At 63.1% G+C, this 57,671-nt stretch carries 52 protein-coding genes, 1 tRNA gene and 1 pseudogene (1 of these 54 running past the window's edge); 35 read left to right on the forward strand and 19 right to left on the reverse strand.

Annotated features, from left to right (window positions below; genetic code table 11):
* The first annotated feature begins 241 nt into the window (after positions 1-241).
* Positions 242-2,407, forward strand: coding sequence for a malate synthase G (locus LB572_RS22625; RefSeq protein ID WP_224669273.1), 2,166 nt, complete (start codon positions 242-244; stop codon positions 2,405-2,407).
* A 106-nt stretch (positions 2,408-2,513) separates the two neighbouring features.
* Here the strand turns inward: LB572_RS22625 and efeO (LB572_RS22630) are convergent, their stop codons facing one another.
* From efeO (LB572_RS22630) to LB572_RS22650, 5 genes are all read right to left on the reverse strand, one after another.
* Positions 2,514-3,335 carry an iron uptake system protein EfeO gene (gene efeO, locus LB572_RS22630; RefSeq protein WP_140807729.1) on the reverse strand — a complete coding sequence of 274 codons (822 nt, stop codon included), beginning with the start codon at positions 3,333-3,335 and terminating at the stop codon, positions 2,514-2,516.
* Between the two features lie 31 nt (positions 3,336-3,366).
* Positions 3,367-4,689, reverse strand: coding sequence for an iron uptake transporter deferrochelatase/peroxidase subunit (efeB, locus tag LB572_RS22635; protein WP_224669274.1), 1,323 nt, complete (start codon positions 4,687-4,689; stop codon positions 3,367-3,369).
* Positions 4,686-5,861, reverse strand: a complete 1,176-nt coding sequence (efeO, locus tag LB572_RS22640) for an iron uptake system protein EfeO (protein WP_224669275.1) — start codon at positions 5,859-5,861, stop codon at positions 4,686-4,688. Before efeO (LB572_RS22640) ends, efeB begins: the two co-directional genes overlap by 4 nt.
* Positions 5,858-6,700, reverse strand: coding sequence for an iron uptake transporter permease EfeU (efeU, locus tag LB572_RS22645; protein WP_224669276.1), 843 nt, complete (start codon positions 6,698-6,700; stop codon positions 5,858-5,860). The genes efeO (LB572_RS22640) and efeU overlap by 4 nt, the downstream gene beginning before the upstream one ends.
* A 195-nt stretch (positions 6,701-6,895) precedes the next feature.
* Positions 6,896-7,411, reverse strand: a complete 516-nt coding sequence (locus tag LB572_RS22650; protein ID WP_224669277.1) for a GNAT family N-acetyltransferase — start codon at positions 7,409-7,411, stop codon at positions 6,896-6,898.
* 165 nt (positions 7,412-7,576) lie between these two features.
* Here LB572_RS22650 and LB572_RS22655 point away from each other — a divergent pair, with 165 nt between their 5' ends.
* Both LB572_RS22655 and LB572_RS22660 read left to right on the forward strand, forming a co-directional pair.
* Complete coding sequence (locus LB572_RS22655) at positions 7,577-8,167, forward strand: DUF308 domain-containing protein (RefSeq protein WP_224669278.1); 591 nt, start codon at positions 7,577-7,579, stop codon at positions 8,165-8,167.
* Positions 8,168-8,296: 129 nt separating this feature from the next.
* Positions 8,297-8,884 carry a TetR/AcrR family transcriptional regulator gene (locus LB572_RS22660; protein ID WP_224669279.1) on the forward strand — a complete coding sequence of 196 codons (588 nt, stop codon included), beginning with the start codon at positions 8,297-8,299 and terminating at the stop codon, positions 8,882-8,884.
* Positions 8,885-8,925: 41 nt separating this feature from the next.
* On the opposite strand, the gene LB572_RS22665 is transcribed toward LB572_RS22660, so the two are convergent.
* Complete coding sequence (locus LB572_RS22665) at positions 8,926-10,455, reverse strand: YifB family Mg chelatase-like AAA ATPase (RefSeq protein ID WP_224669280.1); 1,530 nt, start codon at positions 10,453-10,455, stop codon at positions 8,926-8,928.
* Between the two features lie 270 nt (positions 10,456-10,725).
* Between LB572_RS22665 and LB572_RS22670 the strand changes: the two genes are divergently transcribed.
* Entirely contained in the window at positions 10,726-11,160 is a 435-nt protein-coding gene (locus tag LB572_RS22670; RefSeq protein ID WP_224669281.1) for a hypothetical protein, read from the forward strand.
* A 62-nt stretch (positions 11,161-11,222) separates the two neighbouring features.
* On the opposite strand, the gene LB572_RS22675 is transcribed toward LB572_RS22670, so the two are convergent.
* Together LB572_RS22675 and LB572_RS22680 are read right to left on the reverse strand one after the other, a co-directional pair.
* A complete protein-coding gene (locus LB572_RS22675) occupies positions 11,223-12,878 on the reverse strand; it encodes an ABC transporter substrate-binding protein (protein ID WP_224669282.1) in 1,656 nt (551 codons plus the stop codon).
* Entirely contained in the window at positions 12,878-13,816 is a 939-nt protein-coding gene (locus LB572_RS22680; protein ID WP_224669283.1) for a nucleoside hydrolase, read from the reverse strand. The genes LB572_RS22675 and LB572_RS22680 overlap by 1 nt, the downstream gene beginning before the upstream one ends.
* Before the next feature lie 228 nt (positions 13,817-14,044).
* On the opposite strand from LB572_RS22680, the gene LB572_RS22685 reads away from it, so the two are divergent.
* Complete coding sequence (locus LB572_RS22685; RefSeq protein WP_224669284.1) at positions 14,045-15,040, forward strand: LacI family DNA-binding transcriptional regulator; 996 nt, start codon at positions 14,045-14,047, stop codon at positions 15,038-15,040.
* A gap of 121 nt (positions 15,041-15,161) precedes the next feature.
* On the opposite strand, the gene LB572_RS22690 is transcribed toward LB572_RS22685, so the two are convergent.
* The 4 genes from LB572_RS22690 to LB572_RS22705 all read right to left on the reverse strand — a co-directional run bounded on the left by LB572_RS22690 (position 15,162) and on the right by LB572_RS22705 (position 18,809).
* Entirely contained in the window at positions 15,162-15,905 is a 744-nt protein-coding gene (locus LB572_RS22690; protein ID WP_224669285.1) for a glycosyltransferase, read from the reverse strand.
* Between the two features lie 376 nt (positions 15,906-16,281).
* Positions 16,282-17,235 (reverse strand): glutathione synthase, encoded by a 954-nt coding sequence (gene gshB / locus LB572_RS22695; RefSeq protein WP_224669286.1) that lies wholly within the window; start codon positions 17,233-17,235, stop codon positions 16,282-16,284.
* A gap of 80 nt (positions 17,236-17,315) precedes the next feature.
* A complete protein-coding gene (locus LB572_RS22700) occupies positions 17,316-17,690 on the reverse strand; it encodes a GtrA family protein (protein WP_140801482.1) in 375 nt (124 codons plus the stop codon).
* 114 nt (positions 17,691-17,804) lie between these two features.
* Positions 17,805-18,809, reverse strand: coding sequence for a glycosyltransferase (locus LB572_RS22705; RefSeq protein WP_224669287.1), 1,005 nt, complete (start codon positions 18,807-18,809; stop codon positions 17,805-17,807).
* 126 nt (positions 18,810-18,935) lie between these two features.
* Here LB572_RS22705 and LB572_RS22710 point away from each other — a divergent pair, with 126 nt between their 5' ends.
* The 14 genes from LB572_RS22710 to LB572_RS22775 all read left to right on the forward strand — a co-directional run bounded on the left by LB572_RS22710 (position 18,936) and on the right by LB572_RS22775 (position 35,335).
* The gene (locus LB572_RS22710; RefSeq protein ID WP_224669288.1) at positions 18,936-20,735 is read left to right on the forward strand and encodes a GtrA family protein; all 1,800 of its coding nucleotides are present in this window, start codon (positions 18,936-18,938) and stop codon (positions 20,733-20,735) included.
* 246 nt (positions 20,736-20,981) lie between these two features.
* A complete protein-coding gene (locus LB572_RS22715; protein WP_140642085.1) occupies positions 20,982-22,331 on the forward strand; it encodes a putative bifunctional diguanylate cyclase/phosphodiesterase in 1,350 nt (449 codons plus the stop codon).
* A 265-nt stretch (positions 22,332-22,596) separates the two neighbouring features.
* Positions 22,597-23,364, forward strand: a complete 768-nt coding sequence (locus LB572_RS22720) for an SDR family NAD(P)-dependent oxidoreductase (RefSeq protein ID WP_224669289.1) — start codon at positions 22,597-22,599, stop codon at positions 23,362-23,364.
* Complete coding sequence (locus LB572_RS22725) at positions 23,361-24,296, forward strand: 2-dehydro-3-deoxygalactonokinase (RefSeq protein WP_224669290.1); 936 nt, start codon at positions 23,361-23,363, stop codon at positions 24,294-24,296. Before LB572_RS22720 ends, LB572_RS22725 begins: the two co-directional genes overlap by 4 nt.
* Complete coding sequence (locus tag LB572_RS22730) at positions 24,293-24,928, forward strand: 2-dehydro-3-deoxy-6-phosphogalactonate aldolase (protein WP_224669291.1); 636 nt, start codon at positions 24,293-24,295, stop codon at positions 24,926-24,928. Before LB572_RS22725 ends, LB572_RS22730 begins: the two co-directional genes overlap by 4 nt.
* Before the next feature lie 2 nt (positions 24,929-24,930).
* On the forward strand, positions 24,931-25,803 hold the full coding sequence (locus LB572_RS22735; RefSeq protein ID WP_412033583.1) for an SMP-30/gluconolactonase/LRE family protein: 873 nt from the start codon (positions 24,931-24,933) through the stop codon (positions 25,801-25,803).
* Between the two features lie 538 nt (positions 25,804-26,341).
* Complete coding sequence (locus LB572_RS22740; RefSeq protein WP_224669293.1) at positions 26,342-27,394, forward strand: D-alanine:D-lactate ligase-like protein; 1,053 nt, start codon at positions 26,342-26,344, stop codon at positions 27,392-27,394.
* Between the two features lie 333 nt (positions 27,395-27,727).
* Positions 27,728-28,033 (forward strand): helix-turn-helix domain-containing protein, encoded by a 306-nt coding sequence (locus LB572_RS22745; protein WP_224669294.1) that lies wholly within the window; start codon positions 27,728-27,730, stop codon positions 28,031-28,033.
* Complete coding sequence (gene hyfB, locus LB572_RS22750) at positions 28,030-30,045, forward strand: hydrogenase 4 subunit B (RefSeq protein WP_412033584.1); 2,016 nt, start codon at positions 28,030-28,032, stop codon at positions 30,043-30,045. The genes LB572_RS22745 and hyfB overlap by 4 nt, the downstream gene beginning before the upstream one ends.
* Positions 30,036-30,992, forward strand: a complete 957-nt coding sequence (locus LB572_RS22755) for a respiratory chain complex I subunit 1 family protein (RefSeq protein WP_224669295.1) — start codon at positions 30,036-30,038, stop codon at positions 30,990-30,992. The genes hyfB and LB572_RS22755 overlap by 10 nt, the downstream gene beginning before the upstream one ends.
* On the forward strand, positions 30,992-31,654 hold the full coding sequence (locus LB572_RS22760; protein ID WP_112098328.1) for a hydrogenase-4 component E: 663 nt from the start codon (positions 30,992-30,994) through the stop codon (positions 31,652-31,654). The genes LB572_RS22755 and LB572_RS22760 overlap by 1 nt, the downstream gene beginning before the upstream one ends.
* Positions 31,651-33,102, forward strand: a complete 1,452-nt coding sequence (locus LB572_RS22765; RefSeq protein WP_224669296.1) for a hydrogenase 4 subunit F — start codon at positions 31,651-31,653, stop codon at positions 33,100-33,102. The genes LB572_RS22760 and LB572_RS22765 overlap by 4 nt, the downstream gene beginning before the upstream one ends.
* 19 nt (positions 33,103-33,121) lie before the next feature.
* Entirely contained in the window at positions 33,122-34,642 is a 1,521-nt protein-coding gene (locus LB572_RS22770) for an NADH-quinone oxidoreductase subunit C (RefSeq protein ID WP_224669375.1), read from the forward strand.
* 123 nt (positions 34,643-34,765) lie between these two features.
* Entirely contained in the window at positions 34,766-35,335 is a 570-nt protein-coding gene (locus LB572_RS22775) for an NADH-quinone oxidoreductase subunit B family protein (protein WP_140801497.1), read from the forward strand.
* A gap of 37 nt (positions 35,336-35,372) precedes the next feature.
* On the opposite strand, the gene LB572_RS22780 is transcribed toward LB572_RS22775, so the two are convergent.
* Positions 35,373-36,278 (reverse strand): LysR substrate-binding domain-containing protein, encoded by a 906-nt coding sequence (locus LB572_RS22780; RefSeq protein WP_140801498.1) that lies wholly within the window; start codon positions 36,276-36,278, stop codon positions 35,373-35,375.
* Positions 36,279-36,365: 87 nt separating this feature from the next.
* Here LB572_RS22780 and LB572_RS22785 point away from each other — a divergent pair, with 87 nt between their 5' ends.
* On the forward strand, positions 36,366-37,781 hold the full coding sequence (locus LB572_RS22785; RefSeq protein WP_224669297.1) for an FAD-binding oxidoreductase: 1,416 nt from the start codon (positions 36,366-36,368) through the stop codon (positions 37,779-37,781).
* A gap of 23 nt (positions 37,782-37,804) precedes the next feature.
* Positions 37,805-38,983, forward strand: coding sequence for a CynX/NimT family MFS transporter (locus LB572_RS22790; protein ID WP_224669298.1), 1,179 nt, complete (start codon positions 37,805-37,807; stop codon positions 38,981-38,983).
* Between the two features lie 173 nt (positions 38,984-39,156).
* On the opposite strand, the gene LB572_RS22795 is transcribed toward LB572_RS22790, so the two are convergent.
* Entirely contained in the window at positions 39,157-39,687 is a 531-nt protein-coding gene (locus LB572_RS22795; protein WP_224669299.1) for a dihydrofolate reductase family protein, read from the reverse strand.
* A gap of 437 nt (positions 39,688-40,124) precedes the next feature.
* Here LB572_RS22795 and LB572_RS22800 point away from each other — a divergent pair, with 437 nt between their 5' ends.
* From LB572_RS22800 to LB572_RS22810, 3 genes are all read left to right on the forward strand, one after another.
* On the forward strand, positions 40,125-41,507 hold the full coding sequence (locus LB572_RS22800; protein ID WP_224669300.1) for an integrase arm-type DNA-binding domain-containing protein: 1,383 nt from the start codon (positions 40,125-40,127) through the stop codon (positions 41,505-41,507).
* 181 nt (positions 41,508-41,688) lie between these two features.
* Entirely contained in the window at positions 41,689-43,779 is a 2,091-nt protein-coding gene (locus tag LB572_RS22805) for an AAA family ATPase (RefSeq protein WP_224669301.1), read from the forward strand.
* On the forward strand, positions 43,776-44,834 hold the full coding sequence (locus LB572_RS22810; RefSeq protein WP_224669302.1) for a hypothetical protein: 1,059 nt from the start codon (positions 43,776-43,778) through the stop codon (positions 44,832-44,834). Before LB572_RS22805 ends, LB572_RS22810 begins: the two co-directional genes overlap by 4 nt.
* A gap of 166 nt (positions 44,835-45,000) precedes the next feature.
* Here LB572_RS22810 and LB572_RS22815 read toward each other — a convergent pair whose 3' ends face one another.
* Positions 45,001-45,912: a WYL domain-containing protein gene (locus LB572_RS22815; protein WP_224669303.1), complete on the reverse strand. Its 912-nt coding sequence runs from the start codon at positions 45,910-45,912 to the stop codon at positions 45,001-45,003.
* Between the two features lie 107 nt (positions 45,913-46,019).
* Between LB572_RS22815 and LB572_RS22820 the strand changes: the two genes are divergently transcribed.
* The 6 genes and pseudogenes from LB572_RS22820 (at position 46,020) to LB572_RS22845 (ending at position 52,472) form a co-directional block, all read left to right on the forward strand.
* Positions 46,020-46,985, forward strand: a complete 966-nt coding sequence (locus LB572_RS22820; RefSeq protein WP_224669304.1) for a CBASS oligonucleotide cyclase — start codon at positions 46,020-46,022, stop codon at positions 46,983-46,985.
* 6 nt (positions 46,986-46,991) lie between these two features.
* On the forward strand, positions 46,992-47,507 hold the full coding sequence (locus LB572_RS22825) for a hypothetical protein (RefSeq protein WP_224669305.1): 516 nt from the start codon (positions 46,992-46,994) through the stop codon (positions 47,505-47,507).
* Positions 47,504-48,442 carry an AAA family ATPase gene (locus LB572_RS22830; RefSeq protein ID WP_224669306.1) on the forward strand — a complete coding sequence of 313 codons (939 nt, stop codon included), beginning with the start codon at positions 47,504-47,506 and terminating at the stop codon, positions 48,440-48,442. The genes LB572_RS22825 and LB572_RS22830 overlap by 4 nt, the downstream gene beginning before the upstream one ends.
* Before the next feature lie 25 nt (positions 48,443-48,467).
* On the forward strand, positions 48,468-49,991 hold the full coding sequence (locus LB572_RS22835; protein ID WP_224669307.1) for an SAVED domain-containing protein: 1,524 nt from the start codon (positions 48,468-48,470) through the stop codon (positions 49,989-49,991).
* 61 nt (positions 49,992-50,052) lie between these two features.
* Positions 50,053-50,945: pseudogene (locus LB572_RS22840) on the forward strand (transposase); the annotation flags it as partial.
* Between the two features lie 666 nt (positions 50,946-51,611).
* On the forward strand, positions 51,612-52,472 hold the full coding sequence (locus tag LB572_RS22845; protein WP_224669308.1) for a dienelactone hydrolase family protein: 861 nt from the start codon (positions 51,612-51,614) through the stop codon (positions 52,470-52,472).
* A gap of 57 nt (positions 52,473-52,529) precedes the next feature.
* On the opposite strand, the gene LB572_RS22850 is transcribed toward LB572_RS22845, so the two are convergent.
* The gene (locus LB572_RS22850) at positions 52,530-53,015 is read right to left on the reverse strand and encodes a hypothetical protein (protein ID WP_224669309.1); all 486 of its coding nucleotides are present in this window, start codon (positions 53,013-53,015) and stop codon (positions 52,530-52,532) included.
* A gap of 199 nt (positions 53,016-53,214) precedes the next feature.
* On the opposite strand from LB572_RS22850, the gene LB572_RS22855 reads away from it, so the two are divergent.
* Positions 53,215-53,661: a MucR family transcriptional regulator gene (locus LB572_RS22855; protein ID WP_224669310.1), complete on the forward strand. Its 447-nt coding sequence runs from the start codon at positions 53,215-53,217 to the stop codon at positions 53,659-53,661.
* Between the two features lie 176 nt (positions 53,662-53,837).
* Here the strand turns inward: LB572_RS22855 and LB572_RS22860 are convergent, their stop codons facing one another.
* The gene (locus LB572_RS22860; protein WP_202379517.1) at positions 53,838-54,056 is read right to left on the reverse strand and encodes a helix-turn-helix domain-containing protein; all 219 of its coding nucleotides are present in this window, start codon (positions 54,054-54,056) and stop codon (positions 53,838-53,840) included.
* Between the two features lie 94 nt (positions 54,057-54,150).
* Here LB572_RS22860 and LB572_RS22865 point away from each other — a divergent pair, with 94 nt between their 5' ends.
* Complete coding sequence (locus LB572_RS22865) at positions 54,151-54,750, forward strand: hypothetical protein (protein WP_224669311.1); 600 nt, start codon at positions 54,151-54,153, stop codon at positions 54,748-54,750.
* 222 nt (positions 54,751-54,972) lie between these two features.
* Here LB572_RS22865 and LB572_RS22870 read toward each other — a convergent pair.
* Together LB572_RS22870 and LB572_RS22875 are read right to left on the reverse strand one after the other, a co-directional pair.
* Positions 54,973-55,049 (reverse strand) — tRNA-Arg (locus tag LB572_RS22870).
* Positions 55,050-55,238: 189 nt separating this feature from the next.
* Positions 55,239-56,732 (reverse strand): ATP-binding protein, encoded by a 1,494-nt coding sequence (locus LB572_RS22875; protein ID WP_224669312.1) that lies wholly within the window; start codon positions 56,730-56,732, stop codon positions 55,239-55,241.
* A 257-nt stretch (positions 56,733-56,989) separates the two neighbouring features.
* Here LB572_RS22875 and rpmH point away from each other — a divergent pair, with 257 nt between their 5' ends.
* The 3 genes in view from rpmH to yidC are tightly spaced (at most 16 nt apart) and all read left to right on the forward strand, a layout consistent with a single transcriptional unit that may run on beyond the window.
* Complete coding sequence (gene rpmH, locus LB572_RS22880; RefSeq protein ID WP_008833937.1) at positions 56,990-57,124, forward strand: 50S ribosomal protein L34; 135 nt, start codon at positions 56,990-56,992, stop codon at positions 57,122-57,124.
* Between the two features lie 16 nt (positions 57,125-57,140).
* The gene (gene rnpA / locus LB572_RS22885) at positions 57,141-57,494 is read left to right on the forward strand and encodes a ribonuclease P protein component (RefSeq protein WP_140801503.1); all 354 of its coding nucleotides are present in this window, start codon (positions 57,141-57,143) and stop codon (positions 57,492-57,494) included.
* 14 nt (positions 57,495-57,508) lie between these two features.
* Positions 57,509-57,671, forward strand: the 5' portion of a protein-coding gene (yidC, locus tag LB572_RS22890) for a membrane protein insertase YidC (protein ID WP_140801504.1). 1,670 nt of this gene lie beyond the right edge of the window; only the first 163 of its 1,833 coding nucleotides appear in the window; its start codon is at positions 57,509-57,511; its stop codon lies beyond the right edge, outside the window.

A 57,671-nucleotide genomic window follows, 5' to 3' on the forward strand; every position in this document is an offset into this window, starting at 1 on the left:
CCCTCGAGGGGGAGATGTCGCCGAAGGCGACAGAGGGGGTCGCCGCGCGTGAAGCGCCGACGTGATCTGCGCCGAAACGACGTTGGCGCTTCATGCGCTAGGACCCCCTCTGGCCTGCCGGCCATCTCCCCTCGAGGGGGGAGATTCGCTGGCCCGCATCCTCCTACATCCTAAGCCGAATTGACCCCGCAACCCCAAACATGCCAAAGGCCCGGCAAAGCCTACAGTTGGAGAAGCCCTGATGACCGACCGCATCGAGATCGCCGGGTTGCAGATTGCCCGGGAGCTCCATGACTTCGTGGCCGAAGAGGCGGCAGTCGGCACCGGCATCGACCCGGGGAAATTCTGGGAAGGCTTTTCGGCCATCGTCCACGACCTCGCGCCGAAAAACCGGGCGCTGCTCGCCAAACGCGACGCCATGCAGGAAAAGCTCGACGGCTGGTACCGCGAAAACGGCGCGCCGATCGACATGGGGGGCTACAAGACTTTCCTGAAGGATATCGGCTATCTGGTGCCGGAAGGGCCCGCCTTCAGCGTCTCGACCGATCATGTCGATCCCGAGATCGCAATCGTCGCCGGGCCGCAGCTCGTCGTGCCGGTGATGAACGCGCGCTATGCGCTGAACGCCGCCAATGCGCGCTGGGGTTCGCTCTATGACGCGCTCTACGGCACCGACGCCATTCCCGAGACCGGCGGCGCCGAGAAGGGCAAGGGCTTCAACCCGAAGCGCGGCGCCAAGGTGATTGCCTGGGCCAGGGATTTCCTCGACCAGTCGGTGCCGCTCACCACGGGCAAATGGGCCGGCGTCAACGGGCTTTCGGTCGAGAACGGCGCGCTGAAGCTCGGCGAGGGCGCCGGCGCCACGACGCTTGCCGACCCGAAACAGTTCGCCGGCTATCGCGGCGATGCCGCCAATCCCGAAGCCGTGCTTCTGGTCAAGAGCGGCCTGCATATCGAGATCGTGATCGACCGCGCCAACCAGATCGGCAGGACCGATCCGGCCGGCATCGCCGACGTCATCCTGGAATCGGCTCTGACCACCATCCAGGACTGCGAGGATTCGGTCGCGGCTGTCGATGCCGAGGACAAGGTCGTCGTCTATCGCAACTGGCTCGGCCTGATGAAGGGCGATCTCGCCGAAGAGATCAGCAAGGGCGGCAAGACCTTTACCCGCACGCTCAATCCCGACCGCCGCTACACCGCACCCAATGGCGGCCAGCTGCTTTTGCCCGGACGCTCGCTGATGCTGGTGCGCAATGTCGGCCACCTGATGACCAATCCGGCGATCCTGGACCACGACGGCCGCGAGGTGCCGGAAGGCATCATGGACGCGGCCCTCACCGCGCTGATCGCGCTGCACGATGTCGGCGAGAACGGCCGCCGCGCCAATTCCCGCGCCGGCTCGATGTATGTGGTGAAGCCCAAGATGCACGGACCGGAAGAGGTCGCGTTCGCCGTCGAGATATTCGACCGCGTCGAGGCCCTGCTCGGCATGGCGAAGAACACCATCAAGATGGGGATCATGGACGAGGAGCGGCGTACCACCGTCAACCTCAAGGAAGCGATCCGCGCCGCACGCGAGCGCGTGGTGTTCATCAACACCGGCTTCCTCGACAGGACAGGCGACGAGATCCACACCTCGATGGAAGCCGGGCCGATGATCCGCAAGGGCGATATGAAGCAGGCCGCCTGGATTTCCGCCTATGAGGCCTGGAACGTCGATACGGGCCTCGAATGCGGGCTCGCCGGCCATGCCCAGATCGGCAAGGGCATGTGGGCGATGCCGGATTTGATGGCGGCGATGCTGGTTGAGAAGATCGCGCATCCCAAGGCCGGCGCCAACACCGCCTGGGTGCCGTCGCCGACGGCCGCGACCCTGCATGCCACGCACTATCACAAGGTCGACGTGCATGCCGTGCAGGCGGCGCTGAAGAGCCGGCCGAAGGCCAAGCTCGACGACATTCTTTCCGTGCCGGTCGCGGTGCGGCCGAACTGGACGCCGGACGAGATCCAGCGCGAGCTCGACAACAATTCGCAAGGCATCCTCGGCTATGTCGTGCGCTGGATCGACCAGGGCGTCGGCTGCTCGAAAGTGCCCGATATCAACGATATCGGCCTGATGGAGGACCGCGCCACGCTGCGCATCTCCTCGCAGCACATCGCCAACTGGCTGCGCCATAAAGTGTGCTCGGAAATCCAGGTCCGGGACTCGCTGCAGCGCATGGCGGCGATCGTCGACCGCCAGAATGTCGGCGACCCGCTCTACCGGCCGATGGCGCCCGACTTCGATGGTTCGATCGCCTTCCAGGCCGCGTGCGACCTGGTGTTCAAGGGGGCGAGCCAGCCCAACGGCTATACTGAGCCGGTGCTGCACAGGCGAAGGCTGGAGCTGAAGGCGAAGGGCTGAACAGTCCGAAGGGCGTCGCGCTCAGTCGCCACGATCACTTTCCATCCGTCAGCGCTGCCCTCTCTCCGTCCGCTGCGCGGACGGAGAAGGGGCAGCGCCATATGCCTCAATTCAGCCCGAGCGTGCCCCTGAGCTTCGACAAATCCTCCGCCAGCGCCGTGACCGGACCGGCCAGCGCCTTGCGGTCGGCGTCCGACAGCTTGTCGTAGGTTTCGAAGCCGTCGGCCGTCTTGTACTTAGCCAGGATGCCGTCCACGGTGGCGAAATTGTCATTGACGGTCTTGATCAGCGCCGGGTCCTCCTTCGTGACCAGCGGCTCGACCAGCGCCACGATCTTCTGCGCGCCGTCGATATTGGCCTGGAAATCCCAAAGGTCGGTGTGGCTGTAGCGGTCCTCCTCGCCGGAGATTTTTGACGAGGCTACCTCCTCGAGCAGCCCGGCGGCGCCGTCGACCGCCTTTTCCGGCGGCACGGTCAGTCCGGCGACGCGCTTCTGCAGATCGAGCACGTCGGCGTCGAGCTTGTCGGCGAGCGGTCCGAGGCCCTCGGTCGTGTTCTGGCTGAAGAGCGTGTATTCGATGCGATGGAAGCCGGTGAAGTCGGTCGACTTCTCCTTCTGCTCATGGTCGTCGGCGCGCGAGTCGATGGCGCCGTCGAGGTCGGAGAACAGCTCCGCGATCGGCTCGATCGTCTCGTAATTGACGCGCGCCGGCGCGTAGAGCGTCTTGGCCTTGGCGAGGTCGCCGGCTTTCACCGCGTCGGTGAATTCCTTGGTGTCCTTGACCAGCGTGTCGATCTTGCCCTGGACATAGATCTTGTAGTCGGCGATCGGCTGCACCAGGTCGAGCGGCGAGACGGCTGCGTATGCCGGCGCGAGGCTGGCTGACAGCGCAATCAGCGATGCGGCGGTTGCACGGCGGAACTTCATGGGGTGTCCTCTCTCCTTGTTGGAAACTTGGTCAGCTGTGGGTGCCGGAAGATGCGGCCGCCCCGAGCAGCGCGCGGCCGAGAAAGTCGTTCTCGTCCTTGACGCCGGGCAGCGCGAAGAAATAGCCGCCGCCGAACGGCTTGATGTATTCCTCCAGCGGCTCGCCGCTCAGCCGTGTCTGGACGGCGATGAAGCCGCGTTCGAGGTCGGCCTGATAGGCGATGAACAAGAGCCCCATATCCATCTGGTTGGCCTTGCTGACGCCGTTCGAATAGTTGAACGGGCGGCGCAGGATCAGGTGCTTTTGCGCTTCCGCGTCGCGCGGGTTGGCAAGGCGGATATGCGCGTCGAGCGGCGTTACCTTGCCATGCGGGTCGCCGGCATAGTTCGGCAAATCGGCTTCGGCGGCGCCGCCGAAAGGCGCGCCGCTCGCTTTCTGGCGGCCGATGATCGTCTGCTGCTCCTGCAGCGGCGTGCGGTCCCAGCGCTCGACGAAATTTCTTATAAGCCGCACCGCCTGGTAGGAGCCGCCGGCCGTCCAGCCGGGCTCGTCGGTGCTTGGCCGCACCCAGACGATTTGGTTCATCAGCTCAGCATCGCCGGCATCCGGATTGGCGGAGCCATCGCGAAAACCGAGGAAGTTGCGCGCGCTTTCCTTCGGCTTGCCCAGGCTTGGCGGCCGCACCGGCACCGAGCCCTCCTGCTTCCAGCGCAAGAGCAGCGAATCCGGCGTGTTCCTCACGATGTCGCGCAGCGCGTGGATGTTGGTGTCGGGCGTGTTCGAGCAGAATTGCAGCAAAAGGTCGCCGTGGCAGAATTCTTCCTCGAGGGCGTCGTTGGAGAAGGATGTCATGCGCGACAGCCGTCTCGGTTTTTGCGGCGCGAGACCAAAACGCTCGTCGAACAGCGAGGCGCCGAGCGACGTGGTGATCGTCAGATTGTCCGGCGTCACCACCGGGCCGAGGATGCCGGAATCGGCGGCGGGAAATTTCGGATCGAGCCGAGGTGGCGTGCCGCCCTGCATCAGGAAGGCGGTGCGTTCGGTTAGCGTCTCGAACAGCCGCTCGAGCCCGGCGCGGTTCTGCGCCAGCACGTCGAAGGACGCGACCAGGCCGGCCGCCGGCCGTGGCGTCACGATGCCGGGCTGGTGCTCGCCATGAAAGGGCTGCCGCTGATGCACGCTGTCGCTCTCCGGCGCGTCGGTTACGCCAGCGCTACCGCCAGAGGCGGTAGTCGCAGCGCTACCGCCAGAGGCGGCAGTCACCATCGTTGGCGCCAGCGCGCCGGCCACGGCGCCGATCAGGATCGAGCGACGTGTCGCATTCGGCAGCTTGGGCTTGTCCTTGGCCGTCATTGGCTGAGATCCATCATGTCGCGAAGCCTGGAAAGATCGGCGGCCAAAGCGGTTGCCGCTTTGCCGAGCTCGGCCTTGGCCGGATCGGCGAGCGCCTCGGTGACCTCGGCCCGGCGGGCCGCGATCGACTTGTCGAGGGCCGCGAAATCCGCGTCGATCGATGCGGCGATAGCGGGCGCGCTCCTGGCCGCCACGGGGCGCAAGAGGTCGAAGACCTTGCGCACGCCCGACACGGTCGCTTCGAACGAAGCAAGGTCCTCATGCGCATAAGGGCTGTCGCCGAAGCCGGGCCCAGCCGCCGCGACGCGCTCTAGGATCGCCGCCGCGCCGCCCACCATGCTTTCGGGCATGATGCGCAGATCGTGGATGCGCGCCTTGAGCGTTGCTGCATCGGCGACCAGCCTGTCGGCGACCGGCGCCAAGCCCTCTAGACTGCCCTGGCGGAACAGCCCGTATTCCAGGCGATGCAGCCCGCCAAAGGCCGGATCGGCCTCGCGTTGGCCGAAGCCGTCCGCGCGTCCGTCGATTGCCGTGTCGAGATCGGAAAAGAGCGGCGACACCGGCGCGATACGGGCATAGGCGGTTTCGGCCGGCAGGTAGGCGGCCCTCGCCGCCGCGAGGTCGCCCGATTTCACGGCGTTGGCGAAAGCACTGGCGGCATCGACGAAGGCGTCGGTCTCGGTTGCGAGAAACACCTTGTATTCGGCGAGCGCGCCGATGAAAGCGGTGAGGTTCGGCTTCGCGGCTGGCCCGGCATTGGCCGCGGGCAGCACATGCAACGTGCCGCGCGGGTTGGAGATGAGCCCACAAGTGATGGCGTAATCGCCGGGTTCGAGCCGCGTCGCCAGCGCCTGCGTGAAACCGGGCGCGATGTTCTCGCGCTCCTCAAGCACCATCACCCCGTCGAGGATTTCCCACTCCACCGCCCGGTCGGACCGGTTGGCGATCCGGAAAATGTTGCGCCCGGCCGAAACAGTTATTTCGTTGGGCTCGCAGGCCTGGCCGGTGATCGTCACATTGACCGATGCCGCGGCCTCGCGGCGGCCTTTCTGCACGGCCAGCGTCGCGTAGTAGAAGGCAACTGCCGACGCGATCAGAAGCAGCAGCGACAGCACAAAGCCGATGCGCACGGCGGTGCGCGGCAGGGCTTGGCTTTGCTTGGATGCGTTCATGCCGCCGGTCGCTCGGATGTCTTCGGGCGTCGCCGGCCGGCCGGCTGGTCCGCCAGGAACAGCCACAGCGACGGCGCGAGGAAGCCGAGATAGACGACGAGCTCGCTCACCGTCGGCGCGTCGATATAGCCGAAAATGCCGGAGAGCACCGAGCCGAGCGGGCTGTCCGCCGGCAGCACGCCGCTGATGTCGAAGACGATCTGCTGCCCGTAATTCCACAGGCCGGCCTCGTGCAGCGCGTTGACCGAGTTGGCGAGCAGGCCGGCGGCGACGATCAGGATGAAGGCGCCGGTCCAGCGGAAGAAGCGCCGAAGGTCGAGCCGCACACTGCCGGCATAGACGCCGTAGCCGACGAAGCCCGCCAGCACGACGCCGGCGAGCGCCGCGAGCGGCGCATAGGCATCGGCCTGTTGGAAGGCGGCGAGCAGGAAGAAGACCGACTCGACGCCCTCGCGCGCCACGGCGAGGAACACCATGGCGATCAGCCCGAACCCCTTGTGGCTGGGCGCCGCGAAGGCGGCATCGATGGAGGAATGCAGCTCGGCCTTGATCGAACGCGCCGCCTTGCGCATCCAGAACACCATCGAGGCGAGCACCGACACCGCGACGAGGCCGATCACGGCCTCGAACAGCTCCTGTGCCTTCTGCGGGAATTCGATCGCGGCAAGCTGAAGGATCGCGCCTACAATGAGCGAGAAGGCGAGCGCGAGAAAAATCCCGATCCACACCAGCGGCATCCAGGCGTCGCGGCCGGTGCGGCTGAGGTAGCTGGCGATGATGCCGACGATCAGCGCCGCCTCGACGCCCTCGCGAAACATGATCAGGAACGGTACCAGCATTTGGAGTTCAGCCACGCCGGGGAGATGACCGCGCCCGCCCCAAGAGGCTCGCCCCTTCAAGGCAAGCCACAAAACCTGTCTAAAGCAGTCATCTTTTATGGTCGGCGGCCCCGCGGGCGCAAGCAGGCGCCGATCACATAAGCGAGATGACGAGGTGATCGCGTCGCGAGCGGCTTCTATGGCGCCTTTATCGTCTTAAGCAGCCCGGCTTGGCCGCGATAGGAAGACGTCCGTATGCCTGACATGCGCCGGGGTATCGCGAAAGCGCGCGCAGGGCCTGAAGCCGAACGCCTCGTATACGGCAATGGCACTGCTCATATAGAAGCTCGTGTGGATCAGCACAGTGCGGGCGGGACTCTTCTCGATTTGCGCCAGCGTGGCGCCTATCAGCGCACGACCCATGCCTTGTCCGCGGAAGGACGCGTCAACAAAGAACTTATGAAGTTCCACCACCCCTTCGCCGAATGGGCCGAAGCCGAGGCAACCCGCCGGCAGGCCTCCGGAACGGGCGATGAAGGCCATGGCATCCGGTGCGCCGAATTGCGCGGCCAGTTGAGCGCCGCTTTTTTCGGGTTGAAAGAGAGCCCTCACATCTGCCGCCGAGATGCCATGCGGCGCCGAAGCGTCGACATCCCATTGCGCGAGCTTGCGGCAGAGCCCTGCCAGGGTTTCAAAATCCTCGGCGCTGCGCGCCGGCAAAACTGAAATCATCCCTCGCCCCCGCGCGGATCCGCCTCACCATATCACGCACAATTCCCGGGCGCGATTGGGCGTTCAAAGAAGCGTGAACGCCCACGCGTCCACCTCGCAAACGCTTGACGGATATCTATCTACCTTCTAGTAGGTAGGCAATCAAAACCAAAGGAAGTTATCGTCATGTCTGCACAAACAAGCGGTCAAAATCGCGCCCGGTTCTCAAATGGCTGGCTCAAAACCTATTATTATCTACGCTTTGCCGTGTCGGCCGGCTGGGTCCTGGCGGCCGTCACCGTCGCCAAGACCGTTCCGCCGCTCGCCGCGGTCATGCTGGTGACCTATCCCATCTGGGACGCGCTCGCGAACTATGTCGATGCGCAGCGCAGTGGCGGACTGGGCCGCAACAGGTCGCAGCTGCTCAATTTCGTCGTCAGCATCCTCACCGCGATTGCGGTCGCCATCGCGCTTGGCCACAGCATGAACGCGGTGCTCGCGGTCTATGGTGTCTGGGCCGTCGTCTCCGGCGGATTCCAGTTGCTGACCGCCCTGCGTCGCTGGAAGACCAACGGCGCGCAATGGGCGATGATCCTGAGCGGCGCCCAGTCGGCGCTGGCCGGCCTCTTCTTCGTCAAGATGGCGGGCGGCGCGGAGGCTATCGGCATCGCCAATGTCGCGCCCTATGCCGCGTTCGGCGCCTTCTACTTCCTGGTGTCCGCCGTGTGGCTTTCCGTCAGCGACATGCTTCGCAAGTCGCCGCAGGCCGCGCGTTGAGATTTCCTCCGCTGGAGGTTAGAGCAATTCCAGGAAAAGTGAGCGGTTTTCCGTCAGGAATTGCGTCAAAACAAGGAGATAGAGCGTTTCGCCGTTTCCGTGAAACGGCGAAACGCTCTAAGTATGTCCATGGATAAGCCCTCGAACACCGCCGATGACATCCTGGCCGCCGCGCGCTCCTTCATCGTCGCCGGCGGTTATAACGGCTTCAGCTACGCCGACATCGCCGAGGTGGTCGGTATCCGCAAGGCCAGCATCCACCATCATTTCCCAAGCAAGGTCGACTTGGTGCAAACCCTGGTCAGGCGCTACCTCGAGGACGCCGTCACGGGCATGGCCGAACTCGAGCGCAACGTGCCTGAGCCGCCCGAGCTGCTTCGAACCTATGCCGGCTTCTGGGCACAATGCATCGAGGACGCGAGCAGGCCGTTCTGCGTCTGCGCATTGCTTGCCAGCGAGCTTCCGGCCCTTCCGCCTGAAATTGCCTTGGAGGTCCGGGCGTATTTTCGGTTTCTCTCCAGCTGGCTGACCGGCGTCATCGAGCGTGGCGCCACGCAAGGCACATTGACCATCGCCGCCGCGCCGCGCGTCGAGGCCGAGGCTTTCATGGCGACCGTGCACGGGGCGATGCTTTCCGCGCGGGCCTATGGCGACGTCTTGACCTTCGGCGTGATCCTGGCGCCGACGCTGCAGAAGCTGATCCCGGCGCGCGATTGAAGAGAGGCAAAGCTGCGGCTTACGTGCTGGCTCGTTTGTGACTACGCTGCCTGCGCCATCCGCTCGGCATTCATCCGATAGGAAATCGCCTCGGCGAGATGGATGCGGCCGACCGTTTCGCTGGCGTCGAGGTCGGCCAGCGTGCGCGCCACCTTGAGCACGCGGTGATAGGCCCGCGCCGAAAAGCCGAGTTTCTCGCTGGCGTCCTTGAGCAGGGTCAAGCCGGCCGTATCGGGCTTGGCGATCTCCTCGATGATCGAAGGCGGGCAATGCGCGTTGGTGGTGGCGCCGGTGCCCAGCCTTTCCAGCCGTTCGCGCTGCATGGCGCGCGCACGCGCCACGCGTTGCGCCACCGAAGCGCTCGTCTCGGCCTTGTCGGGCCGGATCAGGTCGCTTGCCGAGACCGCCGGCACCTCGATCCGAAGGTCGATACGGTCGAGCATCGGGCCGGAAATGCGCGCCTGGTACTCGGTGCGACAGCGGTCGCCGCGCAGGCAGCGATAGCCGGGCTCGCCCGACATGCCGCAGCGGCACGGATTCATCGCCGCCACCAGCTGGATGCGCGCCGGATAGGTGACGCGGTGGTTGGCGCGCGCGATCATGCAGTCGCCCGTCTCCAGCGGCTGGCGCAGCGCATCCAGCGTCTGCGGCGTGAACTCCGGCAGCTCGTCGAGGAACAGCACGCCATGATGGGCGAGCGAGACCTCGCCCGGGCGCGCGCGCAGACCGCCGCCCACCATCGCCGCCATCGAGGCCGAATGATGCGGGGCGCGGAACGGCCGCCGGTCGGTGAGCTTGCCCTCACCAAGCTCGCCCGCCACCGAGGCGATCATCGAGACTTCGAGCAGCTCTTTCGGCGCCAGCGGCGGCAGGATCGAAGGCAGGCGCTGCGCCAGCATCGACTTGCCCGAACCCGGTGGCCCGACCATCAGCAGGTTGTGGCCGCCGGCGGCCGCCACTTCCAACGCCCGTTTGGCGCTCTCCTGGCCCTTGATGTCGGCGAGGTCAGGCAGGTCGCGCGCCGCGAGCTGGATGCCGGCCTCCGGCCGCGACAGCACCTGCGTGCCGCGAAAATGGTTGGCGACCGCGATCAGGCTGCGCGGCGCGAGAATATCGAAGTCCTTGCCCGCCCAGGCCGCTTCCGGCCCGCAGGCGAAGGGACAGATCAGGCCCTTGCCTTCGGCATTGGCGCCGATCGCCGCCGGCAGCGCGCCGGCGACGCCGGTTATCGTGCCGTCGAGCGACAATTCGCCGAGCACCACGTAACCGGCCAGCATGTCGCCCGGTATGGCGCCGAGCGCCGCCATCAGGCCGAGCGCGATCGGCAGGTCGTAGTGGCTGCCTTCCTTGGGCAGATCGGCCGGCGCGAGGTTCACCGTCACCTTCTTCGACGGCATCGACAGGCCCGAGGCGTGGAGCGCCGCCTGCACGCGCTCGCGGCTTTCGGCCACCGCCTTGTCCGGCAGGCCGACGATCTGCATGCCGACCTTGCCCGGCCCGACCATCACCTGGACATCGACCGGCAAAGCCTCGATGCCCTGGAAAGCGACCGTGCGAACCCGCGCCACCATGTTTTCCGCGCCCCCGGCGTGACCGCGCTTGTGATCCACCATCAGGCGGCGAGCGCATGCAACCCAGACAACCACAGATTTTCGAAGTGCGCAAGAACATTACGGGAACATCTATCCGCGAAGACGATGGATTTCGGTTGAGGCTTCCTCTGGGGGCCGATGCGTCGCCCTCGGCGGCGAGCTCTCGAATGCCGTTTTCCGCTCGGCGCCATTCGGCTAGAATGGATCGCACGCAAGATCGAACCTGGAGAGGCCACGAGGGAATTCGCCATGCGGACTGGCTGCGCAATCTTGATCGGGTTTGCCCTTGTCGCGCCTGCTGCCGCCGAAGATGCGCAATGCCCGAAAGGCCCCGCGCCTGTTCAATTGGAGGACATCGAAGCCGCGCCCGATTGCCTGCCGGCACACAAGCTGCATCAGGCCTGCGCCTGGGGATCGAGCGGCGACGAATTCATGTCGGAGGCCGTCATCGACAAATGCAAGGCGGGGTTTTTCGACCGACTGACCCGCAAGCAAAGGCGCCAGTACGAAAAGCGCCTTGACGCCTGCGGCGAACGCTATCCTATCACGCAGGATGGCGGATCGATCCAGATATACCTGTCGTCGATGTGTGCCGAGGATCTCGCCGCGACCTATTTCAAGGTTGCAAGGCATGGGCGAATTGCCACGACACCACGCTGGAAGGTACCTGACATAGCCGAGTGAACGGATGATCCGTACCGGGGGAGTTGACGCATCCGGGAACCGGTGCGCCTCGGTTCTCCTGCCTACCGGTCCAGCCACACCTTCTCGAAATGCTGCTCGAGATTGGGGTGCGCCGGATTGTCCTTCACCGCCGCCACCGAATGGGTGAACAGCGAGCGCCAATAGGGCTGGATGAGGATGCCTGAATCCTGCAGGATCTGCTCGACATCCTTCATGATCTCCTTGCGCCTCCCGGTGTCCGGCACGGCAAGCGCCGCGTCGAGCTTCTTGTCGAATTCGGGGTTGGCGTAGCCCGATTCGTTCCAGGCCTCGCCGCTGCGATAGGCGAGCGCGAGGTTCTGGACACCCAGCGGCCGCATGCCCCACGACGTCATCGAGAAGGGATATTTGGTCCAGTTGTTCCAGAAGGTCGAGCCCGGCAGCACGGTGCGCTTCACCTTGAAGCCGGCCTCGCGCAGCTGCGCGGCGATGGCGTCGCCGGTGCTGCGGTGCCAGTCCTCGTCGCCGGTGATCAGCTCATGCTCGAAATCGAGCTGCCCGGCCTCCGCCATCAGCTTCTTGGCGCCTTCGAGGTCGCGCGTCTTCTTTGGCAGTGCGTAATATTCCGGGTGCAGCGGGCTGACATGATGGTTCTCGGCCACCGTGCCCTTGCCGCCACAGCCGAGCGTCAGCACGGCCTGGTTGTCGGTCGCCATCTGCAGGGCGCGGCGCACGCGCTCGTCGTCATAGGGCTTGTTGGTCACATTGGCGCGGGCAAGGATCGTGGCCGCCGTCACCACTTCCGACTTCACCAGCCCGAGCCCGTCCATGATCTCGACATAGTCGGCGGTGGTCTCGAAATTGGTGTCGATCTCGCCGGCCTCGAAGGCGCTCACCCAGGCAGCCGGATCGGTGCCGTAGTCGATGAACTCGATGCCGTCGAGATAGGCCTCGCCACCCCACCATTTGCCGTTCTGGCGCCGCTTGACGACGGCCTTGGTGCCGACGTCGTAGGAGACGAGCTCGAACGCCCCGGTGCCGACCGGATGCGCGATGAGGTTGGCGCCGGCCTTCTCGTAGCCGCGATGCACGATCAGCGCCGAATATTCCGTCATCGACGGGATGATCGAAATGTCGGACGAGGACAGTTTCAGCACCACCGTGTGGTCGTCGGTGCTGGTGATGGCGCCGTCGCGCGCCTTGCCGGTGTTGGCGTCGATCAGCGCGGTCATGCGGCCGGCCATGGAGTTGCCTTCGGCAGCCTTGTCGCACCAGCGCTCGAGGTTGAAGACCACGTCCTCGGCGGTGAAGTCGTCGCCATTGTTCCAGGTCACGCCGCGCCTCAGCTTCAGCGTGTATCCGGTGGCGTCGTCATTGACCGTCCAGCTTTCCAGCAGCGAAGGCTTGAACGTGTAGTCGGTGTCGTAGCGCACCAGCGTGTCGAGGAACTGGCGCGCGATGTTGGCCATTTCCGGCCAGTCATAGGCGCGCGGGTCCTTCTGCTCCTTGACGAAGGTGGAAACGCGCAGCACCCCGCCCTTCTTCGGCGCGGCGGCCCTCGCCGCCGTCGGCGAGGCGAGCCCGACCAGGCCATAGGCGGCCACCGCTGATGCGCCGAAAATGCTTGCCATCGCCAGGAATTCGCGCCGGTCGAGGCGTCCGTCCCGGACCTCCGCCGCCAGGCCCTCGACCAGCGCGTGATGGCGGTCGAATTCGCAATGCTCGCAATCCTGTCCCATTATTTCCCAGCTCCGAAAAGATCGACGAACCAGTCCCAGAAGCCGTCGGCGTCGATATCGACGGCCACAAGCGCGTTTGGCGGCCTCTTTGATACATTGTTGAAGTCGGCGATGGTCATGCCACGGGTGACCTCGCCGCCGGTTTCCAGATGCACGTAATAGCTTTCGAACGTGAACAGCGACGGTTTCACGATCGCTGCGAGCGCGATCACGTCGTGCAGGTTGGGGTCGTCGGCGCCGAATTCGTCCTTGCGCCGCATCATGAAGTCCAGCACGCGCGCCACCACGTCCGCCTGCGGACCCGGTGCGGCCCTTATCCGGTCGAAGATATGGCGCGGCAGCTCCGGCTTCAGCGTGACGTCGAGGCCGACCATCGTCAGCGCGCATCCGGATTCGAAGACGATGCGCGCCGCCTCCGGATCGCAATAGAGATTGAACTCCGAGGCCAAGGTCATGTTGCCGCCGCGGATGGCGCCGCCCATGATGGTGATGCGTTTGATCAGCGCCAGCAGTTCGGGGCATTCGGTCAGCGCGGTGGCGATGTTGGTCAGCGGCCCTACGGCCAGGATCTCGAGCCCGCCCGGGTGCCGCTTCGCCGCTCCGTGGATCAATTCCGTCACGCCGCCTTCGGCGAAGCCGCGTCGCGCGGCGGGCAGCGCCACGTCACCCAGCCCCGTCGTGCCGTGGCTGACGGCCGTGCACAATGGCCTGGCGAGCGGGCGCGAAGCGCCGATATGCACAGGCGCCTCGCAGCCGAGAAAATCGATCAGGTCGAGCGTGTTCCTCGCCGTCTTCTCGATCTCGACATTGCCGCAGACGGCGCCGATCCCGAGCAGCTCGATCCTATCCGTGCAGAGCGTCGCCGCGGCGATGCAGACGGCGTCGTCGGTGCCGGTGTCGACATCCATCACCAGCGGGATCCTGGAAAGCAAGGTCACGTCGCGATCTCTCCCGTTGCCGGGCTTGCACTGTGGGACGGCGGAACGAGCATTATGATCGGAAAGGTCCATATCGAAATAGTTAAACGTTTACCTAAAAGTATATCAGCCGGTTGTCAACACGGTCGACCTGCCGAAGCGCCGCCGCGCCGCCGGGGCTGTCGACTTTGCCGACGTAAGAGGCTACGGGATCAGGGCGACGGTGCTTGGCAAGCGATGCGAGGACATGTGGCGGCGACCATCAAGGATATTGCGAGAGGTGCCGGCGTATCTATCGCCACCGTCTCCAAGGTCCTCAACCGCAAGGACGCCTTCATCAGCGAGGAAACGCGCAGCCGCATCTGGTCGCTGGCGCGCGAACTCAACTACACGCCCAACTCCATCGCCCGCTCGCTGGTCACCCGTCGCTCGCAAGTCCTCGGCATCATCGTTCCGGATATCCTCAATCCCTATTTCACCGAGCTCGTTCGCGCCTGCGACGACGCTGCCCGCCTGCGCGGTTATACAACCATCCTGTGCAACTCGGACGGCGTTCCGGAAAAGGAGGAGGCGCATCTCGCCTTCCTTGCCGGCCATGGCGTGGACGGCATCGTGCTGGCCGCGAGCGGCGTGATCCCGAATGCCGGCCTGCTGCGGGGCCTGAACATCCCCTTCGTGTCGATGGACCGCGAGGTGCCGGAGCTCGACTGCCTGGCGGCGACCGTCGACACCGACTATCGCAACGGGGCCTTTCAGTCGGCCGGCTACCTGATCGCCAAGGGCCACACCCGCATCGCCTTCCTCAGCGGATCGGCGGAAAGCGCGAACACCAGGATCAGGCTCGCCGGGTTCGAGGAGGCGCACCGCCAGGCCGGCATTGCCGTCGATCGGGATCTCATCCGCTGCGGCGAATTCCAGCACAGCTTCGGGCGCCAGGCGACGCGGGAGCTGCTGGAGAGCACCCGGTTTTCGGCCATCTGCTGCATGAGCGACATGCTGGCGATCGGCGCCACGGTCGCCTTGCGTGAAAAGGGGCTGCGGGTACCCGACGACTGCGCCGTCATGGGCTTCGACAACATCTACCTAGCGCCGCTGCTCGAACGCCCGCTGTCGACGATAGACCGCCGCATCTTCGAAGCCGGCACCATCGCCATCGACGCGCTGATCGACTTCCTCGAAGGTCCCGACCGCCGCCGTTCGACGATCGTGATGGAGCCCAGCGTGGTCGAGCGCAAGACGGCGTAGGTGGCATAGGGCGATGACGCCCGGAGCGCTACCTAGCCGGCCGCCCCCTCGGCTATCGCCGCGCGCTCTCGACCCGTCGAAAAGGCGAGCAGTCCCTCCGGCAATCCGGGGCTGTTGCCGTCTAAGCGGTGATGAAGGCATCGACCGTACCTGAAAGCGATCGATCGATTGCGATGTGGGGTGGGAGCCACTCCATGACAGGATATCGGAAAGGCCAGGGCATGGCGATCCGGCGCAAAGAGCCGCTTTCCAGAAAAATCTCATTTACAAGGTCTATGAACTGCCCGCGGTCTCGTTCAACTCGTTTCAAAGTTTGCGAACGAATATAAGCTCGGGGGATTCGTCGCTCCTTCAGCGCTAAGACAGCCTCCGCGATGGATCGAGGATCGGGTGGAACTGTAAGCGAATAATCGTCATCCAGATAAAGGTCTCGGCCACCATGGTTCGGGGTCGTGACAACAGGTAGCCCCGCGAGAAGATATTCCGTGCTGGCGAACATTGGTCCCTCCATTTCAGAGAGACAAATTCCCACGGCTGCACGATTTAGATGCATGTTCACGTGAGCCGGCGCCAATCGGACAGGCTTGCCGGTGCTGTCAAACTCATTGATGAACACGTGACCCGGCGCGAGTTCCCTGTGCCGATTTATTCGCGCCCTTTCCGACTCCGTCGTGGATGAATCACGATAAAAGACAAATGCGCAACGCTCGATGCCAAGGGACAAGTCGTGGCGTTTCCACGAAGCCAGTTGCGCATTGTAGATTGCATCGAATTCTACAGGAACGTCCTCAAGGGGCCTGAATATGTATTCGGAGGTTGTTGAAGTCTTGTTGTGCAGGACGGCGGCCTCACCGGACTGATTCAAGAGATCAGCCTCGGCCTGTGTGTTGGATAGGAAGATTAGCGAGTGACGGGGGTTCCTAAGTCTATGCAGAACGGCATAGGTCCGGATCGTTTTGACGCTGGAATTGTTTTCGATGGACCAGGTTGGCGAGATGAGAAACCAGGCACGGTGGCTGCGTGGAAGGAGAGGCATGTGACTTGCCAATCCGAGGGGCGTACCGGACATTCCCGAATAGGATATGAACGGATCGTCCGACAGCAAACTTGCCTGAAGAGCAGGTTGCGACTTCGCGATAGGGTACCCTTTCCGGAGATAGCGGCGATGACGCAACATTGCTGCGACAATCTCGGATACGGTAGGAGGGCGATACCCGTGCTGCAGAGTCGACATGCGGCAATTACGCGGCCGACTTCAGCCGCTTTTCCTCCACGCAATCCCAGAACAGGCTGGCGATGTCGGCCCCGCCGAAACGCTGCACCTCGCGAACGCCGGTCGGCGAGGTGACGTTGATCTCCGTCATGTAGTCGCCGATCACGTCGATGCCGACCAGGATGAAGCCGCGCTCCTTCAGCGGCGGTCCGATGCGGGCGCAGATCTCGCGCTCGCGCTCGGTCAGCTCGGTTTTCTCGGCGACGCCGCCGACATGCATGTTGGAGCGGGAATCGTGCTCGGCCGGCACGCGGTTGATGGCGCCGACCGGCTCGCCGTCGATCAGGATGATGCGCTTGTCGCCCTTGCGCACGTCCTTGAGGTAGCGCTGCACGATATAGGGCTCGCGGAACAGCTGGCCGAACATCTCGAGCAGCGAGGCGAGATTGCGGTCGGCTTCCAAGAGATGGAAGATGCCGGCGCCGCCATTGCCGTAGAGCGGCTTGACGATGATGTCGCCGAATTCCTTGCGGAAGGCGGCTACCTCCTGAGGGTCCTTGGTGATCAGCGTTTCCGGCATCAGGTCCGGGAATTCGGTGACGAAGATCTTCTCCGGGCTGTTGCGCACCCAGGCCGGGTCGTTGACCACCAGCGTCTTCGGATGGATGCGTTCCAGTATATGCGTGGTGGTGATGTAGTTCATGTCGAAGGGCGGGTCTTGCCTGAGCAGCACCACGTCCATCTCGGAGAGGTCGGTGCGCACCTTCTCGCCCAGTGAGTAGTGGTTGCCCTTCTCGTCGCGCACCTGCATCTCCTCGAGGCGGGCGAACACCTTGCCGCCCAGCATCGACAATCGGTCGGGCGTGTAATGGAAAAGCTTGTGGCCGCGCCGCTGCGCCTCCAGCGACAGCGCGAAGCTCGTGTCGCCGGCAATCGACACGGTGGAGACATGGTCCATCTGGACGGCGATCTTCAGCGGCATCTCGGGTCTCCAAGGCGGTCGAGCAGTTCCAGGAAGCGCCGATATACGGAACTCGGCGCCTTCTGCCAATCGGCCAGACGCTACCGGTCGAAGACTAGCCTGGAATATCCGAGGAAGGACAGCGTCATCGCGACGATCGAGGCGATGGCGAGCGCCGCGAGCGGCGGCAGGGCCGGCAGCGCGAAGAGCAGCGCGCAATAGACCAGATAATTGACGACGCCGGAGGCGATGCCGACGCCGCCATAGCGCGCGCCTTCATGCGCGATGCCCCGGCTCGACGGTGCGAAGGTCAGATGGCGGTTGATCTGCCAGGTGACGCAGAGCGCGAAGCCGATCGACAGCACGCGCGCCGATAGCGCGCCGAGCGGCGTCGTGGCAAGCAGCAGCCAAAGCGCCGCCGCGTCGGCGACGAAGCCGATGCCGCCGGTAAGGGCGAAGCGGACAAGGCGCCCCATTTATGCCGCCCGCGACATCGTGATGGCGTTTCGTTGAATCGCCCTCACGATCTAACTCTTTGTTGGAGCATGATCTTTCTCCGAAAACCGGTTCCCACTTTTCGGGATCATGCTCTAAGCCGCCCGAGGGGCCTTGCCCGGCTCGCTCTTCGGCGAGGCCTGCCCGGATGCCGGGCGTTCGGCCCGGCCGGAGGAAATCGACAGGTAGAAGATACGCTTCTGCTCGGCCCGGCCGCGCGACACCGAATCGAGGATAAAGCCGGTCATCATGGAGAGCATGGCCAGAAGCAGCATGCCGATCGACAGCACCCAGGTCGGCATGCGCGGCACCAGCCCCGTCTCGGCGAATTCGATGAGCACGGGGATCATCAGGCCGATGCTCGCCGCCAGGAAGAACAGCGCGAAGGTGCCGAAGAAGCGCAGCGGCTGCGTCTCTTTCACCAGCATGGCGAACATCCACAGGATCTTGGCGCCGTCGCGGAAGGTCGACAGTTTCGAGGAGGAGCCTTCCGGGCGGCGGCCGTAGTCGAGCGCCATCTCGCTCACCGGCAGTTTCAGCTGCGAGGCATGCACCGACATCTCGGTCTCGATCTCGAAGCCGCCGGAGACGGCGGGGAAGCTCTTGACGAAGCGGCGCGAGAACACCCGGTAGCCGGAGAAGATATCGGTGAAGTCGGTTCCGAACAGGCCCTTGTAGAGCCGGTTGAAGATGCGGTTGCCGAAGGCGTGGCCGTTGCGGCCGGCATCGTCGGTCACGCCGCGCCTGGTGCCCACCACCATGTCGCAGCGTTCGGTCTGCAGGACATTGATCAGCAGCGAGGCATCCTCCGGCGCGTAGGTGCCGTCGCCGTCGGTCATCACATAGATGTCCGCGTCGATGTCGGCGAACATCCGCCGCACCACATTGCCCTTGCCCTGGCGCGGCTCGCGCACGACGATGGCGCCGGCGGCGCGGGCTTTCAGCGCCGTGAGGTCCTTGGAATTGTTGTCGTAGACGTAGATCGCGGCCGAAGGCAGCGTCTCGCGGAAGCGCCGCACGACCTCGCCGATCGTCAGCTCCTCGTTGTAGCAAGGCAGGAGCACGGCAATAACCGGCTCGTGGCGGACTGCATGCGGCATGTCTGTCTCCGGACGCTCGACCAGCCTCCGACCGTGCCTACGCCGGCCCCGTCGAGCCGTTTTACTATTTATTGAAGCCGTTAAGGCTAGGTTTAAACCGATCCTCTCCCTTCAAAGGCCACGGCAATGGGCACAGTCGAGAACGGCGCCGCCACCTGGAAGTCCGATCTGCTGCTGGCGCTGCTGGCCGCCCTGCTCGCATTCGCTTTCGATGCGTGGGCCGGCTTTGGCCAACTGACCGATGCAGGCGGCGACAACGACAATCTGCTGCGCCTCGTCGAGGTCCGCGACCTGCTGGCCGGCCAGGGCTGGTTCGACCTGCACCAGTACCGGATGGGGCTGGAAGGCGGCTTCGTCATGCACTGGTCGAGGCTGGTCGACGCGCCGATCGCCGCCATCGCGCTTGCCGCCTCGGCGCTCACCGGCAGCAGGCCGCTTGGCGAGGACGTGGCGCAGGTGCTGTGGCCGGCGCTGCTCTTTTGGTCGACCTTGTTCTTCACCGCCCGCGCCGCGCGCAGCTTCGGCGGCGGCGGCGCGGTGCTGCCCGCCATCCTGGTCGGCGCCGCCGGCTATTATTTCATCGGCATCTACGACCCCGGCGCGCTCGATCATCACAACGTCCAGCTGATGCTCACCATGGCGAGCCTGGCTTTGCTGCTCGAGGCGCCTGCGCGGCGCTGGGCCGCGCTGTTGTCCGGCCTCTGCGCCGCGCTGACGCTCGCCGTCGGCATGGAAACCGTTCCTTATGTGGCCACCATCGGCGTTTGCGCGGCGCTGCTGTTCGTCGTCGATCCAGCCAGCGAGCGGACGATCGCCAGGGATTTCGGCGTCGGCTTCGCCGGTGTCGCGGCACTTGTCTTCCTCGCCACCATCCCGCCTTCCGCATGGGGCGCGGCTCAGTGCGATGCCTTCTCGGTTGCGCAATTCGTCGTCGCGGCCATTGCCGGCGTGGGACTGGCGGCGATCGCCTCGACAGAGAAGGCCGCCGGCAGCTGGCAGCGCAGGCTGGCGTCGCTTGCCGCGCTGGGGGTCGTCCTCGGCGCGGTCGTGGCAGCGCTGTTCCCGCAATGCCTCTCCTCGCCCTATGCCTCGCTCGATCCGCGCCTCAAGGAACTGTGGCTCGACCATATCGACGAGGCCCAGTCGCTGTTCACGCTGCTTGTCCGCGATCCGGCGCGCGTGGCCGCGCGTTACGCGACGCCGCTGGTCGCGATCGTCCTGATGGCGCTGCGTTTCCGCCGCGGCGGCTGGCGGCGGCAGGACAGCCTCGTTGCCGCACTGCTCGCCGTCGCTTTCGTGGTCGGCGCCTGGCAGGTGCGCGGCACCACCTTCTCGATCGCCTTTGCGGTCGTCCCGCTCTCGGCCTGGATCGCCAAATGGCGGGCGCGGGCCGAAACCAGCTCTTCGCTCGGCGTGGCGCTGCGCCTTGCGGCCGTCTGGCTGGTCTCGATCAACCCGGTCTGGACAGGCGTCGCCGCGGCCGCCTCGGTGGCCTTGGAAAAAGGCAACGTCGTCGCCGACGCCGGCGCCATGGACAGGACCTGCCAGAAGAAGGGCACTTTCGCGCAGCTCGGCGGCATGGCCGATACCACCGTGCTGACGATCTCCAATCTTGGGGCGCCGATCCTCGTCTATAGCGGCCATCGCGTCTTCGCCGGTCCCTATCACCGCAATGTCGCCGGCAATCTCCTGGCGCTGGACGCCTTTCTCGGCTCGGCCGATGAGGCGCGCGCGATCGTCGAGGCGCATCGTGTCGGCCTCGTCGCCATCTGCCCCGGCAATGTCGAGACCCGGATCATCACCCAAAAGGCGCCGCAGGGTTTCCTTGCCAGCCTGCTGCGCGGTTCCGTGCCGGACTGGCTCGAGCCGGTCGGCGAGACCAAGGACAGCCCGATCGAGTTTTATCGCGTAAAGCAAGCCGGCTAACCCGAAAGGCGCGAAGCGGCCGTCCGTCCGCAATTGCTTGAACGGAGCTGCATTCAGGAAAAGACGGCTCGATATTTCCATTAGAAATTACGCATAAGCGAGTATTTGGCCCGGCTCGCCGTTCCTTGCCTGAAGCTGAACCACTGCAAGCAACTTCCGGACGATGGAAAATCGATTTTCCGATACTTTTCCTAAACGCTTTGCTGCCAGTCTGCCCGAAAATACCGACATTAGAACAGAGGCATGATGCAAACGACGTTTGGCACCGGTCAGCCAGGCAAGGAAAACACGGATCTGGCCTTCACGGATTCGTTGACCGGGCTCGGCAACCATCGTCGCTTCTTCGACAAGGTCGATCGCCTGATCAGCGACCGCGCCGACGATCCCGCGCCCTTCACCGTCGGCATCCTCGACCTCGACGGCTTCAAGCCGATCAACGACCTGTTCGGCCACAAGGCCGGCGACGATATCCTGATCCAGGTGGCGATGCGGTTGCGCGCCTCGATGGATGGCTATTCCACTGTATGCCGCATCGGCGCCGACGAGTTCGCCTACCTCTACCCGATGGTGTTCTCGGAGGAACAGGCGGCCGAGAAGTCGCGCATGCTGATCGAGATCCTGTCGGCGCCTTATGATGTCGGCGAGCGCACCGCCAGGTTGTCGGCCTCGGTCGGCTGCTCGCTGTTCTATTCGGGCGACGAGACCACCGAGATCCTCATCAACAAGGCCGAGACCGCGCTTTATCACGCCAAGCGCTCCGGCCGCGGCCGCGTCGTCGTCTACACCCGCGAGATGGAGGAAGCGGCCAAGCGCGTCACCCGCATCGAGCAGGCGCTGCGCCGCGCCGTCTCGGCTGGCGAGGTCGAACCGCATTTCCAGCCCATCGTCGACTTGAACAGCCGCCGCACCATCGGCTTCGAGACCCTGGCGCGCTGGACCGACCGCGACCTCGGCGTCGTGCCGCCATCCGTCTTCATCCCGATCGCCGAGGAGCGCGGCATCATCGGCCCGCTGTCGCAACTGGTGCTGCGCAAGGCGACCGAGGCGGCGCGCAGCTGGCCGAAGGAACTGTTCCTGTCCTTCAACCTGTCGCCCTCGCAGCTCGTCGACCAGAACACCGGCCTGCATATCCTGGCCATCCTCGACCGCACCGGTTTCGATCCGCGCCGGCTGGAGATCGAGATCACCGAGACCGGCCTGATGAACGATCCGGCCTCGGCCGAGAAGATCGTCGAGGACCTGCGCCGCGTCGGCATCCGCGTCTCGCTCGACGATTTCGGCACCGGCCAGTCCTCGCTCGGCCGCTTGCGCGAGTTTCATTTCGACAAGCTCAAGATCGACCGCGCCTTCGTCTCCTCCATCCTCGACGACCGGCCCTCGGAACACATCATCCGCGCCATCCTCGCCATGTGCGAGGGGCTCGGCATGGATGTCGTCGCCGAAGGCATCGAGGACGAGGCGCAGGCCGACCGTCTCGTCCAGTTCGGCTGCGCCGGCGGGCAGGGCTACCTGTTCGGCAAGCCGGCCGATGCCGACGCCACGCTCGGCTATCTGCGTGATTCCTATCGCGGCGCGCTGCACGCCAAGGCGATCTGACAACGGCTTTTGGGAATCGCATAGGGCGGCGCTGGCCCCCTCATCCAGCCGCTTAGCGGCCACCTTCTCCCCGTCGGGGAGAAGAGACTGGCGCCGACGCCGGCAATCTCCTCTCCCCTCGGGGAGAGGTCAGCCGAGCGAAGCGGAGGCTGGGTGAGGGGGAGTGACCCATTTGTCAGACGTTAAGCCGGGAATCCGACGGTTCTCCCCTTGCTCCCGCGCTTTGTCTGGCTAGGATGCGCGCCGGCCAAACGGAGAAGAGACCATGATGCCATCGGCGCGTTTCGCCGACCTCGACGGCGCCTCGGTGCTGATCACCGGCGGCGGCTCCGGCATCGGCGCGGCGCTGACCGAAGGTTTCATGCGGCAGGGCGCCAGGGTCGCTTTCGTCGACATAGCCGACAAGCCGAGCATTGCCCTTGCCGACCGGCTGGAGAAGGAGCTTGGCCGCCGCCCGCTCTATCTCAAGGCCGACCTGCGCGACGTTGAGGCGCTGCGCGCCGCCGCGGCGAAGGCGGCCGAAGCGCATGGCGACGTCACAGCGCTCGTCAACAACGCCGCGCTGGACGACCGCCACGCGGTCGAGGACGTCACCGTCGAGTTCTGGGACAACAACCTCGCCATCAACCTGCGGCCGCATTTCTTCACCGCCCAGGCGGTGGCGCCCGGCATGAAGCGGGCCGGCGGCGGCTCGATCATCAACTTCACCTCCACCTCCTATCTGATCAACCATCCCGATATGCCGGCCTACACCGCGGCCAAGGCGGGCATACTCGGTCTCACCAAGGGCCTTGCCGGCAAGCTCGGCGCCGACCGCATCCGCGTCAACGCGGTTGCGCCGGGCTGGGTCATCACCGAGCGCCAGCGCGAGCTCTGGGTCACGGATGAGGGGCTTGCCGCCCATGTCGCCAGGCAATGCATCAAGGACGTCATGCAGCCCGACGACATGATAGGCACGGTGCTGTTCCTGGCGTCGGATGCCTCGCGCATGCTGACCGCCCAGATGCTGATCGTCGATGGAGGTTTCCTGTGAGCGCGGCCCCCGCGGTCGCCGCGCTCGACTGGGGCACGACCAGGCTCAGGGCCTGGCTGCTCGACGGCTCGGGCAAGGTGCTTGCCGAGCGGCGCGGTGACGACGGGCTGATCACCGCGCGCGAAAAAGGTTTTGCCAAGGTGCTGGAAGGCCACCTCGGCGCCATGGGCGCGCCGGATACGCTGCCGGTCATCATTTGCGGCATGGCCGGTTCCCGCCAGGGCTGGATCGAGGCGCCTTACGTCACCGTGCCGGCGCCGATCGGCGCGATTCTGCGCGGCGCCGCCCGCATCGAAGGCTCGAGCCGCGACATCCGCATCGTGCCCGGCCTCGCGCAGCGCCTGGCTGAGGCGCCGGATGTCATGCGCGGCGAGGAAACCCAGCTTGCCGGCGCCGGTTTGCCGGCAAAGGGACGCCATCTCGTCTGCATGCCCGGCACGCATTCCAAATGGGTCGCGGTCGAGGACGGCGCGGTCGCAGGTTTTGGCACCTGGCCGACCGGCGAATTGTTCTCGGTGCTTGCCGCGCATTCGATCCTGAAACATTCGCTGGGCGAGCATCCCGCTCCGGTCGCCGCGGACAGCCCGTTCTTCCGTCGGTGGTGCGAACGGGCCTTGGGCGAAGGCGGCGACGTCACGTCAAAGCTGTTTGCCATCCGCGCCGCCGGGCTTCTGCAGGATCTGCAGCCCGCCGACGCCGCGGCATGCCTGTCCGGACTGCTGATCGGCGGCGAGATCGGCTCGGCAAGGCGCCGCTATGGCGCTAGCGAAGCGCCGGTGGCGCTGATCGCCTCCGGCGCGCTGGCCGTGCTTTATGGTACAGCGCTCGGCCTGGCCGGCCTTGCCTTTCGCACCGTGGACGCCGATGAAGCGGTGCGCGCCGGTCTCGTCGAGGCCGCGCGCGAGAACGGCATGATTGGAGGCGCTTCATGAGCCAGACCGCACCCTTCCCGAAGCTCAGGCGCGGCCTTGTCGCCATCCTGCGCGGTCTGAAACCTTCCGAGGCGGTCGCGATCGGCCGGGCGGTCCACGACGCCGGCATCGAAGCGATCGAAGTGCCGCTCAATTCGCCGGAGCCGTTCGTCTCCATCGCCGATCTGGTCAAGGCGCTGCCGCAAACCGCCCTGGTCGGCGCCGGCACGGTGCTGACGGCCGCCGATGTCGACGCCTTGCACAAGGCCGGCGGCAAGTTGCTGGTCAGTCCCAACATCGATGCCGAGGTCATGGGCCGCGCCATGCAGTACTCCATGGTCACGATGCCCGGGGTGTTCACGCCCACCGAGGCTTTTCAGGCAATCCGGCTCGGCGCTTCGGCGCTCAAGTTTTTCCCGGCAAGCGTGCTCGGGTCGAGCGGCATCGCGGCCATTCGCGCCGTGCTGCCGGCAACGACGCTGATCGGCGCCGTCGGCGGCGTCTCCGACAAGGACTTTGCCGGCTACAAGGCGGTCGGCGTCAGCGTCTTCGGCCTGGGGTCGAGCCTCTACAAGCCGGGCGCGACGGTCGAGGACGTGTCGCAGCGCGCCCGCGCCGCAGCCGCCGCCTGGGACCAAGCCTTCGGAGGATGACAATGGACGGCGTTTCGGTTTTTTCCGACCATATCTGCGAGCTCGGCGAAGGCCCGAGCTACGATCCCGCCACCGACACGCTGTTCTGGTTCGACATCGTCAACGGCAAGCTTCTGGAAAAGCCGCTCGCTGGCGCGCTGAAGGTGCATGATCTCGGCCTGATGGCGAGCGCCATCGCCGTCATCGACGACGACCGCCAGCTCATCGCCACCGAGATCGGCCTGCAGGTCCGCGACGTCAACACCGGCAGGCTGACGCTGCACACGCCGATCGAGGCCGACAATCCGTTGACGCGCTCCAACGATTCCCGCGTCCATCCCTGCGGCGCCTTCTGGACCGGCACGATGGGCAAGGACGAGGAGAAGGGCGCCGGCTCGATCTACTGGTTCTTCAAGGGCGAGTTGCGCCGGCTGTTCTCGGGCATCACCGTCTCGAACTCGATCTGCTTTTCCGAAGATGGGACGGTAGCCTATTACACCGACACCGCGACCGGCCTTCTGATGCGCGTCGCCTGCGACCCGGCGACCGGACTGCCCAAGGGCGAGCCGAAAGTGTTCGTCGATCACCGCTCGTCGAAAGGTTATGTCGACGGTTCGGTCGTCGACCGTGACGGCGTGCTGTGGAACGCCGTCTGGGGCGGCAGGGCGGTGAAGGCCTATGCGCCGGACGGCACGCTGCTGCGCGAGATCGCCATGCCGGTGACGCAGGCCTCCTGCCCGGCCTTTGTCGGTGCAAAGGGCGACCGCCTGGCGGTGACCTCCGCCTGGAAAGGCAAGGACGAGAAGCAGCGCGCCCTCGATCCGCAGGCCGGCATGACCTTCCTGCTCGATATCCCGGTCAAAGGCCGCTTCGATCCGCGCGTGCTGATCGGCTAGTTTCTCGACATACGGATTTTGAAAGATTTCCGGTTGTCGGCAGGTAAGGTTTTCACTGTTCATTCCATGAAATCAGCGCAAACCCTGGAGATTGGCCGAAGCCTCGCGACTTCGTCATTCCAGGGCGGAGCAGCCGCGAAGCGGCGTCGCGGAGACCCTGGAATCCATTCCGTGACCTCCGCCGAAGGGCGCAATGGAACAGAATTCTGCACCGTGAGCGTCGCTTCGACGCAACGGAATGAATCCTCGGGTCTGCGCGCGTCGCTTCGCTCCTTGCTCCGCCCGTGGATGACGATCGTGATGGGCGTTTCGGCTAATCTCCAAGGCATGCCGCCCCAAGGCAAACATAGCCCGCGGTCAGTTCCCGTGCTGGGGAATTGGAGCAATCTTCGCCGTAGTGTTCCATCCGGAATTGCATCAAAACAAGAGATGCGGCGGCCGGCTTACTATCACGCAACCGCCCCGGCCCGGTCGATTTCCCGCAAGCCGGCCGCTGCGGCCATGCGATGGTAGCGCCTGATTTCTCCCGGAGCATTCGATGCCGCAGCCGACGCTGATCCTTGTCCACGAGCCGGAGAAAGCCTGCTTAGACCGCCTGGTCGCGGAGGGTTATCCAACGGAGCGCGCCATCGAGATTTCGTCCTATCTGGCGCAATCGACCGACCTTAAGCCGGAGTTCGGCCAGCTCGCGGCGGCTTGCGAAAAGCGAGGCCTCGCTTTCAAGCCTGTCGAGCTCGACGATGCGGCGCCGGTTCTGGCGAAGGCCGATCCGGCGGCGGCGCTGGTCTGGACGCTGACCGACGGCATCGCCTATTTCCGCGGCGGGGCGGCGCCTGCAATGGCGCGGCTGAACGGCCTGCGCACCATTGGCGCCGACGATTCGCTTTTCGCGCTCTGCCAGGACAAGCTTCGCTCCGGCGCCGTGCTCATCGCGCTCGGCCTGCCGGCGCCACAGGCCGGCCTGGCGCGCAACGGCGAATGGCTGGTCGAGCCGCCGGCCTCGCCCAAAGGCTGGTTCGTCAAGCCGAACCGGCTCGGCGCCAAGATCGGCATCTGGCCGGATTCGCGCATCGCCGATCTCGGCCATGCGCTGGAGCTTAGCCGGCGCGTCTTTGCCCACTATCGCGACGATGTCGTCGTCCAGCCCTATGTCGCCGGCCGCAACGTGCGGGCGAGCTTCCTTGGGTTGAAGGAAGAAACGGGTGTCGAGGCTTTGGGCATCTTCTTCGTCGATTCCGGCGGCGACTTCCAGACCATGGCCGACTCGATGGCGCTCTATGGCGACACCGGCCAGGCCGCGAAGGATGCAGGCACCTATGTGGAGCCGGAGCTCGAGCCGGTCGGGTCAAGCCAGCCGGCAGCCGATCGAAAGATCCGTGCCATCGCGCAAAAGCTGGTCAGCGGCCTTGGCCTGAGGGATGTCTTTTCCGTCGATTTCAGGATCGAGGCCGACGACACGGTCCACCTTATCGAGTTCGAAGTCTGCCCCGGCCTGCCCTGCTTCGATTTCCGCGACTATTGCCGCAGGCAGTGGGGCATGAGCCTTGCCGACGCGATAGCGGAAACAGCCGCCAACCGATTGAGGTCATAACCTTCGGGATTGGCCGAGATCCAAAAACTTAGTCATTCCAGGGCGGAGCAAGGAGCGAAGCGACGCGCAGATTCTGCACGGTGGCGGCGCTTCCAAGTCACGGCATGGTTCCTCGGGTCTGCGCCGCGTCGCTTCGCTTCTTGCTCTGCCCTGGAATGACGAGGATGGGGCGGCTCGACCCTCGGCATAGCCATTCGCAATCGACCGTCAAAGATGATGGTCGCGGTACCATCAACATGCATGTTTGAAACATCAATCCTTGACGTTAAAACATTTTAATGTAGGCTACAGCACCGAGACCTCATATTTCAGAACTGACCAAGAGAGTCCTCGGTGATAACCGCACCGCAATTGCGCGCCGCCAGATCGCTGCTCGGCATCGATCAGCGCCGGCTTGCCGAATTGTCCGGCCTGTCGGTGCCGACGATCCAGCGCATGGAAGCCAGCGGCTCGATCATCCGGGGCAATGTCGATTCGCTGATGAAGCTGATCGCCGCGCTCGAGGTGGCCGGCATCGAGCTGATCGGCGAAGGCGCGGCCAGCCAGGGCGGCGGACGCGGCGTGCGGCTGAAGACCGGGTTCGATCCGGTCAGGGCGTCCGATGCCGGCGATGCCGAGCCTGGCGGGACCCTGCCGTGATCTCGACCGTGGCGCTTCTGCTGTGCGGTCCTGCCGCGTTTCTGGCAACAGCCGTCCTTGGCGCGGCCGTTAGCCGGCGCACCTTTGCGACGCGCCTGGTCTATGGCGCCGCGTTCGTCATTTCAGCCGTGCTGACCGCGATCGTTGCCGGCCATCTCGCCGGCAATTCCGGCGAGGCGTCCGCCACCTTGCCGCTCGGTCTGCCCTGGACCGGCGCGCGGTTCCGCCTCGACGGCCTGTCGGCGTTCTTCCTCCTCGTCGTCAATCTGGGCGGCGCCGTCACCAGCCTTTATGCGCTCGGTTACGGCCGGCATGAATCCGCGCCGCATCGGGTGCTGCCCTTCTATCCGGCGTTCCTCGCCGGCATGAACCTCGTCGCGCTGGCCAACGACGCCTTCAGCTTCCTGTTGTCCTGGGAGTTCATGTCGCTCGCCTCCTGGGCGTTGGTCATGGCGCACCACCGCGACGAGGCCAACCGGCGAGCCGGTTATATCTACCTGGTGATGGCGAGCTTCGGCACGCTGGCGCTGCTGCTTGCCTTCGGCCTGCTGGCGGGACCGGCGGGAACCTATGCGTTCGACGCGATGCGGACGGCGCATCCAGGCCCGCTCGCGGCCGGCGCGGTGCTCGTTCTCATGCTGCTCGGCGCCGGCTCCAAGGCCGGCCTCGTGCCGCTGCATGCCTGGCTGCCGCTTGCCCATCCGGCAGCGCCAAGCCACGTCTCGGCGCTGATGAGCGGCATCATGACCAAGGTCGCCATCTACGGCTTCATCCGCGTGGTGTTCGACCTGCTGGGCGAGCCGGCATGGTGGTCGGGCATAGCTGTGCTTCTCATCGGCGGCGTGACGGCGGTGCTCGGCATCCTGCACGCGCTGATGGAAAAGGACCTGAAGCGGCTGCTCGCCTATTCGACCATCGAGAATATCGGCGTCATCTTTGCCAGCCTCGGCCTTGCGCTGGCCTTCAAGGCGAACGCCATGCCCTCGGCCGCGGCGCTGGCCTTCACCGCGGCGCTGTTCCACGTGCTCAACCATTCCTTCTTCAAGAGCCTGCTGTTCTTCGGCGCCGGCGCGGTGCTGACGTCGACCGGCGAGCGCGACATGGAAAAGCTCGGCGGCCTCATCCATCGCCTGCCGGTAACCAGCTTCGTCTTCCTTATCGGCTGCGTCTCGATCTCGGCGCTGCCGCCTTTCAACGGCTTCGCCTCCGAATGGCTGGTCTTCCAGGCCATATTGCGCAGCCCCGAGCTGCCGCAATGGGGGCTGAAGGTCATCGTGCCCGCGGTCGGCGGCATGCTGGCGCTGTCGGCGGCGTTGGCCGCGGCCTGCTTCGTCAAGGCATTCGGCATCGCCTTCCTTGGCCGGGCGCGGTCGGCGGCGGTGGAGCGGGCGCATGAGGTCGACCGCTGGTCGCTGGCGGCGATGGCGGTTCTTGCCGCCTTCTGCCTGCTCGCCGGCATCCTGCCAGGCTTCGCCATCGACGCGCTGTCGCCGGTGTCGCTTTCGCTGATCGGCGACCGCATGCCGGTGCAGATGGCTGAGCCATGGCTGTCGATCGTGCCGATCGCCGAGAGCCGCAGCTCCTATAACGGCCTCCTGGTGTTCGCCTTCATCGCCATTTCGGCGTCGCTCACGGCTTTCTTCATCCACCGCTTCGCCTCGCATGCGCTGCGCCGGAGCATCGCATGGGGCTGCGGCTTCACTGATGCGGTGCCGGCCGCGCAATACACGGCGGTCAGCTTCGCACAGCCCATTCGCCGCGTCTTCGGCGGCTTCGCGTTCAGAGCCCGCGAGACGGTGGACATGCCGGCGCCGGGCTCCCTCGAGCCGGCGCGCCTCAAGGTGGACATGCATGACGTGGCCTGGGAGATATTCTACCAGCCGATCACCGGCGCGATCGATTTCGCCACCGAGCGGCTGAACCACCTGCAGTTCCTGACCATCCGCCGCTACCTGACGCTGGTCTTCCTCTACCTCGTCATCCTGCTCCTGGTGCTTGCGCTATGGCCGTGATCCTGGAGCTCGCCATTCAGGGCGCGCAGATGTTCTCGGTGCTGTTGCTGGCGCCGCTTCTGATCGGCTTCGTGCGCAAGGTGAAGGCTAGGCTGGTCAGGCGGCAGGGACCCTCGGTGATCCAGCCCTATCGCGATCTCGTCAGGCTGATGCGCAAGGAGGTCGTGCTGGCGGACAACGCGTCCTGGCTGTTCCGCGTGACGCCCTATTTGATCTTCGCCGCGACATGGGTGGCGGCGGCGCTCGTTCCGACCTTCGCCACCGGCCTCGAGTTCAGCTGGGCCGCCGACCTGATCGTCATCGTGGCGCTGCTCGGCAGCGCGCGCTTCTTCCAGGCGCTCGCCGGAATGGATGTCGGCACCAGCTTCGGCGGCATCGGCGCCAGCCGCGAGGTGATGATCGCCTCGCTGGCCGAACCCGCGATGCTGCTCATCGTCTTCAGCCTGGCGCTGGTGGCCGGCGCCACGCAGCTTTCGACGGTCGCCGCCTTCATGGGCTCGCCTGAGGTCGGATTGCGGGTGTCGCTCGGCATGTCGCTGATCGCGCTGGTGATGGTGGCGATCGCCGAGAACGCGCGCATACCGGTCGACAATCCCGCCACGCATCTGGAGCTCACCATGGTGCATGAGGCGATGATCCTGGAATATTCCGGCCGCCATCTGGCGATGATCGAGCTCGCCAGCTTCATCAAGCTGCTGCTCTACATGTCGCTGATCTCCTGCGTCTTCCTGCCCTGGGGGCTGGCGGGCGGCGGAACGGGGCCGCAATCGCTGGCCATCGGCGCGGCCACCTATCTCGGCAAGCTCGCCATGCTTGCCATCCTGCTTGCCGTGTTCGAGACGGCGGTCGCCAAGATGCGTGTCTTCCGCGTGCCGGACTTCCTCGGTGCCGCGCTGATGCTGGCGCTGCTCGGCACGCTTTTGCTGTTCGTCTCGCGGAGCCTGTGATGAACGGTCTCACCTTCGACATCGCCCATCTGCTCGCCGGCAGCCTGGTGCTGATCTCCTTCATGATGCTCTACCAGGACCGGCTGTTCGCGCTGATCAACGTCTTTGCGCTGCATGCTGTCGTGCTTGCGCTGTCAGTGGCGTGGCAGGCCTATATCCAGGACGCGCATCACCTCTACATCACCGCCGGCATCGCCCTGGTCTTCAAGGCGATCGTCATTCCCGTCGGGCTGCATCGCATCATCCAGCGGCTCGGCATCCACCGCGACATCGAGACTGCCGTCGGCATCGGCCCGACCATGCTTGCCGGCATCGGGCTGGTGACGCTCTCCATGGTGCTGATGCTGAGGGTGACGCCCGAGGCCGACCCGCTCGCGCGCGAGGACCTCGCCTTCGCGCTGTCGATCATCCTGCTCGGGCTGCTGGTGATGGTCACAAGGCGCAACGCCGTCAGCCAGGTCGTCGGCTTCATGTCGCTGGAGAACGGCCTGGTGCTGGCCGCCACCGGCGCCAAGGGCATGCCGCTGGTGGTCGAGATCAGCGTCGCCTTCTCGATCCTGATCGCCTTCATCGTCATCGGCGTCTTCCTGTTCCGCATCCGGGAGCGGTTCGATTCGGTCGATGTCGGCGCGCTCGACGACTACCGGGGAGAACGCCGGTGAGCGGGTTCTCCTTCGACGCCGTAGCCGCGATCCTTTTCATCCCGGCGGGCACCGCTGCCATTCTGGCGGCATTGCCGAACTACCGCATGACGGCCGTCGTGAACGTGATAGCCAGCCTGCTCACCTTGCTCGCCGCGCTGTCGCTGTTCGCAACCGACCGGCCGGCGCCGGGGCAGTATCTCATCATCGACGATCTCAACATCGTCTTCATCGTGCTCAACACATTCGTCGGTTTCACCACCAGCGTGTTCAGCGCCTCCTATATCGCGCATGAGCTGGAGACCGGGCGGCTGACCGCGCCGAACCTGCGATTCTACCACGCGATGTACCAGATCATGATGTTCGGCATGAACCTGGCCTTCGTGTCGAACAATATCGGCCTGATGTGGGTCGCGGTGGAGCTCGCCACGCTTTCCACCGTGCTGATGGTCGGCATCTACCGAACCCATGAAGCGCTGGAAGCGGCGTGGAAGTATTTCATCCTCGGCAGCGTCGGCATCGCGCTCGCGCTGTTCGGCACCATCCTCGTCTACATGGCCGCCCAGCCGGTCGTCGGGGAAGGCACCAACGCCATGGTCTGGTCGGTGCTGATTGAGAACGCGGCGCATTTCGATCCGGCGCTGCTCAGCGTCGCCTTCATCTTCCTGCTGCTCGGCTACGGCACCAAGGTCGGCCTTGCCCCGTTGCATGCCTGGCTGCCCGACGCGCATGCGGAGGGCCCGACGCCGATCTCGGCGGTGCTGTCGGGCCTGCTGCTCAACGTCGCGCTCTACGCCGTATTGCGTTTCAAGCTTTTGCTCGCGGCGAGCCCGCAGGCGATCGGCCCCGGACCGCTGATGGTCACGATGGGGCTGACCTCGCTGATCTTCGCGGCCTTCATGCTCTACCGCCGCCGCGACATCAAACGCCTGTTCGCCTATTCGTCGATCGAGCATATGGGCATCATCGTCTTCGCCTTCGGCATGGGCGGCCCGCTCGCCAACTTCGCCGGCCTGCTGCACATGGTCATGCACAGTCTGACCAAGTCGGCGATCTTCTTCGCCGTCGGCCATATCGCGCAGGTCAAGGGCACGCAGAAGATCTCCGAGATCAGAGGGCTGACCGAAAGCCATCCGGGGCTCGGCTGGGCGCTCGTCATCGGCGTCGTGGCCATCGCCGGCCTGCCGCCGCTCGGCATCTTCATGAGCGAGTTCCTGGTCGTCAGCTCGACCTTCGCCCGACATCCGTGGCTGGCGATCCCGCTGGTGTTCGGGCTGCTGATCGCCTTCGGCGCGCTGCTGCTGCGGCTGACGGGGCTTGCCTTCGGCGAGCCGCGCGGCGGCATGGCGCCGGTCGAGGCGTCCTACGTGCCGATGTACTCGCACCTCGCTTTGGTCTTCGCCGCCGGCATCTATCTGCCGGCGCCGCTGGTGGCGTGGTTCCAGCATGTCGCCGGGATATTGGGGTGAGCGCATGGTGAGGAAAAACATGCCCGCGCTCGCCGATCTCATCGAAGCCGGCCGCCGGATCGAGCATCAAATTCCCTGGCCGCGCGCCGTGGTGGCCCCCAAAACCTGGAACCTTGCCGTCGAGCAGCTCGCTTCCGGCCGCTGGAGCCTGCTCGGCCTGTGGGGGGAGCCGGACAAGGTGCATATGGCGCTTCTCGACGAAGCGCTGGACGTCGGCGTCATCAGCCTGGACTGCCGCGGCGGCCGCTACCCGTCGGTCGGCCAGCACCATGCGCCGGCTTTGCGATTGGAGCGCGCTGCCGCGGACCTGTTCGGGCTGGCGCCGCAGGGCCTGCCCGACACACGCCGCTGGCTCGACCACGGCCAGTGGGGTGTCTCGCATCCGCTGGCCGCGCAGTCCGGTGGACCGGCGGCCGCTGCTTCCTACCGATTCCTCGCGGCGGAAGGCGAAAGCCTGCACCAGATCGCGGTCGGGCCGGTGCATGCAGGCATCATCGAGCCAGGACATTTCCGTTTCACGGCCGGCGGCGAAACGGTGGTGCGGCTGGAAGAGCGGCTGGGCTATGTGCACAAGGGTATCGAGGGCCTGATGGCCGGCGCGCCGATCGAGCGCGCGGCCAAGCTGGCGGGCCGGACGTCCGGCGACAGCACGGCCGCTTATTCGCTGGTCTTTGCCCGCGCCGTCGAAGCCGCGCTCGGGATCGAGGTTCCCGCGCGTGCAATCTGGCTGCGGGCGCTGATGGCAGAGCTGGAGCGGCTCGCCAATCATCTCGGCGACATCGGCGCCATCTGCAACGACGCCGCCTTCGCGATCATGCACGCGCATTGCGGCGTGCTGCGCGAGCGCGTGCTGCGCGCCGCCGACGCCGCCTTCGGCCACCGCCTGATGCGCGACCGTATCCTGCCCGGCGGCACGGCAAACGATCTGGACGAGGCCGGGACCGGCGCGATCCGGTCGCTGGTCGCGGAGATCAGGCAGCGCTTCCCGCATCTGGTCGAGCTCTACGACAACACGGCCTCGCTGCAGGACCGCACGGTCGCGACCGGCCGGCTCAAGGTCGAGCTTGCCCGGCAATATGCCGCCGGCGGCTATGTCGGGCGGGCGTCGGGCCGCGATTTCGATGCGCGCCGCACCCCGGGCTACGCGCCCTATGACGAGCTCGCCTTCGATGTGCCGGTACTGCAGGAGGGCGACGTCAACGCGCGCGTCTGGATCCGCGTTCGGGAAGTCGAGCAGAGCCTGTCGCTGGTCGAGCAGATCCTCGGGAGGCTGCCGGGCGGACCGATCCGCGTCGATATCGCTGCGGACAATGTTGCGGATGGGCCGCGCGAGGCCATGGCGCTGGTCGAGGGTTTTCGCGGCGACATAATGGTCTGGCTGCGCATCGGCGGAGACGGCACGATCGAGCGCTGCCACATGCGCGACCCTTCATGGTTCCAGTGGCCGCTGCTGGAGGCGGCGATCGAAGGCAACATCGTCGCCGACTTCCCGATCTGCAACAAATCGTTCAACTGCTCCTATTCCGGCCATGATCTCTAGAGCAGTTCCAGGAAAAGTGCGCAGCGGTTTTCCGGCCGGAATTGCGCAAAAACAAAGAGTTGAAGCAGGTCGGCGGTTCTATCAGACGCTGAACTGCTCCAAGCCGGACCAAGGCACACCGTCATGCGAAAACTGCTCTTCGAAAGCCTGATCCGCCCGCCCTTGACCGAGCGCCCGCCGCAAGTCAGCGACGCGGCCGTCGACGAGCTGGCGAGGGCGCTCGACGGCGTTGCCCGCAAGCGGCTCGGCCGGAGCCTGTCGATCCGCGCCGTCGACGCCGGTTCCTGCAATGGCTGCGAGCTCGAGATGCACGCGCTCAACAACGCCTTCTACGATATCGAGCGCTTCGGCTTCCGCTTCGTCGCCTCGCCGCGCCATGCCGATGTGCTTCTGGTCACCGGACCGGTCACCAAGAACATGCGCGAGGCGCTGAAGCGGGTCTGGGACGCGACGCCCAACCCGAAATGGGTGGTCGCGCTCGGCGGCTGCGCCAAGGACGGCGGCTGCTTCGCCGGCAGCTACGCGGTCGTCGGCGGCGTGTCGGACGTGATGCCGGTCGACCTGCACATTCCGGGATGCCCGCCGCCGCCGATCGAGATCCTCAAGGGATTGATCGCGCTGCTCGACGGCGCGAACGGCAAGGCGGGCGCCCTTCAGCCGCCGCGGCGCGAGACTTCCGGACAATCGAATTGACCGCGACCCGGTGAATCCGGCTCGCAGGTCGGCAATCTCACAGGACGGTTCTCATCCAGGCCAGGAAGGTCTCCATCACCCCGGATCGCGGATTGTGCTGCATCCACACGACATAGAAGCTATAGCCCGGCAAGGATAAGGGATGGGCCTTGACGAGCGAGCCGCTTTCCAGTTCGCGGCCGACGACGACGTCGCTCAGGATAGCGATGCCTTGCCCGGCGACAACCGCGTCGATTGCATGCAGCTCCTCGCGGAAGCTCAAATCCCAGGCCTTGTCGGAGATCAGGTCGGGATCGATTGATCGGGCCGTCGCCAACCATCGGCGCCAGGTCGGCGCGTCCGGGTCCCGATTCATCCAGTCGAAATGGATCAACGGATAGCGCAACAGATCGGCGGCCCGCTCGATCGCCCGCCCATCGCTTGCCAACAATCGTGGGCTGCATATGGGAAAAAAGGAATCGCGGCACAGCTCTTGCCCCGCAAATCCCAGAGGCGGGCGCCGCGTGTAGCGGACCGCCACATCCGCGACGCCAGCGCGCAGATCGAGGACCGCGTCCGTGCCGATGATCTCCAGCGGCACGGCCGGGTTGGCCTCTCGCCATTTCGATAAGCGCGGCACCAGCCACCGGCTGGCGAAAGCGTTCGGGCTTGTGACCCGCATTGGCGCCTGGACATCGGGCTCGGCGACCGCGGCAAGGGAGCCGGCGAGAATATCAAAGCCGTTACGCAGGATGGGAAAAAGTCGCGCTCCGGCGCTTGTCAGCGCAAGCGGGCGCGGCCGGCGCTGGAACAGCTTGCGGCCGCATATCTCTTCCAGCAAGCGGATTTGGTGGCTGATCGCTGTCGGCGTCACGCCGAGCTCCACCGCCGCGGCCTTGAAGCTGCCATGCCGGGCGGCGGCCTCGAAGGCGTGCAAAGCACGGAGCGGCGGCAAGTTTCTCATGCCGGCAATGTAGATGAATTTTGCTCACCCAGTCGCTAAGAATTTCGCTTTTGCGGAAGGTCGGGTTCCTGTGAGACCTTAGCATTGTTGGAACCGAGGGAGACAACGATGGAGATTCCTCAACAGGCCGACACGCGGTTGGACCGATCTCATTCTGCGGGCACCGCGATCGAACAGCTGCGGCAGAGCTTGCAAGGCGAACTGGTATTGCCAACGGATGCCGGCTACGATCAGGCGCGCAGAGTCTGGAACGGGGCGATCGACAAACGCCCTGCCGCAATCATCTTTTGCGCCAATCCCGATGACGTCGTCCAAGCGGTGACCTATGCCCGGTCGCAAGGCTGTCTCGTGGCGGTTCGCAGCGGCGGTCATAACGTCGCCGGTCTGTCGGTCTGCGACGATGGACTGGTGATCGATCTATCCCGCATGAAGAAGATCGCGATCGACCCCGAGCGCCGCATTGCCAAAGCCGAAGCCGGCCTCAATCTCGGCGAGTTCGACGCAGCCACACAGGCCTACGGTCTCGCGACGACCATGGGCGTCAACGGCGACACCGGCATTGCCGGCCTGACACTCGGCGGCGGCTTCGGCAAGCTCGGGCGCAAGCATGGTCTCAGCTGCGATAATCTGATCGCTGCTGAAATCGTCACCGCCGACGGACGGCTGTTGCGGACAAGCGCCGGCGAGCACCCTGACCTGTTCTGGGCATTGCGCGGCGGCGGCGGCAATTTCGGCATCGTGACGGCATTCGAATACCGGCTGCACCCGCTCGGCCCGGACCTTCTCGTGGGCTCGGTGCTTCACGCCTGGGATCAGGCGCAGGAGGCCATGCGGTTCTACGACAAATTCTCCCGCGACGCCCCGGACGAGGTGAGCGTCGATGCCGCGCTCGTCACGCTGCCCTCGGGCGAGCGCACCTTCAGCATTTCCGCCTGCTATGCCGGGCCGCCCGAAACCGGCGAGGCCGTCGTCGCGCCGCTGATGAAATTCGGATCTCCCATCGATAGCCGGCTCCAAGCCATCCCCTACGTCCAGATTCAATCGGCGGGCGACAGCCTCTTTCCACGCGGGCGACGCTATTACTGGAAGGCGCAGTTCCTGCGCGGGATCAGCGATGGCGCGATCGAGGCGCTGCTTGACGCTTACGCCAAGGCCCCCAATCGCTCGTCCCTGCTGGTCTTCCAGCAAGTCGGCGGCGCGATCGCCCGCGTACCCGCGTCGGCATCGCCCTACGCTAACCGCGATGCGGCGCTCGACTGCTTCCCGATCGCCATCTGGGACGATCCGGCCGATGATGCGGCCAATATCGGTTGGGCGCGCGAGCTTTGGAATGCTGTCAGACCGTTCTCAACCGGCGGCGTTTATGCCAACAATCTTGGCGACGAAGGCGACGAGCGCGTGCGTGATGCCTATGGCGCCAATTATGCGCGCCTCGCCGCCATCAAGAAGCAGTACGATCCGACCAATTTCTTCCGGCTGAACCAAAATATCAGGCCTGGATAATTCGAAAGTCCGTAGGAGGACCCGTGCGCGGCCGCTGGACGATCCTTGCCGTCCTCTTCGTCGCTCGCACCGCGATGGCGGTGCAATTCCAGAGCATCGCGGCCATCGCGCCGGAGCTTGGGAAGGCATTGAACGCCGACCTTGCCGACATAGGCGTGCTCATAGGCCTCTATTTCGCGCCGGGCATCGCGCTGGCGTTCCCGGGCGGTGCGATCGGACGGCGTTTTGGCGACAAGGCAACCGTGCTTGCCGGATTGTTCATGATGCTGGCGGGCGAGGCACTGCTTTGCAGCTCGAGTTCATGGAGCGTGCAGATCGCAGGCCGGCTGATCGCCGGCACAGGCGGCGTGCTGTTGAACGTACTTATGACCAAAATGATGGTCGACTGGTTCGCGGGCCGGCAGATCGCTACGGCGATGGCGATCTTCATCAACTCATGGCCGCTGGGCATTGCCCTGACTCTCGTCGCGCTGCCGCTGATCCAGGCCGGGTTCGGAATTGCGAGCACGCAGATCGCGGTCATGGCGCTTATCGGCGCAGCCCTGGCGCTGGTGGGGTTTTGCTACCGGCCGCCGGGCCACTCCGTCGCCCCGGCTTCGGCGCAAGCCGCGCGGCTCGGGCCGCCTGCCGTCTGGGCCGTGCTGCTGGCAGGCGCGATATGGGCCTTGTACAATGTCGGCTTCGCCATGATCTTCAGTTTCGCGCCGTCGATGCTGGTCGAGCGCGGCTGGTCGACGGCCGCGGCCGGCTCAGAGGTCAGCATCGTGCTGTGGCTCACGGCCCTTTCGGTTCCGCTCGGAGGCTACCTCGCGGACCGCGCGGGAAGCCGCAATGCGCTGCTTGTCGCAAGCAGCCTCGCTTTCGCTGCACTGATTGCTCTGTTGTGGCGCGGCTCGCCGGTGCCGCCCACATTGGTTGCGCTCGGCCTCGTCTGCGGGCTCCCGGCCGGATCGATCATGAGCCTGCCGGCGCGGGTGCTGGCGCCGGCGACACGGGCGCTGGGAATGGGACTCTTCTACATGGTTTACTACGCCACGATGCTGATCGCGCCTTGGCTCGGCGGCAGGCTTGCGCTTTGGACTGGCAGCGCAGGTGCGGCCCTCGGCCTCGGCTCTGCAGCTCTCATGGCCTGTCCGATCCTTTTGTGGGGGTTCGAACGCTGGCTGCTCGTGCAAGCCCGAACGGCACCGCAGGCGATCTGAGACCCGGCGGCGACCTGTCTAAGCTCGTCGTGCTGCACGATGTCGAGCGCTGGAAGGATCATCCGGTCGTCAAGGAGATCGGGGGCTTCAAGATCGTCCGACTCACCTGACCATTTCTGAGCGGACGTTCGAACACTGAATGGCGCGCCCGAAGACGGGCGGGCATCGCGAGATCAGGCGGGAACGTAGGACAACCGGATCACATCCTCGCCGATCCGGTCATGCGCCATCAGGCGCAGCGGCGGCCGGGGTCCGGCGAAATAGGGCTTGCCGTGACCAAGCACCACCGGGTGCAGGTAGATCCGATACTCATCGATCAAGCCTAATTCGGTGAGACTTCGCGCCAGGTCCGGGCCGGCGACTTCGATCTCGCCGTCGCGTCCGGCCTTCAGCTTGCGGATCGCGCCCTCGAGATCGCCCTCGACAAGCGTGGCGTTGGGGCCGACCGATTGCAACGAACGCGAGACGACCCATTTCGGCTGGCGCCGCCACGCCGCCGCGTAGGCAAGCCGCTCGGAATCCCATTCAGGATGATCGTCGTCCCAATAGCGCATGATCTCGTACATGCGACGGCCGTAGATGCTGCCGGCCTGCCTCCGCGCGTCCTCGATGAAGTGGCGGAAGAGTGTGGGGCTCGGCCCAAACGCCATGTGATCGACGTAACCGTCCAGCGACTGGTTCATTCCGAACACGAGCTTGGCCATTGCCTGTTCCTCACATGGCGTTCGCACAATCTGATTGCGTTATGCAATCGGTTCAGGTTAGATCGACCGATTTTATTTTGCAATTGGTTTTTGGAGTGCGGATGAACACCCCGTCCGCTCCCGCCAAGCGGATCATCCGGTCGAAAAACCTTTGGGGTGTCGACCTCGTGGATGCGGCGCGAATGGACGGTTTCGAGATTTTGGCGCGCCCGAAGAGATTCGAACTCCTGACCCCCAGATTCGTAGTTTAGTTTTGCGAACTGCCGCGAGTATCCAATCTTTCGCCATGGTTGTAATGTATCTTCCACTTCAGCTATTTGCGCATGACTGACGGGTTTGGCGTAGACACGACGGTAGATCCTGTGCGAATCTAAAACCGGCTGAAACGCCGGCTGAATTTTCTGGCCGACGTCCACTAGACTTGCCGGAGCCGCGCTATGGTCGACATCCGTATCCTTATCAACGACCGGGCAGTCAGCGACCTCAAGGCGCCGAGCTCGGGACAGTATCGCGCCCGCGACACCCAGCTTAAGGGGTTCCACGTCATCGTCGGCAGACGAAGCAAGACATTCGCCGTTCAAGGAGACCTGCGAAAGGATGGCAAGCGAGTTGCATCGATCTCGGTACGGATCGGCGAAGGCGAGACCATGTCGACACGCGAGGCTCGAGCAATAGCGAAGACATATCTCGCGCAGATTTCCAAGGGGCAACACCCGGATCCGAAACCTGCCTTGCCGACGGAGCAACTAGGCAGCGCTAGTGGGCCTCGGGAAGGACCGCCGGTACAGTCCGATCAACAGACAGATGCATCCCCCAAAGGTGTCACCTTGGGCCTCGCGTGGGAGCGCTATCGCGATGCGCACCTGATCCGAAAGGGTCGAAGCAACGGTACGATCGAGGGCTATCGCGACCACGTTGAACGACTCTTCAAGCAATGGCGAGATACGCCGCTGCAGGACCTGGCCGAAGATCCGGCCAAAGTCATCACCAGACACGATGAAATTACCAAGGACCACGGCCCCTACATCGCTAACGGGAGCATGCGGACCTTGCGCGCAGTCTACAATCATGCGCGCAGGGCCCATCGTTATCTCCCCGCCGATAACCCGGCAAGCATCGTAGATTGGAATTCAGAAAAACGACGCAACACAGCCATGGGGCTCGACGATCTGTCCTCTTGGTTTCATCAGGTTGCTGTGTTGCAGAACCCCATCAGGCGAGAATTCCATCTCTTTTCTCTGCTTTCCGGGTGCCGTCCAACGGCGCTCATGGAGGCACAGCCACAGCATCTGGATATGCGCCGACGCACATTGCACATCCCGCAACCCAAGGGTGGTGCGGACCGAGCCTTCGACATTCCATTGTCGCGCCAGATGATCCTTTGTCTTGTGCGCACGATCCGCTTCGCCCATCATTTCTATCCCTCTAAAGCCAAGAACTGGCTCTTCACGGCGGACAGTGACAGCGGCCATCTGGCCGAGCAGAAGGAAGACCGGGACGTTCTTTCTAAGTGGGGCAATGACTTACGCCAGACGTTTAGAACACTGGCGACCCCTGCGGGCGTTTCCGAGTTCGACGCACGTCTGTTAATGAATCACGCCATCCCCGGCGTGAATGCGGGATATATATCGCGACACAAGCTGCTTGAAGATCACCTCCGCGCGCAACAGCAAGCCATCAGCGACAAGATATTCAGCGCTTTGCGGAACATGGCCACTAGGGACGCAAAAATTCGCTCTTGGCTTGGCCCACGTGCGACGCTTGCAGCAATAAACGCCGGGAGGCGGGAAGACAGCAGCGCCCCACGCAACGCCGCATAGGAAAGAAGAAATTCCCTCCGAAGGCGAGTGGTCTACCGCGCCGTTCAGCTTGCACACTTGGCAATGCAAGCGCTAGAGGCGCCAGTTACCCCGGTGTTCTTACCTCGAGCCATTGTGGGCAGCCGTTACCGGGGCCTTGCACGTTTTCACCATCAACCAATTCGCGAACAATGACAGCGAAGTGGACGAAGTCGATGCTATGATCCGTGGCCAGCCTGGAAAGGCTACAGCGATGATGGCTAGGCCTTCTACCACCACTCGAAGTACCGAACGAGACGCTGTAGGAGATTTAAATTCAAGTTGCCATTTTCCACCAGCACGTGCAAGGATGGCTAAGTGTGGGGGTATAATGCTAACAGAGTGGTCTATCGGCAACTTTAAATCATTTAGCGGCAACACTACGTTGCCGTTGGCCCCGATAACAATCCTTGCGGGCTCCAATAGCAGTGGTAAAAGCTCCATAATCCAGAGTATTTTACTGATCAAACAGACGCTACAATATGCGCCTGTAACACGGCCAATAGGGCTTAATGGCCCTTTGTTGAAGCTAGGGCGCTTTGACGACATAAAGAACACAACTAACCCGTCGCCCGATATTTCTATAGGATGGGTTCTGGATGAACTGCAATCGTATCGCTTTTCACCTGGCGGTATTCCCAGTCGTTACATGTATTATCCGGGGGCGGATAATCCGCTTCGAGCGACATATTCGCTGAGCTTCGGTGTAAACAAGTCGGTGGCCAAGCGGGGTAATCGCGACAATCCTGGTGCAGAACTGTTACAATTGCAACCGACATTGACGGCGCTGTCTTTGAAAGTTGATATTGACGAAGAAAAAGGCCCTCGGAGCGCGTCAGTCAATCTTGCTAAAAAGAACTTAAATTCTACTGATGCCGACACTTCGTTGGACAAATATGATCTACATTTTCCATATACCGCAAAGCGAATAGATCCACTGACTAGAGATAGCATCACCGGTCGACGGCCAGAAAATTCTTTGATTGGGGCGGATCTCCGACACTTCTTTCCATTTCGCTTTGGATTTTACTACAATCAGCGAAAATACTTCTCTCAAAAAGTCTCCGAATACCTCGTTACGCCAAATGCCAATTTGCGTTTTGTAGAGCCGGAGATAACCGAATACGTACTCCCATCGGAGGTGATCAGCCTACTTGTAGATCATGTCGGGGAGTTTAAGCCAATCGACGGTGATGCCACCCGGTTTGTGCCCAGGGCCCCCAGACTCTCAGACGCCATGGCCGGTTGGAAATCCCGTAGGTGGACAGCCAAAGAGTTTGCTCGCAGTCTCGACGATCTCTTTCGGCACAGCTCTCGTGCGCGTCAGGCGTTGCGCCACTCACTAATTGAGCGGCAGGAAGATGTGCAACACCTTATATTCGAACTAGGGAGCAATCTCTCCGAGAAGGGTTTCCAATCAGGTGTGTCTCACGATTTTTCTGCCGCAGCAGAGCACATCCAAAACTTTTTCCAGACTGGCATTTACTATCTCGGCCCGTTGCGCGATGAGCCTCGCCCCATTTATCCGCTCGAGGCTTTGATCAATCCCAAAGATGTAGGGTATCGAGGCGAACATACAGCGGCGGTCCTGGATCTTCACCGAGAGACTCTTGTTGAGTGCTTCAAAAGTTCCGACGCCAGCATGTTGATAGGGGCGAAAAAGGCGAAGCTACCTCTTCAACAAGCCGTACAGGATTGGCTTTCTTACCTGGGCGTCGCCGAGGCAGTCAGTACGACCGATCTTGGAAAAATAGGACATCAGCTTCAAGTCAGTGTCGATCAGAATGGCAAGTCTCATGATTTGACGAACGTCGGCGTGGGCGTTAGCCAGCTCTTGCCTATCGTGGTGATGTCATTATTGGCCAACACTCCGAGTCTCCTTGTGTTTGAACAACCAGAACTTCATCTCCATCCAAAAGTTCAAGCTAGGTTGGCTGATTTTTTCTTTTCGTTGAGTCTCCTGGGTAAACAATGTCTGCTGGAAACTCATAGTGAATATTTGGTCGAGCGATTCAGGCTACGAATAGCTCAGGCGCCAGGCGAGGCCCTGAATGAAAAGGTGAAAATCTATTTTACCCAGAAGATCGAAGGCAAGACGGTGTGCTCCGAGGTTCGCCTTTCGAAATATGGAGCAGTTCTCGATTGGCCAGACGATTTCTTTGACCAATCGGAGAGTGAGACAGAGGCAATCCTTAGAGCTGCACAAAAGAAAAAGAATAGCGAGAAGACTGCATCGACTCGGGATGAAGCATGAGGCCGGCGGCTTTTTTAGATGTATCAATGTTTGCCGTTCCCAGCGCAATTGACACGGTCGACGGACTCCACAAAATATTCGATCGCTTGGAGGTTTGGGCGGAAAAGTGCGGGCGTCAAAATTGTATAAACATTGTGGTTAGCGACGATGCGGTTGAGGTTCTGGAGGCTGCCAATAGCTTCCCCGCAATACACAACATCCAGGCGCTTTTAGAGTTGCATCATTTGAACGAAGTTTTTTCAGCAAGAGACATCAATAAGCGTATTTTTAAAATACTCAGCAGGGCTGGATCGCTGCGAGAAGTAATTGGCGTTCAGATAGATACCTGCGACGCGCAGTGTGCCGCCGCAGAGATTCTGAAGGGCACATCTCAGGTGTTACTAGATAGCACACACAAGTTAACGTGCGCTATAGGCGTCTTGGTTCAGGGAGATCCTGCTATTGGAGAAATCCTGGCAATAGTTCCGGGCTTTAACATCGAAGAAGAGTCGATGGGCGTCTTTGCTTCGGATATTAGAGCTACAATGTCAGACGGCACGACAAGGACCGTCACCGATTGCGAGATTAGCGTTCCGGTCACCGAGTCACCAATTAGCTTCATTAACTCCTTGGCGCCGGCGGCGCTCTGGAGAATGGCATCAGATGGATCTGAGCTCGCGCTGCCCATTGCGTTGAGAGCGGCCCAGAAGCTTGAGGTAGTCGTCGATCATCTCCCACTTAGCTACGGCCGCAAGTTTGGAATTGGCGAGAATTTCTATGCATCACTCGCCGCCAACCAGGCGGCCGGTACGCACAAACATGCCGGGGCAACGCTGGATCGCTGCTCGACTGTCGTTGCGGACAATACTCTTTTGTTCGAACGGGATTTCCAGAAGAAGAGACCGATCGACAAAGCAGGCTCTAGGCGTGTCCACGTCACAAAGAAAGGCGCAGGCCTACGCTTGATGTTTTGGGAGGAACAGACCGGGCGAATAGAATTTGCAAACATCGGAGTTAAGCATGAGGAGGCCATACTCAACGGCAGCCCCAGTAGAGCATTCCAGGCGATATTCTGACCAGCCCTACCCTAAACTTTTGTTGTCCTTGCAGGTGCGGTGAATCCGGCTCGCACCAGCATGAGGTGCAATCGAGGACGGCAAACCGACGCACGCCGTGAGCAGATCCTTCACTGGTTTTGGCATAGGGACCGAGCCGGTACCTCGAGTTCCAGTGTCGTCCTGACTATGAAGAAAGCGCGCTGGCGCTGCCGACATCGTAAAACTCCGCACGCTTCTGCGCCGCCATAACATATTCCTTGTTGAGCAAGACGATATGCTGGGCGCGCGGCTTCTCCTGCTCCGGGTGGCGAAGCAAGCCGAGTCTTTTTAAGACGTAAAACAACATGGCCAAGCGAATGGACAGGACGGCTTTGCCATCCTGCATGCCGTAGTCTTTCGCGACGACGGTCTTCTGGCTTGCCGTTAGTTGCGGATGGGGCGTGATTTCCACTGCAACGCGCTCATGCCAGAGCGCGTCCTCGTGGCTTTTGGCTCCGCTCGGCCCGGGGGAACGAATGTCAAGAATGCGCGGTAGCAGGAAGTCTTTGAACTTTTCGTCGATATGGCAATAGGCCCGGGCGTGCCAACGAAAACCGTCATACCCGAAGGCATGGGGCGACATCCGCCGCCATACCGGCTCGGTCCGAATGTCGCTCATGGACTGGTACAATACCTCTATCGATTTTCCATCGCGCATGGCGTCGAGAACAGCCCGCAACGCAACAGGTTCTACCTCTCGATGCGGGGTAAGGGCGATATCCGTATCGGCGCGATAGCCGATCCATGATTCCGCCGGCTTCGCCAACCCCTCCGCCAGCGAGCGCAACCGCGATAGATAACCATCAGAATCGGGCTGCAAAAATCTCGGTTTGAAATTAGGCGACGCGACATAGCGCTTGCCGCTCTTGTCGTAATCCACGTTTCCCTGTGCCCGCTCCTGATAGAGCGTCAAGTCCTTGGATGCCTGCGGCACCGATACCCCGAACATGTCTACGATGTCCTTGCGGCGGACGCCGCCCTCCCAGAACAGACGGAATTCTATGAACTCCAGCCGCTGTTCGACCCCCCACCGGATGCCGGTCACTTCATCATTCATCGCAAGCCTCATAAATGGGGATAGAAACTATATTGACAGCTAAACACGACCCATATAGTAACCTACCCCGTGAACCGAGAATCGTCAATCGAGAGGAGTGGGGTAGCATGAGCCGCGACCACGTAAATCACGCGGACCTGGTTCGTTTTGCCGACGAACGGGTGAATTTGAAGCGCGACGACGCTGCGGATTTACGCGCGCAGGCCAACCGGTTGCGCGATCGTTTGGAGACGTATCTGGCAGACCACCCCGACTTCGCGCTGCGCAAGATGCTGCTATCGGGAAGCCTCGCCAAGGGAACGGCGCTGAAGTCGATCAGCGATATCGACGTGGGCTGCTACGTGTCTTCGGACTCGGCCCCGGACAAAATTTCCGACCTCATCGACTGGCTCGCGAAAAAGCTCGAGACGGCGTTCCCGAATTTCAAGCCCGAGCAAATCAAACGCAAGACGTATTCGGTCGGGGTGAACTTCATCACCACCGGCAACGAAGTCGACATCGTCCCCATTCTCTATGCAGGCGATCCGCAGTGGCGCGGCGACCTTGTCTCTCAAGACACCGGCGAAAGGCTGATGACGAGCGTGCCGATGCACCTCGAATTCATCCGCAAGCGCAAGTCTGCAAACGACAAGCATTTCGCGCAGGTCGTAAGGTTCATGAAGTTCTGGAGCCAATTGCTCAAGCAGCAGGACGAAAATTTCCGCTTCAAGTCCTTCATGATCGAACTGATCGTAGCCTATCTCGCCGATCGCGGCCTGGCGCTGAACGACTATCCGTCGGCGCTGGGGAAGGTCTTCGCCTTCATAGCCAATGACGATTTCGAAACGGCCATCGCCTTTGCCGATTATTACAACCCGGCGACCTGTGCAGCTTCGAGCGCGCCTGTCCGGATCTGGGACCCCGTCAACAACAAGAACAACGTCAGCGCCCTCTACACTCAGCAGAACAAGGACAAGATCGTTCAAGGCGCCCTTGATGCAGGTGACGCGATCGACTCGGCGCTGCGCGCGATCACCAAGGGCGAGACCGTTCGCTATTGGCAGAAGATTTTTGGTCCGACTTTCAATGTGTGAGGCGCTATGAGCTCGTACTCCATCACCGATACCGAAGCCTTCACGATCGCGCACGCTCGGCGTATCGCCTCGAAGGTTGCCACCGATCTTCTGCGGTTCCAGTCGCTGTACAACGGCGTACCGTCGACAGCTTTGATCGACGACTACGAGAAGGAGATCGTCGAGTATCTCCGCCACGACGTCGTTGAGTCTGTGACGTACGGCTTCAAGCGCGACGGCAAGTGGACCGAAGCGGCGGTGCGCTACCGCGCGCTCGCGAACGGCATCCTCGTCTCGGACGATGATCCTGGAAAGATCAGGCCGCGCCTTGACGTTGCCGGCGCTACTTTCACGTCCTTTCTCGTTTACAACAGCAACTGGTCGAACAAGACGGCCGTTGAACGCCAGGCGATTGAAAACGCCTGCCCCTTCCAGCGCTCGTCGGGCACCGAACCGCCGCTCGAATCCGGCTACTGGACCGATGATCTCAACTACATCGCCGGCGGCCGTGGCCTCGGCCGCAGCACAGTGATGAAGATATGAGCGACGCCATTTCAATTGACGACCTCTTTGATCGCCGGCTCGATTTTCCCGATATGGGCGCTGCGCGACGGCTGGCCCGGCTTGTGGGCATAGATGAAGCGAAGACGCGCCTCGCCAAGGTTCTCGGCGTTTTGGTCAATCCGGCTGGCCCGCGCGAGTGGGCGGAGAAGCATCACAAAGGCGCGTCGGCCGCGCTCGACTACCTAGAGCGGCGCCCGCCGCTGGTAATCCTGGCAGGCGACGTCGGCACTGGAAAAACCGCCCTGTCTGAAACCGTCGGTGACGCTGTCGCCCGGCAGGAGAAGATTGGCGTCACGCTCTACCCCTTGTCCCTCGCGACGCGGGGCAGCGGCAAGGTCGGCGAAATGACCAAGCTGCTGTCAGCAGCATTCGATGCGACGCTCCTTGCCGCAGAAAAACTAAAGCGTTCATCAGGGAAGGCATCGGGCGGCATCATCTTCCTGGTCGATGAGGCCGATGCCGTGACGCAGAGCCGCGAAAGCGCCCAGATGCATCACGAGGACCGAGCGGGCGTCAATGCGTTCATCCGCGGCGTCGACCGGCTTGCCGAGAAGCAATTGCCGGTGGCCGTCCTTCTCTGCACCAACCGTTTGTCCGCAATCGACCCGGCCGTGCAGCGGCGCGCCGCCGAGATTTTCGACTTCGACAGGCCTGGCGACAAACAGCGGCGCGCCGTGATCGAAGACCCTCTCACCGAGCTGGGTTTCAACAAGGCGCAGATCGATCAGGTCGTGAAGTTGACCGGCGGCGATAAGGACGCGGTCGGTTACACGTTCTCCGACCTCACGCAGCGCTTGCTGCCGACGCTTATCCTAGACGCTTATCCCGACCGGCCTGTCCGGTTCGAACGCGCCATGGAGATCATTCAGGCCATGAAGGCCACGCCGCGCTTCCGTGACGGCAAGGCGACATGAGCGCAGCTTATACGGAGGACTGCCCGTGACCCAAGCAGTTATCGTCGCCCGCGATGGAGCAGCCTATCAAGCCCGTCTTTTCTGGCAAAAGGCGGCGCTGCTTCTCGATCCCCATGGCCCTGTCGTAAAGGTCGGCTTTGAAAGCGGCGCGAACGGTTTTGACGACATGTGGGTCGAGTATGATCCGGCTCTTGTCGATCAAGAGGGTCACCCGCTGCGCCGGGAACATGTCCAGTGTAAATGGCATGTCAGCCCCGACAGCTATGGTCATGCCAGTCTGGTTGATCCGGCATTTCTCGGCGCGACGGCGCGGTCTCATTTGCAGCGCGCCATCAAGGCGCAGCGCGACCACGCACCTGATGGAATGGGCACGCGCTTCCGGCTCGCTAGCAACTGGCGCATTGATCGTGCCGACCCTTTGCGCGCGCTCGTCAACGAGCGTTCGCACACGCTTCGTGTAGGCATGCTTTTCGGAACCGCAACCGACAACAGCACCATGGGCCGCGTGCGCAGGCTTTGGCGAGATCACCTCGGTGTCACGGACGACGAGTTGCGCATCCTCGCGCGAACCCTCGCTTTTTCGGAAACGTCAGAATCGCTTGATGGGTTGCGCGAACTTCTAGACCTGCATTTCCGGGCAGTAGGACTGAAACGCAGCCCCCCGAACGAGAGTGCGTTCATCTATGATGAGGTGGTCTATCAATGGGCGGCGCAGGGCCGGCTGGAATTCACGCGCGCCAACTTCCGCGGCCACTGCGAAAAAGAGAGCCTGATCGGCGAGCCCGGCGAGGGTCGCCCCCGGGTCTACGGCGTCAAGTCTTTCGAGCATGCGACCGACCGCCTTGAAGATCGCTGCTCAAAGGTGCTCAACCTTGTGCCGGGTTTTGCCGACCGCCAGATACGGCAGGAATCGGACTGGCAGGGGACGCTGTATCCAGCGTTGAAGAACTTCCTTCTTGAAGCCGCGCGCGAGAGCGAACGGATCAGGCTCGTCCTCGACGCGCACCTCACGCTTTCATTTGCGGCAGGTTCGGTCCTCAACATCAAATCGGGGCGTCTTATCGAGCTGGAGCAGCGCACGACGGGCCGTGCCGTGTGGTCGCCCGATGACCTGCCTCACGATGCCGCCTGGCCGGACTGGACCTTCAGTGAGCATGACGGCAAGCCGGAGGGAGACGGGATAGTCGTCACGGTGAGTCTCACTCATGACGTAGCGGCGGCGGTGTCCAGATATGCGGCCGCGTCGCTGCCCGCAGAACGCGCCACGCTTGACGCGCGGATCGCGACGGCACCGGGTGCTCGCGCCGTCACCTGCGGCCGTCATGCCTTCGAGCTCGCAGAGTCTCTGGTCGCCAAGATCAAGTCTCTCCGTGACACTTCGCCGGGACAAAAGATTCATTTATTCATGGCTGTACCCGGGGCCTTTTCATTCTTCCTCGGCCAACGCGCGAGTGCCATCGGGCCGCTTACGCTCTATGAGTTTGATTTCGATGGTGCCAACGGGGGCAGCTACGAAGCGTCGCTGTCCTTGCCAGTCAGTGGGGCTTAGCAGACAAACGCCCGCAGTCGCTTCCCACCAAAGATCATTCTTCGCGCCTGCCTGGCCGATGCTCGCTCCTGCGCTTCACCCTGAGGTTTTGAACGCGACCTTCCGGCGACCTGCCTGGAGACACAGCATGTGCGTGGAATGTCGGCGCAGCTCAGCGATGCTGCCGACGCGTTCGGCATCGCCCACATGATGTGCACCTTTTGGTTCCGCGAGGCGTATATCCAGACGCGGGACTGTTGTCGGGTGCGGCTTTTTCTGATCCACCGGCGCAACCTGAAGCGCAAATTGCTCGATCTCGAGAACGCCATCCGGCACTTGCTGAGAGCGTTCGGCATCAGGCTGGGCGGCACCTCGCGCGGCGCCTGCGATCAGGCAGTGCGCGATGCGGTTGCAGCCAACGCGCAGTCGGCCGAGTTGAAGTAGGCCATCCTTCGGCACGCGCGGCGCTGGGGGACAGCATTGCAAGATGCACGACCTTGTCGTGAAGATCGTCGCGAATAGCGAATTGTGCCGGCGCTTCATGGCGGATCCTGGTGTCGGCCCGGTGACGGCGCTCTCGTTCATGACGGCGATCAACCATGTCACGCGCTTTCGCCGCTCGGGTGATGTTGCCGCCTACTTCGGACTGACGGCGCGACGCTTGCAGTCCGGCAGCTCGATAGAAGTCCGCGGACGCATCTCAAAAGCCGGCGGCTGGCGACGTACGGCGCGCATTGAAACGAGGCGGCGTCGGCGCTGATGACACGCTTCGGGGCAGAGACAAGGTCGAGACGTGGGACGAACAGATCGCCAAGCGCCCCTGCCTGTGTCGCGGTGGCGCGCAAACTGGCGGTGATCATGCACGCCATGTGGAGCGACGGAACGTTCTATGTCGGCGATTCCGAGGGAAACCTCAGCGATGCTGCCCGGCGCGCTCATATCAAGGATCGCAGGCTTTTGGGAGAGCATCGATGAACGGTGCAACGGAAGTTGGAACGCACGGCGACGGCACGCTGGCGGGCGCCATCTGACACAAGGAATCCACTCTAGCGGATGAGGACCGATGCAGACCAGGAACGGCAGAACGCACGTTATCTTGCCTGCGGCCGCGCCGATCGCGAGACGGCCGGACCGCGCCGGATTGCCCGTGATGATGCTCCGTCAGTCCGATGGAAAAGTGCGCCACGACGGTTCCCACGCTGCAAATAAGCAGCGCTGCTACGTCGTCGCAGAGCGCGAAGGACTGCACGGCGCATCGGGAGTCGACGCCACAATACGGAATCGCGGCATAGAGCATGGAATCGTGTATTATCGTAGCGTATAGGATTAACGACGATAGTAAGTAAGTCTCGCGAAATACGACCGTTGAAGATGGCAAGATAAAAGGCACACATTGCGCGCTCGGCCGGTTGTTTGTTTTCAAGTATTTACGTGCTGATTTCGCAATGTGTCGCACTTCCTTGCACATTGCAGACAATGCCCTACCTCTTGTTTCCAGTCGGCTTTTTGTAATGTGCAGCCTGGGATGACGGGCTCCGGGCTTGCAGGCGGCGTATTTTGATAAGGCTACGAGAACACCTCAATGTGAGGAGAGTTGCGGAAGGCTTTGAACGAGTATGGCGTTGCTCAGAGGAGCAGCGAATGGCCCATTGCGCGCGACTGTTTCGATTCAGCGGGAATCGCATTTGGCTAGCCTTGTTGGCAGGCCTCTGGGCCGGTCATTCGAACGCCGACGAGGTGGTGCACCTTGATAGCGCGGCGGTGAAGCCGACACCGTTTCAGGTCCGTGTTGCGCAGCAAAGCGGACAAAAGCTCAAGTCTGTTCCAGGCACACTGTTGAACGGGTATCTGACGCGGCCGCTGGGCGAGGGACCGTTCCCGGCGATAGTCCTTCTCCACGGATGCGCAGGCGTGCTCCACAATGACAGGGACGTTTGGCCCGAACGGCTATCGTCTTGGGGCTACGTCGTACTCGTTGTCGACAGCTTTAGCACGCGCGGCGTTCACGACACCTGCAATGGGCTTCTCGCCGATCGCGTCTATGACGCCTATGGCGCTCTGGACTTCCTGTCGAAGTCCAGCTTCGTCGACTCTTCCTGTATCGCCTTGATGGGCTTCTCCGCTGGAGGGATCACAACGCTAGAGGCCGAGCAACTCGGCGGCGCCGAGCGGCTGATGGATCGCAAGTTCAAGGCGGCGATTGCCTACTATCCGATTTGTTCAACCGCGAATGGCGACATGGCGGTCCCAACCTTGATCCTTGTGGGTGAACTCGACGACTGGAGCCTTGCCAAAAAATGTCGTGACATGATGGCCAAGCGCAGCGGCAAGGGAAGTCCGGTAAGCCTCGAAGTCTACCAAGGCGCCCGGCACGCATTTGACGCCCCAGAGTTCAAGGCCCCGGTCGAAGCCTATGGCCATCGGGTCGAGTATGATGCGGCAGCGGCAGAAAAATCTTTCAGCGACGTCCGGGCATTTCTAAAGCAGGCTTTCGGCGGCTAGACCTCTCCCGGCATTCTTTCCAGCTCTGGACGCACCGTAGCGTAACAATATCGCCTATCAGGTAGTCAGTCTGGTGGCACCCATGCCCCAGCTTCGCACCGGCCATCTGCCCTCTGCGTCCTTTTCCTCCAACGTGAAATAGAACTCCTTGAGGCGATGTGCCTCAAAGCGTGGGAGCATGTCCGAAAATTGCTCTCTGGTGACGTCGAGGGAGAGGCTCAGCGATGGCAGCTCAACGGTCTCAAAAAGAGCACCCGCATCGGGGTGTTCCGTCTTCATAGGAGTGGGGGCCATGATCATGACGATTCCAGGCCATCTGAATGCTGTGTTCGGCATGATGAGCGAGGCTGCCAGTATGACATAGGTGAACTCAACCGATCGGCGCGGCGGGCCAGGCTGCACGACCTGGCCAAAATTGACGTTGGCTGAGCCGACGATCTCTCCTCGCCATTGTCCGGCAACAAGAGCCGGTAGCTGAAGGCGGTTGGTCTTTCTGCGGGCTGTCATTTCGTCGGCTTCCTTCCAGAAGGCTGGGCGATACATATCCGCTTCCTCAAGCCCGATCGGGCGTCAGACCTTTGAGACGAAGCGGCGCGCCTAGCGCAGACTATTGGACCACTAATCAACTCTGGCATCTTTCGCGCCAACATCGTGGCAGATGCCGAAACCACTCGGTGGCAGTTACCAACAATTGCTCATATAACGTTGCGCGGGGCGGCAGATCTCATACAGGAGCGAATAGTTGAACGAACAACCCGAAGCCCAGTCGGTCGATCTGGTCGAACTGACTGCCGAAATTGTGTCTGCCTATGTCAGCAAGAATCCGTTGCCGGTCGCAGGGCTACCTGACCTCATCGCTTCAATTCACTTGTCCTTGACAGATGTCGGTCAGCCATCTGCACCTGAAGCGCCGAGGCTGGAGCCGGCCGTCAATCCGAAGCGCTCAGTGTTTCCTGACTACATCATCTGCCTTGAGGACGGGAAGAAGTTCAAATCGTTGAAGCGCCATCTCGGTGTGCATTACGGGCTGACGCCAGACGAGTACCGGGCGAAGTGGGGGCTGAAGTCTGATTATCCCATGGTGGCGCCGAACTACGCGGCCCAACGATCGGCCCTCGCGAAGTCCAGCGGGCTTGGCCGCAAGCCCGTCGCCACGCCTGCGAAGAAATCAGCACGTCGGAAAGCTTGATTTTCATCCAGCCGGTAGCGGGTAGTTTGGCTGATAGGCAAGCTATGGAGTTCCAGGGATCACGAACGTAGCGCCAGCGTTGACCATGAGGCGCGTAGTGGCCGCTCGCTCGCTACAGCGCCATTTAGTTGGCGCGCTCGCGAGCGGCTTGCGCCCAGGTCTCCCTATTAAACGGACTACGGATAGTCGCTCGGCTTGACCAATTCCAAGTGACTTACTCCTAGCGCCTGAGCAAGCTCATAAAGAGTGATCACAGTGGGGTTCCGCCGACCGCGTTCGAGGCTGCTCAGATACTGCTGACTGAATCCCGAGCGTGCTTCTACGTCCTCCTGCGTTAGGCCTTTCTCCCGCCGAATACGCGCGAAGTTTTTTCCAACCAACTGACGCATGTCCATGCGTCGGACAATCGAGGTTTACACACTTTAAGTTTATCAACTATAATATGTATTCGGGGAGCGGGAGACTTGCCCCACGGAAGGAGACCATGCTGTGGCAGCGAAAAGGCCGACTGTTCTCGCCGCAAGCCGCAACGATACGGAATTGCAACCGGCCGCAACAGGCGATCCCGCCCTTCTGCTGGTTAGCGATTGGCAAATAGCTCGGTACATCTCCCTGCTGCTGTGCCGTGTGCAGCAGCGATTGGAGAGCCAAATCATGGTCAATCCCGGAATTCAGGGATTGACCGCAGATTCCCCGAGGCAAGTTCAGGGCCAGACAGCGCTCAACCTCGGTGGTCCGTGGGACTATGCAGTTGCGCGGGAGGCCGAGGTCTTTGCGATGACCGAAGCTCTCAAGCTTCAGGATTCGCTCCCCGAAGTCGCGGCGACGTCGCTCATCGGCGTCATCGCCAAGTTAGAGATGATCGTCGGCGCTGATCGGGATATCGGTGACCCTACCGATTTCCCGTGGCCGCACATCGCTTCCGTACTGGATGACTTGAAAGCGATCGCGGGAAGCTTGCCGGTTGGTAACCGAAGCCGAGAAAGAACGCGGAGCGATGTTGCCAAGCATTGGGAGTCTGCGGTTAAGCTGGTCGCGGCACTGAAAAAGGAAAACGCGGAGCAGCGTGGCCAGTTCAGAAGGCACTGAAGCTGGCAAAGCGATTCGGACGCCTGCCCCAGCGTTTCGTTAGCGCTCATCGCTATGCGGGCTGGGAAAAGCTGGCCACCTCGCATTCGCTACGGTGCGCCGAGGCACGAAGCAATATCCATTATTCCAAAACCGGCTGAAAAACCGGCTGAATTTCGAAAATCAAGCCGGTATCGCGTCGGCAGAAACGTCGAAAAATGCAGCAATTTCAATCGGATGTAATGGCGCGCCCGAAGAGATTCGAACTCCTGACCCCCAGATTCGTAGTCTGGTGCTCTATCCAGCTGAGCTACGGGCGCGCAACAGGCCGTGTGTGACACAAGCCCCGCGATCCGGTCGAGACGGCCGGCCGCGATGTGGAGTGTTCCCTAACGACTGAATTTGCGAAAAGCAAGCCGATCCCGGCAAAAGTTTTGTCGCAGGTGTTTTTGCCGGCACTGATCGAGCTGCGTCGCTGCCGATCGGCGGCTCAGCCGGGGGTGACAGCCTCAAGCCGGGCGGCGCAGGCCGTTGCGCGCCTGGTCGAGCCGCACCGGCTGGTCGGGAATGGTGACGGCGAAGACGGTGCGGCCGCCGATCGATTCGACGAGCTCGACCGTGCCGCCATGGGCGCGGATCAATTCATGCGCGATCGCCAGGCCAAGGCCGGTGCCGCCGCTGCGCGCCGAGCCGCGGAAGGCGGCGAACAGGTTCTCGCGCGCCTTGGGCGGCAGACCTGGGCCGGTGTCGCTGACGGTGATGCGGCTGACGCTGCCGTGACGCTCGGCCGCGACCGCCAGCCGGCGCACCACCGCGCTTTCGGTGTCGGCGGCCATCGCCTGCACGGAGTTGCGGCAGAGATTGGTGAGGACCCGGAACAGCTGGTCGGAATCGGCGTCGACCTCGAAGGCGAGCTCGACGCCATTGATGAACTCGATGCCCTCCTCGATGTCGAGCAGGCCGTGCACGTCGTCGACCAGCTGGCGCAGCCTCAGCCGCCGGCGCGACGGCGCCGGTTCCTGCGTGCGGCCATAGTGAAGCACGCCTTCGGAATAGGAGACGGCGCGGTCGAGGGCGCGCAGAAGCTTCGGCGCGAAGGACTGCACGGTCGGGTCCTTCACCTGGCGCAGGCGATCCGACATCAGCTGGGCGGATGCCAGGATGTTGCGCATGTCGTGGTTGATCTTGGAGACGGCCAGGCCGAGGTCGGCGAGATGCTTCTGTTCCGACAGCATCTTCTGCAGCCGGTCCTGCATCTGCGACAGCTCGCGCTCGGCCACCCCGATCTCGTCGGCGCGGTCGCCGGGGCGGATGACGCGGCCGGGATCGTCGGGCGCCTCGGAGAAGGCCAGGATCGAGCGCGTCATGGTGCGGATCGGCCCGATCATGATCAGGTCGATCGCCGCATAGACCAGCATGGCGGTGAAGAGCGAAATCAGCAGCGAGACGACGGCGACGTTGCGCGAGTATCTCAGCATGGCGTCGCGCAAGCGGTAATCCGGCATGATCAGCTCGAATTCCTTGTCGCTGTCGCCGACCGGGCCGAAGACGCGCAGCATGCGCTTGCCGCCGAAGAACAGCGTGTCGAGCGCGCCGGTCATGCCGTTGACCAGGCCGACATCGGCGATGTCGATATGCACGTCGACCTGCGGCGGCATGTCGGAAACGACGAGCAGCCGCGAGACGCCGCCGTCGCGCACGGCGATCGCCTTGGCGCCGATCGCCATCAGCACGTCGTTCTGGGCGTTGTGCGACAGCGCGTTGGGCTCGCCCTGCAAGAGCACGATCGATACGGCGGCGGCGGTGCTCAACCGCTCCTTCAGCCAATTGACCCGGTAGCTGGCGATCCAGGGCAGGAAAATCAGGACTTCGGCCAGGAGCACGAAGGCGATGGTGAGCAGGAGGAGCTTGGTCGACAGGCCGCGCGACAGCGGCACCCGGCGCGTCGAATTCGCCGCCGCCGGCCTTGCCTTCCCGTTCGTGGACAGAGTTTCACCCGTCATTGACGCGCATTTCACAAAGGCTTGATCGGCCAAGGTTATGCGATTTGCGGCTTTTTTGCCAATTTCAACCTTGGTCCAGCAAAAAATGCCCTTGGAAGCACCCTGGATTGACTTCCAAAAACCTTCTTTCTATAAGCCCGCTCACGCTCGGGCCATTTGTCCCGGCGCGGTTTCGATCGCGCCTAAGCCGGCCCGGCAAAGCTCCTGTTACAGAGTGACAGAATCAAGAAGGGCCGCACCCCGCGGTATTAAAACAAATGAAGCGTACCTACCAACCGTCCAAGCTCGTCCGTAAGCGCCGGCATGGGTTCCGTGCCCGCATGGCCACCAAGGGTGGCCGAGGCGTCGTTGCCGCCCGCCGCAATCGCGGCCGCAAGCGGCTCAGCGCCTGAGCGGAAGACGAGATCGTTGCCCGCAACCGGCAAGCCAAAGGGACAGGTTCCCGGACGGCTTCTGAAACGCGCGGATTTCCTGGCTGTGCGCGGCGGCGAGAAACGCCGCGGACGGCTTTTTCTCGTTGAAGTTCTCGACCGCGGCGATGCGTCCGCGCCGCGCGTCGGCTACACAGTCACCAAGAAGGTCGGCAACGCCGTGGTGCGCAACCGCGTCCGGCGGCGGCTGCGGGAAGCCGTGCGCGTACATGCCGCCGATGACATGGCGCCCGGCAATGACTATGTCATCGTCGGGCGTGAAGACGTGCTTGCCATACCGTTCGGCCAGTTGAAGGCCGAGCTTTCCCGCCGGCTGCGCGGAACACGATAGGCCAAGGGCTTTCGATGGAAAACAACCGCAATTTCTTCATCACCATCGCGCTGTCGGTGCTGATCCTGACGCTCTGGCAGGTGTTCTATATGAACCCGAAGATGGAGCAGCAGCGCGAGCAGACCCGCATCGAGCAGCAACGCGTCGAGGCGCAGAAGAAGGAAGCGGGCGGTGCCG

This window comes from Mesorhizobium sp. BH1-1-5 (assembly GCF_020165615.1).
Lineage (GTDB): Bacteria > Pseudomonadota > Alphaproteobacteria > Rhizobiales > Rhizobiaceae > Mesorhizobium.

Coding starts and splice junctions, on each gene's coding strand:
- LB572_RS22625 (WP_224669273.1), top strand. CDS start 242: ATGACCGACCGCATCGAGATCGCCGGGTTGCAGATTGCCCGGGAGCTC.
- efeO (WP_140807729.1), bottom strand. CDS start 3,335: ATGAAGTTCCGCCGTGCAACCGCCGCATCGCTGATTGCGCTGTCAGCC.
- efeB (WP_224669274.1), bottom strand. CDS start 4,689: ATGACGGCCAAGGACAAGCCCAAGCTGCCGAATGCGACACGTCGCTCG.
- efeO (WP_224669275.1), bottom strand. CDS start 5,861: ATGAACGCATCCAAGCAAAGCCAAGCCCTGCCGCGCACCGCCGTGCGC.
- efeU (WP_224669276.1), bottom strand. CDS start 6,700: ATGCTGGTACCGTTCCTGATCATGTTTCGCGAGGGCGTCGAGGCGGCG.
- LB572_RS22650 (WP_224669277.1), bottom strand. CDS start 7,411: ATGATTTCAGTTTTGCCGGCGCGCAGCGCCGAGGATTTTGAAACCCTG.
- LB572_RS22655 (WP_224669278.1), top strand. CDS start 7,577: ATGTCTGCACAAACAAGCGGTCAAAATCGCGCCCGGTTCTCAAATGGC.
- LB572_RS22660 (WP_224669279.1), top strand. CDS start 8,297: ATGGATAAGCCCTCGAACACCGCCGATGACATCCTGGCCGCCGCGCGC.
- LB572_RS22665 (WP_224669280.1), bottom strand. CDS start 10,455: ATGGTGGCGCGGGTTCGCACGGTCGCTTTCCAGGGCATCGAGGCTTTG.
- LB572_RS22670 (WP_224669281.1), top strand. CDS start 10,726: ATGCGGACTGGCTGCGCAATCTTGATCGGGTTTGCCCTTGTCGCGCCT.
- LB572_RS22675 (WP_224669282.1), bottom strand. CDS start 12,878: ATGGGACAGGATTGCGAGCATTGCGAATTCGACCGCCATCACGCGCTG.
- gshB (WP_224669286.1), bottom strand. CDS start 17,235: ATGCCGCTGAAGATCGCCGTCCAGATGGACCATGTCTCCACCGTGTCG.
- LB572_RS22700 (WP_140801482.1), bottom strand. CDS start 17,690: ATGGGGCGCCTTGTCCGCTTCGCCCTTACCGGCGGCATCGGCTTCGTC.
- LB572_RS22705 (WP_224669287.1), bottom strand. CDS start 18,809: ATGCCGCATGCAGTCCGCCACGAGCCGGTTATTGCCGTGCTCCTGCCT.
- LB572_RS22710 (WP_224669288.1), top strand. CDS start 18,936: ATGGGCACAGTCGAGAACGGCGCCGCCACCTGGAAGTCCGATCTGCTG.
- LB572_RS22715 (WP_140642085.1), top strand. CDS start 20,982: ATGCAAACGACGTTTGGCACCGGTCAGCCAGGCAAGGAAAACACGGAT.
- LB572_RS22720 (WP_224669289.1), top strand. CDS start 22,597: ATGATGCCATCGGCGCGTTTCGCCGACCTCGACGGCGCCTCGGTGCTG.
- LB572_RS22730 (WP_224669291.1), top strand. CDS start 24,293: ATGAGCCAGACCGCACCCTTCCCGAAGCTCAGGCGCGGCCTTGTCGCC.
- LB572_RS22735 (WP_412033583.1), top strand. CDS start 24,931: ATGGACGGCGTTTCGGTTTTTTCCGACCATATCTGCGAGCTCGGCGAA.
- LB572_RS22740 (WP_224669293.1), top strand. CDS start 26,342: ATGCCGCAGCCGACGCTGATCCTTGTCCACGAGCCGGAGAAAGCCTGC.
- LB572_RS22755 (WP_224669295.1), top strand. CDS start 30,036: ATGGCCGTGATCCTGGAGCTCGCCATTCAGGGCGCGCAGATGTTCTCG.
- LB572_RS22760 (WP_112098328.1), top strand. CDS start 30,992: ATGAACGGTCTCACCTTCGACATCGCCCATCTGCTCGCCGGCAGCCTG.
- LB572_RS22770 (WP_224669375.1), top strand. CDS start 33,122: ATGCCCGCGCTCGCCGATCTCATCGAAGCCGGCCGCCGGATCGAGCAT.
- LB572_RS22775 (WP_140801497.1), top strand. CDS start 34,766: ATGCGAAAACTGCTCTTCGAAAGCCTGATCCGCCCGCCCTTGACCGAG.
- LB572_RS22780 (WP_140801498.1), bottom strand. CDS start 36,278: ATGAGAAACTTGCCGCCGCTCCGTGCTTTGCACGCCTTCGAGGCCGCC.
- LB572_RS22795 (WP_224669299.1), bottom strand. CDS start 39,687: ATGGCCAAGCTCGTGTTCGGAATGAACCAGTCGCTGGACGGTTACGTC.
- LB572_RS22800 (WP_224669300.1), top strand. CDS start 40,125: ATGGTCGACATCCGTATCCTTATCAACGACCGGGCAGTCAGCGACCTC.
- LB572_RS22810 (WP_224669302.1), top strand. CDS start 43,776: ATGAGGCCGGCGGCTTTTTTAGATGTATCAATGTTTGCCGTTCCCAGC.
- LB572_RS22815 (WP_224669303.1), bottom strand. CDS start 45,912: ATGAATGATGAAGTGACCGGCATCCGGTGGGGGGTCGAACAGCGGCTG.
- LB572_RS22820 (WP_224669304.1), top strand. CDS start 46,020: ATGAGCCGCGACCACGTAAATCACGCGGACCTGGTTCGTTTTGCCGAC.
- LB572_RS22825 (WP_224669305.1), top strand. CDS start 46,992: ATGAGCTCGTACTCCATCACCGATACCGAAGCCTTCACGATCGCGCAC.
- LB572_RS22830 (WP_224669306.1), top strand. CDS start 47,504: ATGAGCGACGCCATTTCAATTGACGACCTCTTTGATCGCCGGCTCGAT.
- LB572_RS22845 (WP_224669308.1), top strand. CDS start 51,612: ATGGCCCATTGCGCGCGACTGTTTCGATTCAGCGGGAATCGCATTTGG.
- LB572_RS22850 (WP_224669309.1), bottom strand. CDS start 53,015: ATGTATCGCCCAGCCTTCTGGAAGGAAGCCGACGAAATGACAGCCCGC.
- LB572_RS22860 (WP_202379517.1), bottom strand. CDS start 54,056: ATGGACATGCGTCAGTTGGTTGGAAAAAACTTCGCGCGTATTCGGCGG.
- LB572_RS22875 (WP_224669312.1), bottom strand. CDS start 56,732: ATGACGGGTGAAACTCTGTCCACGAACGGGAAGGCAAGGCCGGCGGCG.
- rpmH (WP_008833937.1), top strand. CDS start 56,990: ATGAAGCGTACCTACCAACCGTCCAAGCTCGTCCGTAAGCGCCGGCAT.